At 69.2% G+C, this 50,610-nt stretch carries 48 protein-coding genes and 1 tRNA gene; 29 read left to right on the top strand and 20 right to left on the bottom strand.

Going from position 1 to position 50,610, the window contains the following annotated elements; translation table 11 throughout:
* The first annotated feature begins 262 nt into the window (after window positions 1-262).
* Genes ACFVV5_RS14080 through ACFVV5_RS14065 form a run of 4 tightly spaced genes read left to right on the top strand, consistent with a single transcriptional unit; the run spans window position 263 to window position 4,024 of the window.
* Window positions 263-799, top strand: coding sequence for a septum formation initiator family protein (locus tag ACFVV5_RS14080; protein WP_387245121.1), 537 nt, complete (start codon window positions 263-265; stop codon window positions 797-799).
* The gene (locus ACFVV5_RS14075; RefSeq protein ID WP_387245117.1) at window positions 796-1,311 is read left to right on the top strand and encodes a DUF501 domain-containing protein; all 516 of its coding nucleotides are present in this window, start codon (window positions 796-798) and stop codon (window positions 1,309-1,311) included. Before ACFVV5_RS14080 ends, ACFVV5_RS14075 begins: the two co-directional genes overlap by 4 nt.
* Window positions 1,287-2,567, top strand: coding sequence for a S8 family serine peptidase (locus ACFVV5_RS14070; protein ID WP_387245115.1), 1,281 nt, complete (start codon window positions 1,287-1,289; stop codon window positions 2,565-2,567). Before ACFVV5_RS14075 ends, ACFVV5_RS14070 begins: the two co-directional genes overlap by 25 nt.
* Before the next feature lie 38 nt (window positions 2,568-2,605).
* Window positions 2,606-4,024 (top strand): FAD-dependent oxidoreductase, encoded by a 1,419-nt coding sequence (locus tag ACFVV5_RS14065; RefSeq protein ID WP_387245112.1) that lies wholly within the window; start codon window positions 2,606-2,608, stop codon window positions 4,022-4,024.
* A gap of 67 nt (window positions 4,025-4,091) precedes the next feature.
* On the opposite strand, the gene ACFVV5_RS14060 is transcribed toward ACFVV5_RS14065, so the two are convergent.
* Complete coding sequence (locus ACFVV5_RS14060; protein ID WP_387245109.1) at window positions 4,092-4,265, bottom strand: hypothetical protein; 174 nt, start codon at window positions 4,263-4,265, stop codon at window positions 4,092-4,094.
* Between the two features lie 238 nt (window positions 4,266-4,503).
* Between ACFVV5_RS14060 and ACFVV5_RS14055 the strand changes: the two genes are divergently transcribed.
* Entirely contained in the window at window positions 4,504-5,376 is an 873-nt protein-coding gene (locus ACFVV5_RS14055) for an SseB family protein (RefSeq protein WP_387245106.1), read from the top strand.
* A gap of 92 nt (window positions 5,377-5,468) precedes the next feature.
* Here the strand turns inward: ACFVV5_RS14055 and ACFVV5_RS14050 are convergent, their stop codons facing one another.
* The 3 genes from ACFVV5_RS14050 to ACFVV5_RS14040 all read right to left on the bottom strand — a co-directional run bounded on the left by ACFVV5_RS14050 (window position 5,469) and on the right by ACFVV5_RS14040 (window position 12,243).
* The gene (locus ACFVV5_RS14050; RefSeq protein WP_387245103.1) at window positions 5,469-9,674 is read right to left on the bottom strand and encodes a LamG-like jellyroll fold domain-containing protein; all 4,206 of its coding nucleotides are present in this window, start codon (window positions 9,672-9,674) and stop codon (window positions 5,469-5,471) included.
* Between the two features lie 960 nt (window positions 9,675-10,634).
* Window positions 10,635-10,708, bottom strand: a tRNA-Leu gene (locus tag ACFVV5_RS14045).
* Window positions 10,709-10,770: 62 nt separating this feature from the next.
* Window positions 10,771-12,243, bottom strand: a complete 1,473-nt coding sequence (locus ACFVV5_RS14040; RefSeq protein ID WP_387245100.1) for an MFS transporter — start codon at window positions 12,241-12,243, stop codon at window positions 10,771-10,773.
* A gap of 131 nt (window positions 12,244-12,374) precedes the next feature.
* Here ACFVV5_RS14040 and ACFVV5_RS14035 point away from each other — a divergent pair, with 131 nt between their 5' ends.
* The 3 genes from ACFVV5_RS14035 to ACFVV5_RS14025 all read left to right on the top strand — a co-directional run bounded on the left by ACFVV5_RS14035 (window position 12,375) and on the right by ACFVV5_RS14025 (window position 14,167).
* Window positions 12,375-12,950 (top strand): TetR/AcrR family transcriptional regulator, encoded by a 576-nt coding sequence (locus ACFVV5_RS14035; protein ID WP_387245097.1) that lies wholly within the window; start codon window positions 12,375-12,377, stop codon window positions 12,948-12,950.
* A 122-nt stretch (window positions 12,951-13,072) separates the two neighbouring features.
* Window positions 13,073-13,504: a VOC family protein gene (locus ACFVV5_RS14030; RefSeq protein ID WP_387245094.1), complete on the top strand. Its 432-nt coding sequence runs from the start codon at window positions 13,073-13,075 to the stop codon at window positions 13,502-13,504.
* Window positions 13,505-13,777: 273 nt separating this feature from the next.
* A complete protein-coding gene (locus ACFVV5_RS14025) occupies window positions 13,778-14,167 on the top strand; it encodes a YchJ family protein (protein WP_387245091.1) in 390 nt (129 codons plus the stop codon).
* A 33-nt stretch (window positions 14,168-14,200) separates the two neighbouring features.
* On the opposite strand, the gene ACFVV5_RS14020 is transcribed toward ACFVV5_RS14025, so the two are convergent.
* Entirely contained in the window at window positions 14,201-16,471 is a 2,271-nt protein-coding gene (locus ACFVV5_RS14020; protein ID WP_387245088.1) for a hypothetical protein, read from the bottom strand.
* A 144-nt stretch (window positions 16,472-16,615) separates the two neighbouring features.
* Between ACFVV5_RS14020 and ACFVV5_RS14015 the strand changes: the two genes are divergently transcribed.
* The 5 genes from ACFVV5_RS14015 (at window position 16,616) to ACFVV5_RS13995 (ending at window position 22,041) form a co-directional block, all read left to right on the top strand.
* Window positions 16,616-17,245 (top strand): TetR/AcrR family transcriptional regulator, encoded by a 630-nt coding sequence (locus ACFVV5_RS14015; RefSeq protein ID WP_387245085.1) that lies wholly within the window; start codon window positions 16,616-16,618, stop codon window positions 17,243-17,245.
* The gene (locus ACFVV5_RS14010; protein ID WP_387245081.1) at window positions 17,242-18,498 is read left to right on the top strand and encodes an MFS transporter; all 1,257 of its coding nucleotides are present in this window, start codon (window positions 17,242-17,244) and stop codon (window positions 18,496-18,498) included. The genes ACFVV5_RS14015 and ACFVV5_RS14010 overlap by 4 nt, the downstream gene beginning before the upstream one ends.
* A complete protein-coding gene (locus ACFVV5_RS14005) occupies window positions 18,498-19,769 on the top strand; it encodes an alanine racemase (protein ID WP_387245078.1) in 1,272 nt (423 codons plus the stop codon). Before ACFVV5_RS14010 ends, ACFVV5_RS14005 begins: the two co-directional genes overlap by 1 nt.
* Window positions 19,766-21,076 (top strand): D-arabinono-1,4-lactone oxidase, encoded by a 1,311-nt coding sequence (locus tag ACFVV5_RS14000; protein ID WP_387245075.1) that lies wholly within the window; start codon window positions 19,766-19,768, stop codon window positions 21,074-21,076. The genes ACFVV5_RS14005 and ACFVV5_RS14000 overlap by 4 nt, the downstream gene beginning before the upstream one ends.
* 224 nt (window positions 21,077-21,300) lie before the next feature.
* Window positions 21,301-22,041, top strand: a complete 741-nt coding sequence (locus ACFVV5_RS13995; RefSeq protein ID WP_387245072.1) for a hypothetical protein — start codon at window positions 21,301-21,303, stop codon at window positions 22,039-22,041.
* 344 nt (window positions 22,042-22,385) lie between these two features.
* On the opposite strand, the gene ACFVV5_RS13990 is transcribed toward ACFVV5_RS13995, so the two are convergent.
* The 3 genes from ACFVV5_RS13990 to ACFVV5_RS13980 form a co-directional block, all read right to left on the bottom strand.
* Window positions 22,386-23,120: an ABC transporter permease gene (locus ACFVV5_RS13990; protein ID WP_387245069.1), complete on the bottom strand. Its 735-nt coding sequence runs from the start codon at window positions 23,118-23,120 to the stop codon at window positions 22,386-22,388.
* A complete protein-coding gene (locus ACFVV5_RS13985) occupies window positions 23,117-23,932 on the bottom strand; it encodes an ABC transporter ATP-binding protein (RefSeq protein WP_387245066.1) in 816 nt (271 codons plus the stop codon). Before ACFVV5_RS13985 ends, ACFVV5_RS13990 begins: the two co-directional genes overlap by 4 nt.
* A gap of 70 nt (window positions 23,933-24,002) precedes the next feature.
* Window positions 24,003-24,638: a TetR family transcriptional regulator gene (locus ACFVV5_RS13980; RefSeq protein ID WP_387245063.1), complete on the bottom strand. Its 636-nt coding sequence runs from the start codon at window positions 24,636-24,638 to the stop codon at window positions 24,003-24,005.
* Between the two features lie 151 nt (window positions 24,639-24,789).
* Here ACFVV5_RS13980 and ACFVV5_RS13975 point away from each other — a divergent pair, with 151 nt between their 5' ends.
* On the top strand, window positions 24,790-25,356 hold the full coding sequence (locus tag ACFVV5_RS13975; RefSeq protein WP_387245061.1) for a LemA family protein: 567 nt from the start codon (window positions 24,790-24,792) through the stop codon (window positions 25,354-25,356).
* A gap of 9 nt (window positions 25,357-25,365) precedes the next feature.
* Window positions 25,366-26,262 (top strand): M48 family metallopeptidase, encoded by an 897-nt coding sequence (locus tag ACFVV5_RS13970; protein ID WP_387245058.1) that lies wholly within the window; start codon window positions 25,366-25,368, stop codon window positions 26,260-26,262.
* A gap of 67 nt (window positions 26,263-26,329) precedes the next feature.
* Here ACFVV5_RS13970 and ACFVV5_RS13965 read toward each other — a convergent pair whose 3' ends face one another.
* Window positions 26,330-26,563, bottom strand: a complete 234-nt coding sequence (locus ACFVV5_RS13965) for a hypothetical protein (protein WP_387245055.1) — start codon at window positions 26,561-26,563, stop codon at window positions 26,330-26,332.
* A 50-nt stretch (window positions 26,564-26,613) separates the two neighbouring features.
* Window positions 26,614-27,816, bottom strand: a complete 1,203-nt coding sequence (locus ACFVV5_RS13960) for a winged helix-turn-helix domain-containing protein (RefSeq protein ID WP_387245052.1) — start codon at window positions 27,814-27,816, stop codon at window positions 26,614-26,616.
* A 177-nt stretch (window positions 27,817-27,993) separates the two neighbouring features.
* Between ACFVV5_RS13960 and ACFVV5_RS13955 the strand changes: the two genes are divergently transcribed.
* The 7 genes from ACFVV5_RS13955 to ilvA all read left to right on the top strand — a co-directional run bounded on the left by ACFVV5_RS13955 (window position 27,994) and on the right by ilvA (window position 35,260).
* Window positions 27,994-29,139, top strand: a complete 1,146-nt coding sequence (locus ACFVV5_RS13955; RefSeq protein ID WP_387245049.1) for an ABC transporter substrate-binding protein — start codon at window positions 27,994-27,996, stop codon at window positions 29,137-29,139.
* Complete coding sequence (locus ACFVV5_RS13950; RefSeq protein ID WP_387245046.1) at window positions 29,118-30,098, top strand: ABC transporter permease; 981 nt, start codon at window positions 29,118-29,120, stop codon at window positions 30,096-30,098. Before ACFVV5_RS13955 ends, ACFVV5_RS13950 begins: the two co-directional genes overlap by 22 nt.
* A complete protein-coding gene (locus ACFVV5_RS13945) occupies window positions 30,086-30,910 on the top strand; it encodes an ABC transporter permease subunit (protein ID WP_387245043.1) in 825 nt (274 codons plus the stop codon). Before ACFVV5_RS13950 ends, ACFVV5_RS13945 begins: the two co-directional genes overlap by 13 nt.
* A 4-nt stretch (window positions 30,911-30,914) precedes the next feature.
* Window positions 30,915-32,027 carry an ABC transporter ATP-binding protein gene (locus ACFVV5_RS13940; protein WP_387245040.1) on the top strand — a complete coding sequence of 371 codons (1,113 nt, stop codon included), beginning with the start codon at window positions 30,915-30,917 and terminating at the stop codon, window positions 32,025-32,027.
* A gap of 16 nt (window positions 32,028-32,043) precedes the next feature.
* On the top strand, window positions 32,044-32,628 hold the full coding sequence (locus ACFVV5_RS13935) for a hypothetical protein (protein ID WP_387245037.1): 585 nt from the start codon (window positions 32,044-32,046) through the stop codon (window positions 32,626-32,628).
* A 63-nt stretch (window positions 32,629-32,691) separates the two neighbouring features.
* Window positions 32,692-33,948, top strand: coding sequence for an AI-2E family transporter (locus ACFVV5_RS13930; RefSeq protein WP_387245035.1), 1,257 nt, complete (start codon window positions 32,692-32,694; stop codon window positions 33,946-33,948).
* A 61-nt stretch (window positions 33,949-34,009) separates the two neighbouring features.
* Window positions 34,010-35,260, top strand: a complete 1,251-nt coding sequence (ilvA, locus tag ACFVV5_RS13925) for a threonine ammonia-lyase (protein WP_387245512.1) — start codon at window positions 34,010-34,012, stop codon at window positions 35,258-35,260.
* Between the two features lie 89 nt (window positions 35,261-35,349).
* On the opposite strand, the gene greA is transcribed toward ilvA, so the two are convergent.
* Entirely contained in the window at window positions 35,350-35,841 is a 492-nt protein-coding gene (greA, locus tag ACFVV5_RS13920; protein ID WP_387245032.1) for a transcription elongation factor GreA, read from the bottom strand.
* Window positions 35,842-35,956: 115 nt separating this feature from the next.
* A complete protein-coding gene (locus ACFVV5_RS13915; protein ID WP_387245029.1) occupies window positions 35,957-36,358 on the bottom strand; it encodes a DUF4307 domain-containing protein in 402 nt (133 codons plus the stop codon).
* A gap of 138 nt (window positions 36,359-36,496) precedes the next feature.
* On the opposite strand from ACFVV5_RS13915, the gene mca reads away from it, so the two are divergent.
* Entirely contained in the window at window positions 36,497-37,348 is an 852-nt protein-coding gene (gene mca / locus ACFVV5_RS13910) for a mycothiol conjugate amidase Mca (RefSeq protein ID WP_387245510.1), read from the top strand.
* A complete protein-coding gene (locus ACFVV5_RS13905; RefSeq protein ID WP_387245026.1) occupies window positions 37,345-37,617 on the top strand; it encodes a hypothetical protein in 273 nt (90 codons plus the stop codon). Before mca ends, ACFVV5_RS13905 begins: the two co-directional genes overlap by 4 nt.
* Before the next feature lie 91 nt (window positions 37,618-37,708).
* Here ACFVV5_RS13905 and ACFVV5_RS13900 read toward each other — a convergent pair whose 3' ends face one another.
* Complete coding sequence (locus tag ACFVV5_RS13900) at window positions 37,709-38,515, bottom strand: hemolysin III family protein (RefSeq protein ID WP_387245023.1); 807 nt, start codon at window positions 38,513-38,515, stop codon at window positions 37,709-37,711.
* A gap of 73 nt (window positions 38,516-38,588) precedes the next feature.
* On the opposite strand from ACFVV5_RS13900, the gene ACFVV5_RS13895 reads away from it, so the two are divergent.
* The 4 genes from ACFVV5_RS13895 (at window position 38,589) to ACFVV5_RS13880 (ending at window position 42,990) form a co-directional block, all read left to right on the top strand.
* Complete coding sequence (locus tag ACFVV5_RS13895; protein WP_387245021.1) at window positions 38,589-39,374, top strand: isoprenyl transferase; 786 nt, start codon at window positions 38,589-38,591, stop codon at window positions 39,372-39,374.
* Window positions 39,375-39,466: 92 nt separating this feature from the next.
* Window positions 39,467-40,606: an aminotransferase class V-fold PLP-dependent enzyme gene (locus tag ACFVV5_RS13890; protein ID WP_387245018.1), complete on the top strand. Its 1,140-nt coding sequence runs from the start codon at window positions 39,467-39,469 to the stop codon at window positions 40,604-40,606.
* A gap of 210 nt (window positions 40,607-40,816) precedes the next feature.
* Entirely contained in the window at window positions 40,817-42,169 is a 1,353-nt protein-coding gene (locus ACFVV5_RS13885; protein WP_387245015.1) for a PhoH family protein, read from the top strand.
* A gap of 209 nt (window positions 42,170-42,378) precedes the next feature.
* Entirely contained in the window at window positions 42,379-42,990 is a 612-nt protein-coding gene (locus ACFVV5_RS13880; protein WP_387245012.1) for a prepilin peptidase, read from the top strand.
* A gap of 221 nt (window positions 42,991-43,211) precedes the next feature.
* Here ACFVV5_RS13880 and ACFVV5_RS13875 read toward each other — a convergent pair whose 3' ends face one another.
* The 5 genes from ACFVV5_RS13875 to xseA form a co-directional block, all read right to left on the bottom strand.
* The gene (locus tag ACFVV5_RS13875; protein ID WP_387245009.1) at window positions 43,212-44,618 is read right to left on the bottom strand and encodes a class II fumarate hydratase; all 1,407 of its coding nucleotides are present in this window, start codon (window positions 44,616-44,618) and stop codon (window positions 43,212-43,214) included.
* 61 nt (window positions 44,619-44,679) lie between these two features.
* Entirely contained in the window at window positions 44,680-45,333 is a 654-nt protein-coding gene (locus tag ACFVV5_RS13870) for a carbonic anhydrase (protein ID WP_387245007.1), read from the bottom strand.
* Complete coding sequence (locus ACFVV5_RS13865; RefSeq protein WP_387245004.1) at window positions 45,333-45,989, bottom strand: DUF4245 domain-containing protein; 657 nt, start codon at window positions 45,987-45,989, stop codon at window positions 45,333-45,335. The genes ACFVV5_RS13870 and ACFVV5_RS13865 overlap by 1 nt, the downstream gene beginning before the upstream one ends.
* Window positions 45,986-46,270: an exodeoxyribonuclease VII small subunit gene (locus tag ACFVV5_RS13860; protein WP_387245001.1), complete on the bottom strand. Its 285-nt coding sequence runs from the start codon at window positions 46,268-46,270 to the stop codon at window positions 45,986-45,988. Before ACFVV5_RS13860 ends, ACFVV5_RS13865 begins: the two co-directional genes overlap by 4 nt.
* Before the next feature lie 10 nt (window positions 46,271-46,280).
* On the bottom strand, window positions 46,281-47,534 hold the full coding sequence (gene xseA, locus ACFVV5_RS13855; RefSeq protein WP_387244998.1) for an exodeoxyribonuclease VII large subunit: 1,254 nt from the start codon (window positions 47,532-47,534) through the stop codon (window positions 46,281-46,283).
* Window positions 47,535-47,607: 73 nt separating this feature from the next.
* On the opposite strand from xseA, the gene ACFVV5_RS13850 reads away from it, so the two are divergent.
* On the top strand, window positions 47,608-48,639 hold the full coding sequence (locus ACFVV5_RS13850) for a 4-hydroxy-3-methylbut-2-enyl diphosphate reductase (protein ID WP_387245506.1): 1,032 nt from the start codon (window positions 47,608-47,610) through the stop codon (window positions 48,637-48,639).
* On the opposite strand, the gene ACFVV5_RS13845 is transcribed toward ACFVV5_RS13850, so the two are convergent.
* Both ACFVV5_RS13845 and ACFVV5_RS13840 read right to left on the bottom strand, forming a co-directional pair.
* Entirely contained in the window at window positions 48,636-49,736 is a 1,101-nt protein-coding gene (locus tag ACFVV5_RS13845; protein WP_387244995.1) for an acyltransferase, read from the bottom strand. The genes ACFVV5_RS13850 and ACFVV5_RS13845 overlap by 4 nt on opposite strands.
* Window positions 49,737-49,815: 79 nt before the next feature.
* The gene (locus tag ACFVV5_RS13840; protein WP_387244993.1) at window positions 49,816-50,466 is read right to left on the bottom strand and encodes a DUF6264 family protein; all 651 of its coding nucleotides are present in this window, start codon (window positions 50,464-50,466) and stop codon (window positions 49,816-49,818) included.
* Window positions 50,467-50,610 lie beyond the last annotated feature (144 nt).

The following is a 50,610-nucleotide window of genomic DNA, read 5'->3' as shown; positions in this document are numbered from 1 at the left end:
CGGGTGGGGTTTTTTAGCCTCTCGTCCGTGTCCCGCGCACAACACCCCCCACCACCAACCCCGTCACACACCCCCCCCCGCCGCGGGGAGTGGGGAGGTGGCGTGCGGGGAGCGCGGGGCGTGGGGAGGGTTGCGGGCACGGGGCGCGGGCGCGGGTTGCGCGCGCCGCGCGGGCATCCGGAGCTTGCAGGGTGGGTACCGTACGATGAAAGTGGGCCCCGGCCGGCCCATCCAGCTGCCCGCGACACAACCAGGAGGGCCCGTGGCCAAGCCTCGCACCCGGCGCGTTCCGGTCACCCTCACCGGGCCGACCGCGACCGGACGCTGGCTGCGCGGCATCCACTTCTCGGGCTTCTCGCTCGTGATGATGGCGTTGCTGATCCTGGCGGTCGTGATCCTGGCGCCGACGCTGCAGAGCTTCGTCGCCCAGCGGCAGCAGATCGCCGACCAGCAGCACGCCGTCGACCAGCTGGCCGGCCAGGTGTCCACCCTCAAGAGCGAGCGCGCGCGCTGGAACGACCCCAGCTACATCCGCGCCCAGGCCCGCGACCGGCTCTACTACGTGATGCCCGGCGAGGTCAGCTACCTGGTGATCGACGACCGGCCTCCGGCGGCGGCGACCACGGATGCCCCGGTCAGCTCCAAACTGCAGAAGACCGACACCGACTGGGTCGGCTCGCTCTTCGGGTCGTTCATGGGCGCCGGCCTCAGCACGGCGACCCCCGACCAGCTGACCGGAAAGACGCCGGCCCCGGCCCCGACTCCGAAACCCACCCCGACCCCTGGCGGCACGAAATGACCACCCCACCGTTCGAACCTGTGACCGATGAGGACATCGCCGTCGTCTCCGCCCAGCTGGGGCGTCCGGCCCGCAACGTGGTCGGCATCGCCGCGCGCTGCGTCTGCGGCAACCCGACGGTCGTCTCCACGGCGCCGCGCCTCGACGACGGCACACCGTTCCCGACGTTCTACTACCTGACGCACCCCGCCGCGACCGCCGCGCTCTCGCAGCTGGAGGCGACGCAGGTCATGAACGAGTACAACGACCTGCTGGAGGCCGACGAGGCGACGCGGGAGCAGTACGCCGCCGCGCACGTCGCCTACTTGGCCGACCGCGAAAGCATCGCTGTGGTGGAGGAGGTCGCCGGCATCTCGGCCGGCGGGATGCCCGTGCGTGTCAAATGCCTGCACGCCCTCGGCGCCCACGCTCTGGCCGCCGGCCCCGGCGTGAACCCGATCGGCGACCTGGCGCTGGCACGCGCCGACTGGTCGCCCGAGGTCTGCGAATGTCTGGACTACAGCGCCGGATGAGCCGTCTCGGCCGTGGGGCGGCTGCCATCGTCGCAGGAGTCGTCCTGGCCCTGCTGGCGCCGGCCGTCGCGCACGCCGACCAGGTGCGCGACCTCGAGTACTGGCTGAACGACTACGGCTTCACCCAGGCGTGGGCGACCTCGAAAGGCGCCGGGGTCAAGGTCGCCGTGATCGACACGGGCGTCGACGGGAGCGTGCCCGACCTGACCGGCGTCGTCGTGGGCGGCGCAGACGTGTCGGGCGTCGGTGCCGCGAACGGCCAGAAGCCGCTCGGTGACGGCGACTCCGCCAACCACGGCACCTGGGTGGGATCGCTCCTCTCCGGCCGCGGCACCGGGCCGGACAGTGGAGTGCTCGGCGCCGCCCCGCAGTCGTCGATCCTCACCGCCTCCGTCGCGCTCGGCGAGGCGGCCGGCTCGGTCAGCAGCGACGACCAGATCGCCAATGCGATGCGCTGGGCGGTCGACCACGGCGCCCGGGTGATCAACATGTCTCTCACCCGCAACACCCTCGACTGGCCGACGAGCTGGGACGACGCGTTCCAGTACGCGTTCTCGCACGACGTCGTGATCGTCGCGGCCGCCGGCAACCGGGGGAGCGGCACGACCGAGGTCGGCGCGCCCGCGACGATTCCCGGCGTGCTCACCGTGGCCGGTGTCGACAGGCAGGGGAAGGCCAGCTTCGACGCGTCGTCGCAGGGCATCACGATCGGGGTGTCCGCCCCCAGCGAGCAGCTGGTCGGCGCGAACCCCGGAGGCGGGTACGTGCAGTGGGCGGGAACCAGCGGGGCTGCGCCGCTCGTGTCGGGGGCCGTCGCGCTCGTGCGGGCCGCGCATCCCGAGCTCAAAGCGGCCGACGTGATCGAGCGCATCATCAAGACGGCCCGGCCGGTGCCCGGCCCCGTCCCCAGCCCCATCTACGGCTATGGCCTCCTGGATGCGGCGGCAGCGGTGAACGCGGACGTCCCGCACGTGACGGCGAACCCGATGGGCGACCTCACCGAGTGGATCCGGATCCACCGCCGCGCGCAGTCGCAGGCCGTCCCGGCCCCCGGCGGCGGACCCGTCACCACCAGCACCCCGCAGTCCCTCGCACCGGAGCGTTCGGTGCGCGTCGAACAGCTTCTGTGGCCGCAATGGAGCGCCCTCACAACCTTCTGGATGCCGTTCAGCCTGATCGCCGGATTCATCGCACTCGTTGCGCTCGGCGGGGTCGGCGCATGGCGGCATTTCAGACGAACGCCCCGCAGGGGGTAGATTAACCGCATACTTTCGTGTTGAGGAGACCGTTCACTGTGCCCAAAATTCTGATCGTCGGCGGCGGATACGCCGGGTTCTACACCGCCTGGAAGCTCGAGAAGCAGTTGCGCAAGGGCGAGGCAGAGGTCACCATGGTCGACCCGCTGCCCTACATGACCTACCAGCCCTTCCTTCCTGAGGTCGCCGTCGGATCGATCGAGCCGCGTCACGCGGTCGTCGCGCACCGTCGCCACCTCAAGAGCACCAACATCATCTCGGCCAAGGTCACGTACATCGACCACGCCAAGAAGACGGCGACGATCCAGCCGCCGGTCGGCGAGGTGTACGAGTTGGAGTACGACCAGATCGTCGTCACCGCCGGCGCCGTGTCGCGCACCTTCCCGATCCCGGGCGTCGCCGACCAGGCAGTCGGCCTGAAGACGATCGAGGAGGCCGTCTTCATCCGCGACCGTCTGCTCAGCAACTTCGACAAGGCCGCGAAGCTCCCGGCCGGCCCCGAGCGCGACCGCCTGCTGACGGTCACTGTCGTCGGCGGCGGCTTCGCCGGCATCGAGATCTTCGCCGAGCTGCGTTCGTTCGCGAGCGACCTGCTGTCGAAGTACCCGGAGATCGAGTTCGAAGACACGCACTTCCACCTGATCGAGGCGATGGGCCGCATCATGCCCGAGGTCTCGCTGAAGACCAGCCACTGGGTGATCAACAACCTCGCCCAGCGCGGCGCCGAGATCCACCTCGAGACCCAGCTCTCGAGCGCGCTCGACGGTGTCATCGAGCTGTCGACCGGCGAGACGTTCGAGACCGACCTCATCGTCTGGACGGCCGGCGTCATGGCCAACCCGGCGGTCGTGCGTCACACCGACCTCCCGATCGAGGAGCGCGGCCGCCTGCGCGTTCGCGCCGATCTGCGCGTCGGAACGGACGAAGAGTTCGTCGCCGACGCTTGGGGCGCCGGTGACGTCGCGGCCGTTCCCGACCTGTCGGGCGGCGGCGTCGGCGGCTACTGCGTGCCGAACGCCCAGCACGCCGTGCGTCAAGGCAAGCTCCTCGCCAAGAACATCATCGCGGCGCTGCGCGGCGAGCTTCCCCGCCAGTACTTCCACAAGAACATGGGCGCTGTCGCCGGCCTCGGCATCGGCGTCGGCGTGTTCCAGTCGGGCAAGATCGCCGTCAAGGGTCTCCCGGCCTGGTTCGCGCACCGCGGTTACCACGGTCTGGCCATGCCGAGCTGGGAGCGCAAGCTGCGCGTTCTGACCGGCTGGTGGAACAACTTCTGGCTGGGACGCGACATCGTTTCGCTGGTCGCGGAGCAGTTCCCCCGCGCCGCGTTCGAGGAGTTCGCCTCCCGGCCCAAGCCGCCCGCGGCCGAGGCGACCCCCGCGGTCGAGGCTCCGAAGAAGGCTCCGGCCAAGCGCGCGCCCAAGAAGGCCGAGCCCGTCGAGGTTCCCGCGAAGTAGCACGACGGCGCCTCAGCGTCACGAAGGGCCCGGTACGACCATCGTCGCACCGGGCCCTTCGGCGTTCTCACTCCAGCTTGGGCAGGAGGTGCACCGGGATCGCCAGCGACGCGGCGACGCACAGGATGCCCGCGAAAAACACCGCGGCCTGCCAGTCCGGCAGGGTGGGCGCGATGCCGAAGAGCAGCAGCCCGCCGAGGAAGAGGGCGAAACAGACGATGATAGCGATCACGGTGCTCATGGCCGTACCTCCTGTACCGATCGCCCGCACGGGCGCTCACGTGCAACGCTAGGGCGTCTGCGGCGCAAGTCAAGAACCGGTTTCCCCTCCGTCGGTGAACCGGGCGCTTCCCCGCCCAGTGACGCGCCGGCTCGCCGTCGATCTCGCCGAGACGGGCGCGGCGAGCGTGCGGGTGGGCATCACTCCACCGTATTCGGTGAGATGCTGGGGGGAGACAGCTGTCGACGATGGGGGAATCGTGGGTTTGTTCTCGAAGGGGAAGGGCGCTGTACGCGCCGACGACGGGGCGGAGGCCGCGCTCGAGCGCGACGACGACGAGCGCGACGCCGGCGTGCGCGACGGCGTGCGCAACGACCTCGTGCAGGCGGCGTTGCAGTCGTGGGCGTCGGCCAAGGACGCACGGCGGTTCGCAAATGTGCTGCGGCAGTGCGCCACGGGTGAGCTGCTGCTCGACGGTGGTGGTTCCGAGCTCGCGGATCCGGCAGGCGGCTTCCGGCCGGGCGACACGCAGGGCATCGGCTACCGTACCGACGATCAGGGGCGGAGGCTGTTGCTGGCGTTCTCCAGCACCGAGCGGCTGGCCGCCTATCGCGGTGGCGAGCGCACGCCCTCGTTCGCGCAACCGGCGACCGCCACGCTGAAGCAGGCCACCGACGAGCCCTTCGACGGCATCGCCATCGACGCCGGGTCGGATGCTCTGTGCATCGCCTACGCCGACGAGATCCGCCGGCACCTCACCGACGACCCCGCCCTCAACGAGGAGCTGAAGACCGCTCTGGTCACCCGCACGCTGCCCTGGGACGAACTGCTCGACCTGCTCGGACGAACGCGCACGGTGTTCATCGCGATGCAGGAGCTCCGGGATGACGACGGCGCGGCGAGCGGCTTCAGCGTTCCGACCGTCGACGGCAAGAACGGCGAGAACTACGTAGTGGCCTTCACCTCACCGGCGGAGGTGTGGGCCTGGGCGCCCGCGTTCGACGCCCAGTCGACCGGCGTAGCGAACATCGCCCGTGCCGCCCTGGAAGACGGCAACGACGGCGTGATCCTGAACCCGGCAGGGCAGTCGGTGCTGATCTCGCCCGATGAGCTGGCCCGGTTCGCGCACTAGCCCCCGGACGCCCGCCGCGCGAAGAGGCCGGCCCGGGTGACCGGGTCGGCCTCATCGCTGACGCTCGCCGCTGCTACCTCACTGCGCCGCTTCTACTGGGCAGGTGTGACGACGAAGTTGTCGAACTTCGTGGTCAGCGGCGGGTTGGTCGCCGTACCGGACATGTAGGCGCGGAGTCCGACGGAGCCGGCGGCCTGGAGGGCTGCGGTGGTGTCGGTGACGCTGGCCTGCCAGGTGGTCGGTTCGGTGGCGCCGGTCCAGACGCGGGCGCGGACCGTGGTGGGGTTGGTGCCGAACACTTGCAGTCGCACCTGGTATTGCTGTCCGGGGACGTAGGTGAGGCCGGTGATGTTCAGCGCCTTCAGCGCGGTGGAGCCTTGCAGCAGTTGCAGCTGGACCACGTTGTTGGATTGCATCCAGACCCGGGCGCTGTATTCGGTGGCGCCGATCGAGCGGCCGATCGCGGAGACGTACAGGCCGCCACCGGTCGAGGTCTTATCGAGGCTGAACTGGACGGTGGTGTCGGTGTTGGTGCTGGAGACACTGCCGAGCAGTTCGGTCTTGGTGGACCCGGCGATCCCGTTGATGGAGGCGGTGCCGGAGCCGACGGTGTAGGCGCTGGCCGCGCCGGCGCCGGTCCAGGCGCCGCCGAGGTCGGAGCTGCCCCAGCCGCTGGCGGAGGTGCGCTCGAACGTGTCGGAGGCGATCGCCGCCGGCGGCGGTGCGGTCACGGTCACCGACTTGGTGGCCGTGTTCGTGCCGCCCCGGTTGTCGGTCACGGTCAGCTTCACCGGGTAGGTGCCGCCGGTCGCGTAGGTGTGGTTCGCCGTCGGTGTGGTGGCCGTGCCGCCGTCACCGAAGTCCCACGCGTACGACTGGATCATCCCATCCGGATCATTGGAGGCCGTGCCGTTGACCCCCACCGTGAGCCCGTTCGGAGTTGCCGTGAACGACGCGGTCGGCAACTGGTTCGGGCTGAGCGTCGTCGTCACGTCATGCGTGACAGGCGCGCTGGCCAGACCCTGGTTGTCCGTCACCGTGAGGGTCACGGTGTAGGTGGCCGCGGAGCCGTAGGCGTGCGTCGGGTTGACGCCGGTGCCGGTGCTCCCGTCACCGAAGTCCCATGCGTAGCTGTTCACATTGCCGTCGGGATCGTGGGACGTGCTTCCGTCGAACGCGACGCTCAGGTTGGTCACGGTCGACGTGAACGCGGCCGTGGGCGCCTGGTTCGGCAGTGTGCCGGAGGTGCCGAGGGTGTAGTGGTTCGTCACATCCTGCTGGCTGAGCTCACTCGAGTACACCGCGACCTCGTCGAGGGTCCCGTTGAAGTACGGTCCGGTGGAGCCCCAGGTGTTGTCGCCGCCGATCCGCCAGTAGCCGTCGTAGCCCTGTGCCTGGTTCTGCGGGTTGGTTCCGACCAGAGCGCCGTCGACGTAGAGCTTCATCCCGTCCGAGGCCTGGCTGGCCACGACGTAATGCCACTGGTTGTCATTGAGCGCATCCGGTGTGGTGATCGTGTTCGTCTGACCGGTCCAGACTCCGAAGACCAGCCGGCCGTCGTCCTGCATGTAGATGTGCCGGTCGTAGTTGCTGGAGAGGCCGCTGGACTCGTTGCCGAAACCGATCAGCTTGCCTCCGGTGTTGGTGTTGGTCTTGAACCAGAGCTCTTCCGAATAGGTCGTCGGGTTGGAGTACTGCTGGTTGCTCGACACGATTCCGCCGTTCGAACCGTTCGAGTCGGTGTTGAACGTGGTGGCCTTTCCGCCGCCGGAGATCCCGCCGGTCTGGCCGAGCGTGGCCGCCAGTCCCGAGTAGGTGCCGTTGTTCGCGTACGGGTCGGATCCGTTGGCCGTGGAGCCGCTCGTCTCGTCGAGGCGCCAGTAGAGGTCCGGGTTGCTGTTGTACACGGCGGCGCCGTAGGCATCGGCGGGTGCCGGCTTCAGCGGCGAGGTCCGACCCGAGGCGACGTACTGGTTCACGACCGTGGTCGGAGTCAGCACCGTCGGGTAGATGGCGACCTGGCCGATGTCGCCGGAGAAGAAGTTGCTGTTCGGCTGCGACGGCCAGCCGTTCAGGTTGTCACCTCCGACTCGCCAGTAGCCTGCGTAGTCCTGGGCGGTTGTGATGTCCGTGCGACTGCCGACGACCTTGCCGTCGACGTACAACCGCATCCCGTTGGAACCGAGCGAGGCGACGACCTGGTGCCACTGACCGTCATTGAAGGCGGCCGAGCTGTTCACCGTCTGGACCCCGCCGGGGTAGACGCCGAACCAGATCTTGCCGCTGTTGTCCATGAAGACGTGACGGTCGTATCCGGATGACGTCCCGACGTTCGCGTTGCCGAAGCCGATGATCTTCCCGCCGTTGCTCGAGGTGGTCTTGAACCACGCTCCGACGGTGAAGGTGTTCGGTCCGGGGATCGAGGCCGGGGTGACGGCCCAGCCGGTGTCGGTTCCATTGAAGGTGGATGCGGGCACGCCGCTGATCGGTCCGGCCGCGCCGCGGCTCACACCGGCCTGCAGCTGCAGATCGCTGAACCCGATGTGGTCGAAGCCGGCGGTGCCGCTCGATTCATCGAGTGGGTAGTACGCGGATGCTCCCGCGTTCTTGACCGAGTCCGCGTACGCTCCTCCGGTGTTGGTCGCACTGATGGTGACCGTGTTGCCGAGGCGCGAGATCTGGTTGCCGAACGGATCGGTCACGTAGACGCGGTACGAGTGCGAGCTCCCCGGAGCCAGCCCCGAATCGATGTAGCCCATCGCCGGTCTCGTCCAGAAGTTGGAGATCTGGTTGGTCTGGTAGACCGGGTTGGCCAGGTTGCCGTCGCGGACCAGCTTGTAGTTCAGGTTCACGTTGTCCTGGTCGTACGTCGCCGTCCAGGAGATACGTGCCTGTCCGGCGGTGAAAGAGGCGGCGTTCGGCACGAGCGCGGTGTTCACGTTCGGCCCGACCTTGTTCGGCGCCGCAGAGGCGACGGCGTACCGGGTGAGTCCGTACTGGGCGACACCGTTGACGAACGGGAACTCGCCGCCGACGGCAAGGTACTGACTGTTGCCGGCGATGCTCCAGGCGGCTTGACCCTGGCCGGTGTAGGAGCCGGTCACGTATGCGGGGTACCAGTTGAGCAGGGTGGGCGCCGGCTGTCCGGAGAAGTTGGCGTAGGCGCCGTCACCGTTGTTCGTCAGGGTGCCGGTGGTGGCCTTCGAGAAGGCGATCGTGTGGTGGTAGGTCCAGGGGTCGGTCTGCGGATACCCGGCCAGGTTGCCGCAGTAGTGCGGGTGACCGGCCGTGTAGAGCGCGTCGCCGAGCGGGTAGATCGAGTAAGTGTCGCCGTGGCAGTCCTCGATCCAGAGGAGGTTGCCGTTGGGGTCGGCCGAGAAGCTGCCCTCGAGGTTGCCGCCGGCGCCGAAGATGTAGCCGGAGCCGTATACCCGGTCGTTCGTGGCGACGAGGGCGGTGATGCCGGCCTGCGTGCCCGCGTCCCGGACCACCGAGTTGGCCGGGAAGGGCAGGATCGAGCCGTCGGTTCCGCTGTACATCGCGAGTCCGTATGCGTCGGTGCCGTTCGCGTGCTGGAAGCGGCCGCCGGCGTAGACCTTCGTGCCGTCGGGTGCGACGGCGAGCGCATCGACGACGAAGTCGGTGCTCCCGTGCCATGCCGTGTTCAACGAGCCGTCAGAGGCGTTGATCTTGGCGATGTACGGCGTGGCCGTTCCGTTGACGCTCGAGAACGTCCCGCCTGCGTAGACCGCTGTGTTGGTCGCCGCGAGAGCGCGTACCTGGCTCTCCATGATGGGTCGGAAGGAGCTGACGACCTGGCCGGTGGCGGTGCTGATCGCGACGATGCGGTAGTAGTTGCCGCCGCCGGCGGTGGTGAAGTCACCACCGACGTACACCCGCGAGCCGTCGGGTGAGGCCGTGATCGTGAGCGCCTGGGCGTTCAGCGGAACGTTGACGCTCGCGATCAGGTTGCCGGTGGTGATGTCGTACGCGAGGAGGTTGCTGCGCGGGGTCGTGTTGGTGCCGGCTGCTGCGCCGGCGGGGCGTGCGGTGGTGAACTTGCCGGCGACGTAGACGGTGTTGCCGACGACCACCTGCGCCCAGGCCACCCCGTCGATCTGTGTCGTGGGAAGAGCATCCGCACTCACCGTCGGCGGGGACGCCGGATTCGTCGGGTCGGGCGGGGCCGTGTCGGCGGAGGCCGGCGACGCGAGGGCCAGACCTCCGAAGACGAGGCCGACCGCCGTGATGACGGACGTGACGATCCCGATCGAACGGGTGCGGGAGTTGCTGTTCATGCGCATGACGACCTCGGGTTCACTCGCCGAATTGCTGGGAGGGTTCGACGGGGACCTGTCGGGCACAATCGAAACCGAGCGAAAGCAATTAACTGATTAATCCTCGACTAACTCTTGGACTATACATCCGACGGGACGCATCGCCTGTGCCCCCTTTGGGGGTGGATGCCTCCGGATGCTCCTCGGCGGGGCTCTCTTCCGGCGCGCCGGCGTCGTCCCAGAGGTCGGCCACGACGCTCGCCGATCGCCGGCTCCGAGCGGCAGGACGGGTCCGGTGGCGGGTGGGACCAGCCGCTGTCTGCTTGACGCTGCCTCAGCTCAGGCCGTCTGAAACCCAGTACTCCCGCTCTTACCTCACGGCTCGACCGGACCCGGTGCGCGCGTCCGTCGCCGGGCGTGTCGCGCTTTCCAGTTCGAGGGTATCCGTCGTCGTCCGCGTTCGGAAGGGGCGGCGTCTGGTCGGAGCTTCACGAGGAGGGAGCCGCCTCAGTGCTGGGGCGACTCCCGTTGCAGGGTCCGGTTCGCCGTTCGGGTCCGGCCCGGCGTCCCTGCCCAATGCCACGATCCTGCCACTCCTCCGGGCAGGGCTCCAGTAGAACCCCTTTTCTATGAGACGGGTTCTCACGGGGGTTTCTTGTCGACTTCTTAGAGCCTCGTCAATAGCGTCTGCTCGTCGGGTACGCCCGGAGTAGGGGCACGATCGTCCCCTCGTTCGTGCCCGTCCGGTCGCCTTTCGGGTAGGTGGATCGGACAATCGGTCGGAGGGCTTCCGGGAGGTCTCGACCTTCCGGAGGCCCTCTGGCGTCCGGAGACGCAGACGGTCACTGCTCGCGAGGATGTGCCCGCGAGGATGTGCCCGCGACGATGTGCGGGAGACGCTCTCGCGGTCCACGACCGACGAGACGCCGCCGCTGCCGTCGTCGTAGTCCGGCTCGGAGCGACCCTGACTGCTGCCGCCCGTACCCCCAGTGGGACTCGAACCCACACTTGGGCGATTTTAAGTCGCCTGCCTCTGCCGATTGGGCTATGGGGGCCCGGGCTCAATGCTATCGAGAGCTGTCGAAAGCTATCGGGCCCGGGGTTGGTCTTGTGATGGTCAGTGCATGATGACCGGCGCGGCGTTGCCTTCGCCGGCCTCGTCGCCCGTCTTCAGCGGGATGCGGCGGCCCCAGATCGCGAACAGCACCAGCGCGGCCGCCGGGAACGCGGCGCCGATGAGCAGGGTGGTGGAGATGCCGTGCGCTTCGCCCGAGATCGCTGTCACCGAGATGAAGACGGTGGTCAGGACGGCGACGCCGATGCTGCCGCCGAGCTGCTGCATCCCCTGAAGCAGACTGGAGGCCGCGCTCACCTCTCCCTTCGGCGCCTGGTCCATCGCGATGGACGTGAGCGGGGCGAAGGTGAGGCCCGCGCTGATGCCGAGAACGATCGCCGGGCCCAGGATGCCCGAGAGGAACGTGCTCGACGCGCTGAGCTGACCGAGCCAGATCAGACCGATGACCATCCCGCTCAGCCCGGCGACGCCGATGACCTTCTCGCCGATGCGGGGCAGGATGCGCGGGGCGATCTCGTTCGTCACGAGCATGGAGGCGACGAACGGCAGCAGCGCGAGACCGGTTCCGAGCGGGTCGAACCCGAGTACGTGCTGGGTGAACAGCGCGACGAAGTAGAAGAAGCCGAACATGCCGGCGGGGACCAGGAGCATGCCGAGCAGCGGCGTCACGGTGCGCATCCGGGAGAAGAAGTGGAGCTGTACGACTGGGCTGGTGTGGCGGCGTTCGATGAAGATCAGGCTCACGAGGGCCGCGATCGCGACGACGAACGAGACGATGGTCTGCACGTCGGTCCAGCCGTGGCTGGCCGCCCGGGTGAAGCCGTAGACGAGCGCGACCATCCCGATCGTGGAGACGGCGGCGCCGCCGAAGTCGAGCTTGGCGGGCACCCGGTCGGTCTCGTGCAGGAAGAGCGCGGCGCCGATGACGATGAGGATGCCGATCGGCACGTTCACGAACATGACCCATTCCCAGCCGAAACTGGTGGTGAGGAAGCCACCGAGGATCAGGCCGATCGCCCCGCCGCTTCCGGCGGCCAACACGAACAGGGACATCGCGCGGGCGCGGTTCTCGCCCTCGGTCGTGTTGGCGACGAGGAGCACGAGGGTACTGGGCGCTGCGATCGCCGCGCCGACGCCTTGCAGTACGCGGGCGGCGACCAGGACCTCCGGGGTGGGCGCGAATCCGCCCATGGCGGAGGCGACGATGAATACGGCGACGCCGACGATGAGGGCGAGGCGGGCGCCGACGATCGAGCCGATCTTGCCGCTCAGCAGGATGAGGCCACCGAACGCGAGCGCGTAGGCGGTGACCACCCACGAGAGGTCGGTGGGGGAGAAGTGCAGCTCCTTCTGGACGTCGGGGAGCGCGACGTTCACGATGCTCGCGTCGACCACGAGCATGAGTTGGGTGATGAATACGACGATGAGGCCGAGTGCCGGTCCGCGCAGGGTGCGGCGTCGGGTGGTGACTGCTGGGATGTTCGATGTGTTTTGGCTGAGTTCGGTGGTCGTCATGCTGGCGCATCCGTTTCTCGGGGACGTAGACTGCTATGCGGAGAGACTCTCCTCTTGAGTGATCAACAATACGGAGACTGTCTCCGCTTTGTCAACGGAGACGAAGTGAACATTTCAGAAAGGAACCTCACGTGGCCGGCGAGACCCTCATACAGGCCAGGTCCCTGCGAGCGGATGCCCAGCGCAACTACGACAAGATCGTCCAGGTCGCCTGCGAGGCGTTCACCGAGAACGGCGTGCACACGTCCCTCGACGACATCGCCAAGCGCGCCGGCGTCGGAGCGGGCACGCTGTACCGGCATTTCCCGAACCGCGACTGCCTGCTGGCAGCGGCGCTCGTCGAGAGCCGGCAGGGTCTGGATCAGCGGGCGGAAGAGCTCCTCACCCGCGAGGACGCGGGAGAAGCGCTCGACGAGTGGCTGATCGACCTGGCCCGTCACCTCTCGAGCTATGACGGACTGCCCGACTCGGTGGCGGAGGCGGTCAACGACCAGAGCTCACCGCTCACGGCCCCCTGCGGAATGATGAAGGACGCGACGGCAGCGCTGCTGTCGAGGGCTCAGGATGCCGGCGCAGTGCGCGCAGACGTCAAGAGCGACGACCTGTTCGTGTTCGCGAGCTCGCTGGCGTGGGCCGCGAACAAGAGCGGCTACACGCGCGACGACCTGCGGCGGGTGCTGAACCTTTTCGTCGCCGGCCTGCGCTGAGAAGCGCTGCGCTGACCTACTTCTTGCGGTAGGGGGACCTGATCATCTCGATCAGAGCGGTGAGCGCGAGCCCCCCGCCGATGACGATGACGGCCCAGATCAATCCGATGAGTACACCAGTCATGGGGTTACGGTACACCGTGGCCGGTCTGGCGCATCCGGAGGCGCGGGCGGATACTGGGCGAATGATCCGGGTGGGCTCGATCGTGTGGGGTGTGCGTGACGTTCCGCGCGCCATCCGGTTCTGGACGGAAGCCCTCGACTACCGCACGCTGAGGGAGCCCGACGTCGACTGGGCGATCCTGGTGCCGCGCGAGGGACACGGTCCGCAGCTGGCGATCAGCGAAGTGACGTCGACCGCGCACGATCATCAGCGGCATCATCTCGATCTGTACGCCTTCGACCAGGACGACGAAGTCGAGCGGCTGCTCGGCCTCGGTGCGGAACGTGTCGAGTGGGACTACCCCGACGACGCCGACTATGTCGTGCTCGCGGACCCGGACGGCAATCGGTTCTGCGTGGTGCAGGCGGGCGAGGTCGCGAACCACCTCTGATCGGGCGGATGCAGCGGGGTCCGTGCGGTCGCCGGGCACTGTGAGAGAACGCTCAGCGCGTGCAAAGCGCGCATGCAAGACCGCGCGCCACAATGAATCGAGACGCCCGAGGGTGTCCTCGACCCGGCCCGGCCCCAGAGATCCCCCCGACGGTGGCCGCGCCGGGTCTCCTCATCCCCGGACGCGTCGGCCGCCAGTTCGGCGGCGGCGGCCACTCGGGACGGCCGCCGTCGCCCGGCGGTGCCTGGGGAGCCCACCGGGTACGCTCGACGGGTGACCAGCGCCTCTCCGCATCCCGTCCGCTGCCCCTGCCTGAGCGGCGACACCTACGACGAGTGCTGCGGCCCGCTCCTTCGGGGCGAGCGCGAGGCGCCGACCGCGGAACGTCTGATGCGGTCCCGGTTCACGGCCTTCGCCCGTGGCGACACCGCCTACCTGCTTCGGAGCTGGCATCCGTCGACGTGGCCGGACGGGCTCGAGCTCGACCCCGGGATGCGCTGGTACCGGCTCGACATCGTCCGCACCGAACGGGGTGGCCCGTTCGACCGCGACGGCATCGTCGAATTCGAGGCGTACTACAAGGGCGCCGAGAAGGGCGTCCAGCACGAGGTGTCGCAATTCGTCCGCGAAGGCGAGCGCTGGTTCTACGTCGCAGCCGTGTGACGTCGAAGCTGCGTGACCGGGCGTCCCGGGCGGCTACTGGCGCGACGGCTCGACGAAACGATCCCAGAGCCAGACGCACAGGCTGAGGGCGGCGAAGCCGAGAGCCACGAGCATCACGACGGGCCAGTTCCCGCCAGACTCCACGAGGGATGCGACGGGCAGCAGCAGGGCGAAGAGCAGCGTGTAGACGACCAGGCTGAGGCCGAGCCACATCAGTCGCGACCACTGGAGCACGGCACGTCCGGCCAGGATGCCGACGGGGATGAGAGCGACGGCGGCCGAGCCGAGCGCGAGGAGCGCAACGGCGTTGACGAGTTCGAGCAGGAACGCCGACACGATCCCGGTCGGCGTCGGGAGGATGCCGACGGTCAGCCAGGCGAGCACGCCGGCCGCAGCGAGGCCCGCGAGCTGCACAGCGGCGAGTCTGCCGCGCGCCGCACGTCCGGTGCCCTCGACCAGTGCCACACCGAGGATGAGACCGAAGAGCAGCGCCGGCTGCAGGCCGAACATCCGGGACACGATCGCCGCCGCGCCCACGATCAGCAGCTGGTACGGCTGGAACACGACGCGGGTGTGGGCGCCGGCCAGATGCGGAGCCGCCCAGCGAGCGATTCCGACCCACAGGCCGTTGACGGCGACGAGGGCGATCGCGATCGCCAGCACCACCCGCAGGTAGGCAGCGGCGTCGTCGACAGGGCTCGAGAGTGTCACGAGAGCGGCGGCGACGGCGAATGCGCCCACGATCGGCCATGGGCTGCGGGCGGGCGCGGCGGCGGCCGTGCCGTCCTCCGCCCCGACGGCAGCGGCGGCCCCGGCGGCACCCGCCGCGCCACCGAGACTCACGGCATCCGAGACGGCCGCCCCGGAGTCGGGCGCGATCGCCGGCGACCCGAGCAGTGCATCCGCCTCACGCAGTTCGGCGCGGCTCCGGTTGCGACCGAACAGCCCGGCATGCGCGGTCGCGACCTCGCCCGACCGGTTGCGGGCGATCGTCCCGGCGAGCAGCCGGGCGGGAAGCGCGAGCAGGATGAGGGCGGCGATCGCGAGCACGATCGAGCGAAGCCAGCCGGGGAAGGCCTCGAAAGTGACGACCGGCGCCGAGGCAGTGGTGAAGGCCGTGCCCATCCAGTCGGGCATCCCGGGCTGATGCGGGACCGCGGGCGGCGTCGGGCTGGGAACGAGCTGCGGCGGGACTCCCGGAACGGCGGGTGCCGGCGTGGTGCTCGGCGAGTGCGACGGCGAACCCGGAGACGTGGGAGTCCGGTTCGGAGCCGGCGCCGAAGAGGTGAACTTCAGGGTCACGGAGTTGCTGCCGGGGCTCACATTGCCCGCCGCGTCCCGCTGCAGCGCGGACACGATGAACGACCCCGACGGCAGGGTCCCGCGGCACGACCAGGCGCCTGCTGCCGTCACCGTCGCCCTGCAGATCACGACGCTGCCGGCGTCGTCGCTGCCGTAGACCGTGATTCGGGCGTGGCGTTCGCCGGCGCCGGAGAAGGTGACTGCCTGGCCGGTCTGAGCCGACAGCCCCGCCCTGGGCGATTCGATCGTCGGCCGGCCGGGCGCTGTCGTGTCGATGGTGATGGGCACCTGCGGGCTGGCCGCGGAGCTCTGACCCGAGAACGGTGCCCGCTGCGTGGCGGTCACGGTGTAATGACCGCTCTTCAGCCCGCCGAGCACGCAGCCCCAGAGGCCGGACGAGTCGGCGGGGAAGCGGCAGGTGGCGCCGTTGCTGGCACGCACAGTCACGGTGGCGCCGGGGTAGGCCGTCCCGTGGACTCCGCCGCCGGAGACGAGAGCGCCCGACGGCGCATCGATGGTCGGAGGCGCGAGCACGGCGACGCTGACCGTGTCGGCGAGCCCGGTGGCCGCGGAGGTCGCGCGGATGACGACGGACGGCCCGTCGGGAAGCGCGGCCAGGGAGCACGACCAGCGGCCGTCGTCAGCGACGGTCACGGTGCAGCGCGAGTCCGCCGAGCCGCCCGCGGCGCCGGAGATCTGAAGCTGGTCGCCCGCCGTCCCCATTCCCGTGACGGTGAAGGGCAGCCGGGTGACGAGCGAGGTCCCCGGGTCATCGATGGCCGGCGGTTGCGCGGGCGGCGGCGGCGTGTCGGTCGGGGGGTTCGTGTCGCCGGGGGAGACGTCTGCCCGCGAGGTGTTCCCGGGCGACGCGTCGGCGCTGGCGGGCGCGACGGAACCGGCCAGCCCGAGGCCGAGCAGGACGATGAGCAGCGCTCCCGCGATCAGCCCCGTCGCCCCTCGGGACCGGGCCGGTGGTGACCCATCGGACAGGAATAGCTGCATTTCACCCCCCATTACTCACCCCCATTTCAGGTGCCATGGCCGTCTGTGTCAACTCTCGAGTGGGATTTACGGCATACTGACAAGTGGGTCAACCGTCCCACTTCGTGCGCGATGAGGCGCCCGATGGTCCCGAGCAGGAGACATATGACGCGCATCTCCGCCGTCGACCGCCGTTCCGCGCTGGTTCGGGCGGCTCTCCGCGTCGTCGCACGCGACGGTGTTGCGGCCGCGACGACACGGGCGATCGTCGCCGAGGCCGGGATGTCGCTCGCCAGCTTCCACTACGCGTTCACGTCGCGCGACGAGCTCATGGCCGAGCTCGTCAACGCGGTCGTCGACGGTGAGGAACTCGCACTCGCGCCGGCGCTCCTGCCCGTGACCGGCGGATTGACCATGCGCGATGCCGTGCGCGCCGGCCTCCAGCACTACTTCGAGGCGGTGCGTGCCGACCCCGACCACGAGAAGGCGATGTTCGAGCTCACCCAGTGGGCGTTGCGCGAACCGCGTCTCGAACACCTCGCGCGCCGCCAGTACGACCGCTACTTCTCCGTGGCGGAGAGCGCCCTCCTCGCAGCAGCCTCCATCACCGGATCCTCGTGGACGCGCCCACCCGCCGAGATCGCCCGGATGCTCGTCGTGCTCACCGACGGCCTCACGATCGCCTGGCTGGTCACCCGCGACGACGCCGCCGCGACCTCTGCCATGGAGTTCGCCGCCGACGCGGTGGCGATGCTCGCACAGCCCATCCCGAACCCGACAGCGAGGACCCGATGACCGAAACCATTGTGCCGGCGGTCTACGCCGAGCCGACCCGCAAGGTGACCGGGCGCTGGATCGCGTTCTTCGCCATCGCCTGGCTCGGCATCTGGATGGCGCAGCTCGCCCCCATCCAGAAGCTGCTGCCCGACCAGGTGCAGGCGCAGCTGACGAGCACGTACTGGGTCGACAGCGTCGTCGCCTTCGGGATCATCTCCGGGATCTCCGGCGTCTGCGCGATCGTCGTCTACCCGTTGACCGGCGCGCTGTCGGACCGCACGACCAGCCGGTTCGGCCGCCGTCGCCCGTGGATGGCGATCGGCGCTGTCGTCTTCGCCGTCTCGCTGATCCTGCTGGGCGCTCAGACGACCATCGTCGGCATCGGAGTGTTCTGGTCGCTCGCGCTCAGCGGCTTCTGCATCCTGACGGCGGCGCTCACCGCGACCATTAGCGACCAGGTCCCCGTCGACCAGCGCGGGTACGTCTCCGGCTGGCTCAGCGCGCCGCAGGCGATCGGCATCATCCTCGGGGTCGCCCTCGTCACGTACGTCTTCGTCGGCAGCCTGCTGGGCTACACCGCGATGGCGGTGCTGCTGCTGATCCTGGTGACGCCGTTCCTCTTCCTCCCGGATGCGGTGCTGCCGCCCGAGCTCAAGCAGAAGATGACGGTGCGCTCGATCATCGAGAGCCTGTGGATCAGCCCGCGCGAGCATCCGGATTTCGGCTGGACGCTGCTCAGCCGTGTCCTCGTCAACTTCGGCAACGCGTTCGGCACCACGCTGCTCCTCTACTTCCTGGAGTTCGGGCTGCACGACAAGAGCGCGGAAGACGACCTGCTGGTGCTCATCCTGATCTACATGGTCTTCGTGATCATCGCGTCGCTGGTGATGGGGCGCTGGTCCGACCGGGTCGGGCGGCGCAAGGCGTTCGTGTTCCTGTCGTCGGCGATCCAGGGGGTCGCGGCGCTGCTGCTGGCGTTCGTGCCCGACCTGTCCGTGGCGATGGTCGCAGCCGGACTGCTCGGACTGGGCTACGGATGCTTCCTCTCCGTCGACCAGGCGCTCGCCACCCAGGTGCTCCCCGACCCGGAGAACCGGGGCAAGGACCTCGGCATCATGAACATCGCGACGGCGGTTCCGCAGGCGATCGCGCCGCTGATCGGCGCGGGCGTCGTCGCGGCGATGGGCGGATTCATGGGCCTCTTCATCATGTCCGGTGTCTTCGCGTTCGCGGGTGCTCTCGCGGTCGCCCGAGTGAAAGCAGTCCGCTAGTGCCCATCGACCTCTCCACGAAGCCGGCCGCAGCCGAGCGAACCTGGACGGCCCCCGACCTGTTCTGGCCGTCCCTCTCGGCGGCGACCGCCCGGCTCGACCCGGCGCTCGCCGTGATCCACCTGCCGGCGCTGCGGCACAACACGCACGACATGCTGCGCCGGGCGGCGGGCAAGCCGATCCGCGTGGCGTCGAAGTCCGTGCGGGTGCGCTCGGTGCTGGATGCGGTGCTCGCGCTCCCGGGATACCACGGCGTGCTCGCGTACACGCTGCCCGAGGCGCTGTGGCTGGCGGAAGGCTCGGACGGGCATCCGCCGATCGAGGACGTCGTGGTTGGGTACCCGACCGCCGACCGCGGAGCCATCGCCCGGCTGGCCGCCTCCCCGGAGCTGGCCGCGCGGGTGACGCTGATGGTCGACTCGCTCGCTCAGCTGGACCTCATCGATTCGGTGGTGGCCCCGGATGCCCGCCCGAGCATCCGGCTGTGCCTGGAACTCGACTCGTCCTGGAACAGCCCGGTGCTCGGGCACGTGGGGGTGTGGCGTTCCCCGCTCTACACGGCCGCGGCGACCCGGGCCGCGGCGGACGAGATCACGAAGCGCCCCGGCTTCACGCTGGTTGGGATGATGGGGTACGAGGCCCAGATCGCGGGACAGGGCGACAAGCCGCGCGGCCGGCCGGCCTGGGGTGCGACGGTGCGCTGGATGCAGAAGAACTCCAAGGCCGAGCTGGCCGAGCGGCGCGCGCAGGCCGTCGCGAGCGTCCGCGAGGTGGCGGACCTCGAGTTCGTGAACGGCGGAGGGACGGGCTCCCTCGAGTTCACGGCGTCCGACGAATCGGTGACCGAGATCGCCGCCGGCAGTGGCCTGCTCGGCGGTCACCTGTTCGACAACTACCAATCGTTCCGGCCCGCTCCGGCCGCGGCGTTCGCCCTCTCGGTGGTGCGCCGGCCCGCACCGGACACGGCGACCCTCCTCGGCGGCGGCTGGATCGCATCCGGACCGCCCGGAGAGGACCGGATGCCCCAGGTAGCGTGGCCGACCGGATTGAAGATGGTCGACCGCGAGATGGCGGGAGAGGTGCAGACGCCGCTGACGGGCGCCGCCGCGGGCGTGCTCCGCGTGGGCGACCGCGTGTGGCTGCGGCACACCAAGTCGGGGGAGCTGAGCGAGCACGTCAACGACTTCCACCTGGTCGACACGGTCGACGGCCGTGCGGCGGTGGTGGATGCGGTGCCGAGCTACCGCGGCGAAGGCCAGGTCTTCCTGTGACGGCGACCGGTGCCGTGTGGCGCAACTGGAGCCGGAGTGAGAAGGTGCGGCCGGCGCGTGTCGAACGGCCGGCGAGCGCGGATGCGGTGCAGCGTGCGGTCGCCGCGGCGGCCCGGCAGGGGATGCGTGTCAAAGCGGTCGGCGCGGGGCACAGCTTCACCGGGATCGCGGTGGCGCCCGGCGTGCAGCTCGACCTGGGAGACCTGACCGGCGTGATCGCCGTGGACGTGGAGCGCGGGCGTGTCACGCTGGCCGCCGGGACGCACCTGCACCAGCTGCCGCGCCTCCTGCGGCCGTACGGCCTGGCGCTGGAGAACATGGGCGACATCGACCGGCAGACGATCGCGGGAGCGACGTCGACGGGCACCCACGGCACCGGGGGAGGGTTCGGCGGGCTGGCGACGCAGATCGTCGGGCTCACGCTCGTGGACGGCGCCGGCGAGGTCGTGTCGATCACGGAGACGTCCAACGCGGAACTGCTGCCGGCCGCTCGGCTCGGCCTGGGCGCGCTCGGCGTGATCGTCGACATCACGCTGCAATGCGTGCCCGCCTACCTGCTGAAAGCGGTGGAGCGGCCGGAGCCGTTGCAGGAGACGCTCGACAGCTACCTCGACCGTTCGGCGCGGGAAGACCATTTCGAGTTCTACTGGTTTCCGCACACCGAGACGGCGCTCACGAAGACGAACACCCGGCTCCCGCTGACCGCGGAACGTGCACCGCTGCCCACGGTCGGGCGCTGGATGGACGACGAACTGCTCGCCAACGGCCTCTACCGCGGTGTGTGCGCGCTCGGCACCACGGTTCCCGCGGTCATCCCGCGCTTCAGCAGGCTCGCCCAGAAGCTCACCGGCAATCGCGATTTCACGGACGTGTCGCCGAACGTGTTCGTCACCAATCGCAGCGTGCGATTCCGCGAGATGGAGTACGCGATTCCGCGCGACGCGGTGCCGGCAGCGCTCGCCGAGGTGAAGGCGCTCATCGAGCGGCGCGGGTGGAGGATATCGTTCCCGGTGGAGGTGCGCTCGGCGGCGGCCGACGGGAACTGGCTGTCGACGGCGTACGGGCGCGAGACCGGCTACATCGCCGTGCACCGGTACTACCGGGAGGATCCGACGGAGTACTTCCGGGCGGTGGAGGACATCATGATGGCGCACGAGGGGCGCCCGCACTGGGGCAAGATGCACAACCGCGACGCCGAGTCGCTGCGTCAGGTGTACCCGCGGTTCGCCGACTTCGCGGCCGTGCGCGACCGTCTCGACCCCGAGCGGATCTTCGCCAATGCGTACCTCGCGCGCGTTCTGGGGTGACCCCAAAGCGGGTGTCGGGATCGCCGGGCATCCGGTATGAGGACTTCTCGGATTTCCGCGTGATTTCGCGGATTTCGCGAATTCGGGGCCGATCTTTGCGTAACGGGTGTGACAGTTGTGACTCACGTGAATCTTGACAGGTCCTCATTTCACTGAAACACTCCGTGCTAGCTGTGAATCACCTGAAAGTTATTGAGAATATTTCATCTTCAGGAAGGCCCCCGATGTCCGACCGCTTCACTCGTCCGTCCAGCACCGCGCCCCGGAGGTTCGCTGCCGCCGCTGCCGCCCTCGCTGTCGCCGTCGGAGTCGTCGTCTCTACTGTCGGCGCCATCCCGACCGCCAGCGTCGAGGCACGGGATGCCGCGCGGGTTGCGGCCGTCGTCCGGGTCGACGTCTCGCACCGCGCATCCCTCGCCGGCGCCCGCACAGCAACCGCGGATGCTCGCCGCACTCAGGCCGTCGCCGCCGCACGCGCGGAACTCGTCCGGGCGCGCACGGTCCTCGCCTCCAGCGCAGGCACGGCGGCAGAGACCGGCCGCCAGGCGCTGGTCGCTGCGATCGCATCCGTCTCGTCGCTGGCTGCGGACGGGAACGCCTTCCCGGTGACTGCGGCCGTCGTGCACCTTAAAGAGGCGGAGAAGGCCGTCACCGACTCCGTCGCCGCGTGGAAGGCCGCGGAGAAGCGGCACCTCGCGGTCGCTGCGGCTGCCGCGGCAGCTGCCCGTGCCGCCGCGGAGTACCAGGCCTCGTACGTGGCCGGCGGCTCCGGCGGCACGGCCGGCTCCCGCGGCTCCGACGGCTCCGGCGGCTCACCGATCTCTGTGACGCGGACGGCTCCGGTCGTCGCAGCGCCGCACACGGCCCCGGGAGTGTCGTCCGCACGCCCGGACAACTCGGGGTGCGGTCCGTGCCCCGGCGCAACGCTCGTGCTGACCCCTTCGGGATATTTGGGTTGTCCGTAGCCGAGCTCTGACGGCGTCCGTCCGACCACGGGCGCTGTCGGTGGACGATCGCGGCGTCGACCGCTCCGGTGTCGGGCACTCGGAGAAGTCGACGCCGCATCGTCGTCCCCGCTCCGCTCCGCTCCCGCTCCGCTCCCGCTCCCGCTCCGCTCCGCTCCCGCTCCGCTCCCGCTCCCGCTCCGCTCCGCTCCCGCTCCGCTCCCGCAATCGAGTCCGGACTTGCTGGCCCTCAAACCCGCCCCTTAGACCAATCAACTCAGGACTCGACGGTGGGGCGGGTGGGCGGGCGCGGGCGGCAGCGCTGCGGAAGCGCTGCGGAAGCGCCGCGGGCGGCGGCGGCGGCGCTACGCGGTGCGGCGCTGCAGCGTGAGCGAGCCGAAGATGATCGCGCCCAGCGCGAAGGCGCCGATGATGAGCAGCTGGCCGGCGACGTAGGCGGCGTCCTCCGTATCGTTGGCGACGGCGTTCAGGGCGTCGATCGCGTGGGAGAGCGGAAGCCAGTCGCTGATGGCGTGCAGCGCATCCGGAAGCTGGTCGCGGGGGATGAAGATCCCGCCCAGCAGGATCTGCGGGAAGATCAGCGCCGGCATGAACTGCACGACCTGGAACTCGGTGCGGGCGAACGCGCTCACGAAGAGGCCGAGGGTCGTGCCCAGGATGGCGTCCGCGAGCGCCACCGTCAGCAGGAGCCAGATGCTCCCCTTGATGTCGAGACCGCACACCCACACGGCGTACGCCACCGCGACCAGGGTCTGCACGACCGCGAGCAGGCCGAAAGCGAGCGTGTAGCCGAGGATGAAGTCGCCTCGACCGAGCGGCATGGAGAGGAGACGCTCCAGGGTGCCGGTGCGGCGTTCGCGCAACGTCGTGATGCTCGTGACGAGGAACATCACGACGAACGGGAACAGGGCGAGCATCGCCGGCCCGATCGTGGCGAACGTGTCGGTGTCGGTGAAGATCCAGGCGACCAGGCCGATCAGCAGGCTCGGCACCACGATCAGCAGGCCGATGGTGCGCGGGTCGTGGCGGATCTGCGTGAGCACGCGTCCCGCGGTAGCGAAGGTGCGGGTGAGGTTCACCGTGTGCTCCCGTCCGGGGCTTCCGGATGCTCGCCGGGTTCCGCCCCGCCCGGCCCGGGATCAGGCTCGGGGTCGCCCAGCGCGTGCCGCGGATGGTGGCGGCGGATGAGCGCGAGGAACGCCCCCTCGGCATCCGTCGCCCCGGTCTGGGCGAGCAGACCCTCGGGCGTCTCATCGGCGAGCATGGCGCCGTCGCGCATGAGCAGGAGCCGGTCGCAGCGGGCGGCTTCGTCCATCACGTGGCTGGAGATCAGGAGGCTCGTACCGCCTTCGGCGAGCCGGTGGAACAGGCCCCAGAGCTCGACGCGCAGCAGCGGGTCGAGCCCGACTGTGGGCTCGTCGAGCACGAGAAGGTCGGGGGATCCGAGGAGGGCGGCAGCCAGGGAGACGCGGCTGCGCTCGCCGCCGGAGAGGGTCTCCACGAGTCGTCCCGCGTTCTCCCCGAGGTCGGTGACCTCGATCGCGCGCTCGACGTCGTCTCTGCCCGCCCCGAGCACGCGGCGGAAGTAGGAGAGGTTCTGGCGCACGGTGAGATCGTCGTAGACGCTCGCCGCCTGGGTGACGTAGCCGACGCGGTGGCGCAGGGCGGGGGAGCCGGCCGGCTCGCCGAGCACCTCGACCGTCCCGCCGGCCACCCTCTGCACACCGACGATCGCGCGCATCAGGGTGGTCTTACCGCAGCCGCTCGGACCGAGCAGGCCGACGACCTGTCCGCGCGGGATCGTCAGGGTCAGCCCGTCGAGCACCGTCGTGCGGCCGCGGCGGACGCGCAGCCCGTCGATCGAGACCGAGACCCCCGCGGAATTCATCATGTGATGAATTATTCGCCCGTGCGATCAGCGCGTCAAGAGGGTGATCGGCGCGTCGAGAGCGGTCACGGCGTCACCGGAGCGGGGCCGCCGGGTCTCCGAACAGGTGCCACTGGATGACCGGGCCGACCCGGCGTGCCAGCTCGTCGGGCGAGGTGGTCGCGATCGGATCGAGCTTCAGCACGAAACGCGTGATCATCAGGCCGACGAGCTGCGAGGCGGCCAGGTTGGCCCGCAGCACCGCGTCGTCGTCGCGGTCGTCGGCGGCGGAGGCGAGACGCAGGAACACCTCGCGGGCGAGGAATTCCTTGAGCATCCGGCTGCCCGGGCCGCTGCCGAGCGTCGTGCGCAGGATGGCGACCACGCGGGCCTGCGCCTTGGGGTCCTCGAGCTGCTCGAGCAGGTAGCGCACGAGCCCGGCCCCGATGTCGTCGTGCGGTCCCGACAGGATGACGCCGAGCACCCGGTCGGGACGCAGCGGCGCCTCGAGCGAAGCGGTGAAGAGGTCGGCCTTGTCGTCGAAGTAGTGGTGGACCAGGGCCGAGTCGACTCCGGCGCGGCGCGCGATCGCACGTAGCGAGGCGGCCTCGTAGCCGCGGTCGGCGAACTCTTCGGTCGCGGCCTTCAGGATGGCGGCGCGCGCGGAGGCTCCGCTCCGCGCCTCCTTGCGCGGCCGGCCCCGTTTGCGTCGCTCGGCCACCTCACTCACCTGCCCATTGTGCACCCGCCCGAGCGGCTCCTGCCGAAGCGCACGGTGGTTGCTTTGAGAGTGATGGGAACACGGTGGGAGCGCAGGTGGCCGCAAGTAGTATGAAGATCGCGCAGGAGGATCCGCGCCCATCATCAAGGAGTATCCGAAAATGGAATGGCTCATCCCGGTCATCATCGTCGTCGTCATCGTCGCGATCATCGGGATCTACCTGTGGGCCACCTACAACTCGCTCGTCACCCTCAAGGTGCGCGTCGACGAGGCGTGGAGCGACATCACGGTCCAGCTCAAGCGGCGTGCCGATCTGATCCCGAACCTCATCGAGACGGTCAAGGGCTACGCAACGCATGAGAAGGGCGTCTTCGAGTCGGTGACCCAGGCGCGCGCCGAGACTCTGTCCGCGACCGGGCCCGCTGAGGCCTCCGTCGCCGAGAACCACATGCAGACGGCCCTGAAGAGCATCTTCGCGGTGGCCGAGGCCTACCCGCAGCTGCTGGCGAGTCAGAACTTCCTGCGTCTCCAGGCCGACCTGGTCGACACCGAAGATAAGATCCAGGCCTCGCGCCGGTTCTACAACGGCGGCGTGCGCGAGCTGAACACCAAGATCAAGGTGTTCCCCAACAACATCTTCGCCAAGCGCCTCGGGTTCTCCGAGCGTGACTTCTTCGAGGTCGGCGACCTCGCGGCGATCGCCGAGCCTCCGCGCGTTCAGTTTTAGCGGGCGGCGATGTACAGAGCTATTGCCAGGAACAAGCGCAATACGGTCTTCACCATCCTGCTGTTCCTCCTGATCATCGGCGGCCTCGGCTGGCTCGCCGCCTACATCTACCAGAACACGGCGATCGTCGTGATCGTCCTGGTCATCGCGGTGCTCTACGCCGTGTTCCAGTACTTCCTGGCGAGCAGCCAGGCGCTGAGCCTGTCGGGCGCGATCCCCATCCAGAAGGCCGACAACCCGCGGCTCTGGAACGTCGTCGAGAACCTGTCGATCACGACGGGCACGCCGATGCCCGCGGTCTACATCGTGAACGATCCGGCGCCGAACGCGTTCGCCACCGGGCGTGACCCGCAGCACGCCTCTGTGGCGGCGACGACGGGCTTGCTCGACCTCATGGACGACGCCGAACTGGAAGGCGTGATGGCGCACGAGCTCGGGCACGTGCGCAACTACGACATCCGGCTGTCGATGATCGTCTTCGGGCTCACGATCGCCATCGGTTTCATCGCGGACATCTTCCTGCGCATGGCATTCTTCGGCGGGGGCCGCGGCAACAACAACAGCGGCGGGGGAGGCGGCGGCAACCCGATCGTGCTCGTCTTCGGCCTCATCGCCGCGATCATCGCGCCGCTGGTGGCGACGCTCGTGCAGCTGGCCGTGTCCCGTCAGCGCGAATACCTGGCCGACGCCACCAGCGCCCTCACCACGCGCCATCCGGATGCTCTGGCCAGCGCCCTCCTCAAACTGGAGGCCTACGGCCGTCCCCTGCGCCGGCAGAACTCGTCGATGGCCCACCTGTGGATCGCCGACCCGCTCCGGCCGAGCCTGATGAGCCGCCTGTTCAGCACTCACCCGCCGATCCCCGAGCGCGTCGAGCGCCTCGAGAAGATGGGCAGCACGTTCTGATCGAGCACCGGATGCACGGGCGCGCGCACAACCGGATGCGCCGCATTCCGCGCATCCGCCCGCAGCTTTAGCCCTCCAGTTCGCCGGTCCCCACGTAGCGGTACGGGACGCGCCCGTCGGCGGCGCTCTCCGCATCCGGTCGCCAGACGCTCTCGACGTTGCGGCCGCCGAGCGTGGTCACATCGCGGATCGGGTCGGCGGGTTTGCCGTCGACCAGGCTCTGCACGACCTCGGCGTACACCGAGCCGTCGGGGTTCACCAGCACGGCCAGGTAGTGGTCGTCAGGAATCTCATCAGTCATGTCCCGGATGCTACTCCGGCCCGACGCCGGCGGCAGCGTGCGCGCGCGGGTCAGTTCAGGGCGCGCCCGAGGGCCGGGGCGAGGTCTCCCCAGTCGGCGACCGAGAAGCCGCCGAGCCCCTGCCATTCCGCGATCTCGCGCAGCATCGGCACGACACGCTCCACCGTGTCGGCCGGCGCCCCCGGCTCGCTCCAGGCCGACTGCACGCGCAGGATGCCCGCCTGACGGTCGTTCTTCAGGTCGATCCGACCGACGATCCGGTCGTCGATCAGCAGGGGCATCGTGTAGTAGCCGAACGACCGTTTCTCCTGCGGCACGTAGATCTCGATGCGGTAGTGGAAGTCGAACAGGCGCAGAGCACGCTCGCGGAACCAGACGACCGGGTCGAACGGGGAGAGCAGAGCGGTCGCTTCGATGCGCCGCGGCAGCCGGGCGTCCCGATGCAGCCAGACCCTCTCGGGCTTGCCGCCGCGCTCCCAGCCGGGCACCGTGACCGGGATCAGCTCGCCCGCCTCTTCGAGCTCCCGGATGGCCGTGAGGACCGGCGCCCCCTTGATGCGATAGTAGTCGCCCAGGTCGCGGGCGGTGCCGATGCCGTGGGCGACCGCGGAGCGCCTGATCAGCTCGCGCACGGCATCCGGCGTCTCGATCTGCCGGTCGAGGATGCTCGCCGGCAGCACATCGTCGACGAGCGCGTACCTGCGCTGGAACCGGGTTCGTCCTGCGATGGCGACCTCGCCGAACAGGAACAGGAACTCCAGTGCGCGCTTGACGTCGGACCAGCCCCACCACGGCCCGGTGCGTGTGTTGGCGTCGTGTTCGATCTCGCCGGCCATCAGCGCGCCGTTCGCGGCGAGCTCGGCGCGCAGCCAGTCGACCGTGCCGGCATTGCTCTCGTACCAGCTGCCGGGCGCGGCGTAGGTCTGCCGGTAGTTCTGCATACGCCAGCGGAAGAGCGGCCAGTCGTCGCGGCGCATGAAGGCGGCCTCGTGCGCCCAGTATTCGGTGTGCGGCGCTTTGGCCTCGAACGTCAGCCGGTCGAGCAGCGTCTTGTCGTAGCGGCCGAGCCGGGCGAAGGCGGGCAGGTAGTGGCTGCGCTCGAACACGTTGACCGAGTCGATCTGCAACAGGTTGATGCGATCGATCAGACCGTTCAGCTGGCGGGTGCCGACGACGGGCGGTCGGGGACGCCCGAAACCCTGGGCAGCGAGAGCGACGCGCCGCGCGAGGGCGGGGGAGACCTTTTCAACCACGGTGACGACCCTAGCGCGAGCCGCAGACAGCGGTTCCATCGACGTTCACCGATCGTCCATTCGCCGATCCTCGATCGGTTGCCGGGCGTCCCTACTGTGGCCCCTGGCCCGGACGGGAATCCGAGCCGTCCACGAATGGGCGGCGACCATCCGGGACACCTCACACCAGGAGGAACCTTGACCATCAAGCGCACACGCGTCGCCGGCCTGGCCGCCGCGGCCACCGTCGTCGCCCTGTCGCTCGCAGCCTGCTCGGGCGGCGCCAACGCAGCAGATCCCTCCGGCGGCGCGTCCGTCGACGCGGCCACTGCCACCAGTGCGAAGGACTTCGGTTCGATGGCTGCGCTGGTCTCCGCCGCGAAGAAGGAGGGCAGCATCAACATCATCGCGACCCCCGGGGACTGGGCCAACTACCAGCAGATCTTCGACGGCTTCACGAAGAAGTACGGCATCACCATCAACCCCAGCCAGGACAGCGCCTCCAGCCAGGAGGAGATCGACGCCGCCAAGAAGCTCAAGGGCCAGGACTCCGCTCCGGACACCTTCGACATCGGCAGCTCCGTCGCCCTCGCCAACACGCAGTACTTCGCTCCGTACAAGCCGACCGGCTGGGACGACATCCCCGCCGACCAGAAGGAGAGCACCGGCCTCTGGAAGGTCGGGTACTACGGCGTGATGTCGGTCGGCTACGACGCCAACAAGATCAAGTCGGCGCCGAAGTCGTTCGACGACCTGCTCTCGTCGGAGTTCAAGGGCGCCGTCGCGCTCAACGGCAACCCGACCCAGGCGGCCGCCGCAGCGGGCGCCGTCGCCTACGCCGACCTGCAGGCGGGCGGGACGCTCGACGACCTCACCCCCGGCATCGACTGGTTCTCCAAGCTCAAGAAGGCGGGCAACTGGAACGCCGCCGACGGCAAGCCGAACACCATCGCCTCGGGTGAGACCCCTGTGCTGCTCGACTGGTCGTTCAACCAGAAGGGCTACGCGACCAGCGACACCATCAAGGGCGGCGGCGTCGACTGGAAGTACGTCGTGCTCCCCGGCACCGCGTACGTCGGCTACTACAACCAGGCGATCAACAAGGATGCCCCGCACCCGGCCGCCGCACGCCTCTGGGAGGAGTACCTCTACAGCGACGACGCGCAGAACGCGTGGCTCAAGGGCGGCGCCTACCCGGCCCGCGTGGACGCCATGCAGAAGGCCGGCACACTCGACACGGCCGAGTTCCCGGGCAAGCTCGACACGGTGGCCGTCATGACGGACAAGCAGGCGACGGACGCCGGTACCCTGCTGAACGCCAAGTGGGCGAACGCGGTCGGCTGATGACCACCCCCGCTGACGCTCTCGCGCCGGCGATCGACGCGAGTGCCGCCGGGTCTGACACCCGGCGGCATTCGCCGTCACGCGTCGTCGCCGTCTCCTCCCGTCGCCGCCGGCGCGGCGTCCCCGCGCTGCTCGGCCTCACCCCGTTCGCCTTCTACGTCGTCGTCTTCCTGGCGGTGCCCACCGTGGTCGCCGTCGGCAGCGGCTTCTTCGACGGCGCGGGGCACCTCACCTGGTCGAACATCTCGGGTCTGGCCGAGCCGGCCATCGCGGGCTCGTTCTTCGGCGCCTTCTTCCTGTCGGCCGTGACCGCGATCGTCGGCGCCGTCGCCGGAGCCGCGCTCTGCTTCGCCATGCTGCGGTCGCGTCCGGGCGGCGTCGCCCGTTCGCTCGTCGACTCGGCGAGCAGCGTTCTCGCCCAGTTCGGCGGCGTGATGCTGGCGTTCGCCTTCATCGCCACGATCGGTGCGCAAGGGCTCGTCACGGTGCTGCTGCGCAACCAGTTCCACATCAACATCTATGAGAACGGCGTCTGGCTCTACACGGTGCCGGGGCTGATCCTGCCGTACCTGTACTTCCAGATCCCGCTGATGGTGATCACGTTCATGCCCGCGCTCGAAGGCCTGAAGCCGCAATGGCTCGAGGCGAACGCCACATTGGGCGGCAGTCGTGCCACGTATTGGTGGCGGGTGGGCATCCCGGTTCTGCTGCCGTCGTTCCTCGGCAGCCTCCTGCTGCTGTTCGCGAACGCGTTCTCGTCGTACGCCACGGCCGCCGCGCTGGTCGGGCAGGCGAACAACATCGTGTCCCTGCAGATCCGGCAGGCGCTCATCAGCGAGACCGTGCTGGGCCGGGCGAACCTGGCCGGCTCGATGTCGCTCGGGATGCTCGTCGTGATGATCGTCGTGATGCTCGGCTACTCCGCTCTGGTGTCGCGAACGGCGAGGTGGCAGCGATGAGCCGCGGCCGTGAGACCCTCCGCTTCGGACCCGGGCCGGTGACGCGGGCGATCATCTGGACGGTCTTCGGACTGTTCTTCCTCATCCCGCTCTTCTCGATGCTGGAGTTCACGCTGCGCACCGCGAAGCCGGGCGTGTACGACTTCAGTCGCTGGATCCTGGTGTTCAGCGGCACCACCACGCGCTACGACCGCATCTACCAGGGGCTCGGCAACTCGCTCGTGCTCGCGGTGGTGACCGTGCTCATCGTGCTCATCGTGCTGTTCCCCACGATGGTGCTCGTCGAGCTGCGGTTCCCCCGGATGCGCCGCGTGCTCGAGGTCATCTGCCTGCTCCCGATCATGATCCCGGCGATCGTCATGGTGGTCGGCCTCGCTCCGACCTACGCCGTGGTGACGAAGCTCTTCGGCTCGGGCACGTGGACGCTCGCCTTCGCCTACGGCATCACGGTGCTGCCGTACGCCTACCGGGCGATCCAGAGCAACATCGCAGCGATCGACATCGTGACGCTGAGCGAGGCGGGCCGCTCGCTCGGCGCCGGCTGGCTGAGCGTGCTCACGCGCATCCTGGTGCCGAACCTGCGCCGCGGCATCCTCGCCGCCAGCGTGCTCTCGGTGGCCGTCGTGCTCGGCGAGTTCACCATCGCGTCCCTCCTCAGCCGGACCAACCTGCAGACCTCGCTGCTGCTGGTGTCGCAGTCCGACCCGTTCGTCGCGGTCATCTTCGCGCTCCTCGCGCTGGTGTTCGCGTTCCTCCTCCTCGTCGTGGTCGACCGTCTCGTGACGGCCCGACGACGCAGCGCGAAAGGCTGACCCCATGCCCCCGACCTCGTCACAGACCTCCCTGTCATCGCCCCAGCACGGCTCCACCGTCGAACTCCGCGACGTCGTGCGCGACTTCGGCGGCGGTGTCGGCCTGAACGGCCTGAACCTCGCCGCGCGGCCGGGCGAGCTCATCGCCCTGCTCGGACCGAGCGGCTGCGGCAAGACCACTGCACTGCGCGCCCTCGCCGGCCTCGAACGGGTCGACGCCGGGAGCATCCTGATCGACGGCGCCGACGTGAGCGACGAGCCCACCAACCGGCGCGACCTCGGCATGGTGTTCCAGTCGTACTCATTGTTCCCGCACCTCACGGCGGGCCAGAACGTCGAGTTCGGGCTCCGGATGCGCAAAGTCGCTGCCGCCGATCGCCGCAGCCGTGCCGCCGAGGCCCTCGAACTCGTCGGACTCGACAACCACGCGGGCCGCTACGCGCATCAGCTGAGCGGTGGGCAGCAGCAGCGTGTCGCCCTCGCCCGCGCCCTCGTCACGCAGCCGCGCGTGCTCCTGCTCGACGAGCCGCTCTCAGCACTCGACGCCAAGGTGCGCGTGCAGCTCCGGGAGGAGATCCGCCGGATCCAGACCGAGCTGGGGATCACCACCTTCTTCGTGACGCACGACCAGGAGGAGGCTCTCGCGATCGCCGACCGGGTGGCGGTGATGCGCGCCGGCGACATCGAGCAGATCGGCACGCCGGAGGAGCTGTACGGCCGGCCGGCCACGCCGTTCGTCGCCGAGTTCGTCGGGCTGACCAACAAGCTGCCGGGGGAGGTGTCCGGCGGTGAGCTGACTGTCTTCGGGCGCCGGCTGCCCCTGGTGACCGGCGGCCTGCCGGACGGGCCCGTGGAGGCCTACCTGCGGCCGGAGGACGTGCTCCTGGCATCCGCGGGCATCCCGGCCCTCGTCGTGTCGACGAGCTTCCTGGGCGCGCTCCGCCGGACCCGGGTGCAGCTCGGCGACGGGACCGAGCTGGCCGTGCAGCACGGGGCGCGGGAGACTCCCGAGCCCGGCGCGCGGGTGCACGTGGAGTTCGCCGGGACGGCGGTCACGGCGACCCCGGTCGCGACGGAGTCCCGTGCGGGCGCGGTCCCGGTGGGGGTTGCACGCTGAGAGTAGAGTGATCCTCATGTCAGATGACTACGCGGGGGTGGCCGCCGGGAACGACGACATGACGGTCGATCTCTCCACCTTCGAGAAGACGCTCGACCTCAGAGACATCGCCACCAAGATCCGCATCGACGATATCTTCCACTTCCCGTGGTTCCTTCCGATCGACACGATCAGCCCGACCCACACCGTGGGCAAGGGGCGGACCAACCTCACCCTGATCGCGCCGGACATCATGCAGACCGACACCGTCGGCACGCCGTACGCCTCGTTCTCCAACCGGCAGACGCAGGCGGGCGGGCCGGGCGTCTCCGTGCACTTCGCCCCCGGGGCCTACGGCATCTCGGGCACGGGCAGCTACGTGGTCTCGTTCGCGATCTCCGCCTCCGGGCCCGTCACGCTCAGCGTCGGCGCCTACGCGGGCAGCGGGACGACCAGCGGAACCGGCAGCAGGACCGTCAACGCGAACGTCTCGGTCGCGGTGGTGCTGAACAACGTGCCGCCGTCGCAGCAGACGTACGTCTCGATCCAGCAGACCGGTGGGGCCCAATGGTCGTGGTACACGACCAGCATCGAGCATCCGCCGCTCGTCTTCCAACCCTGAGCATTCTCCCGGACCGCGGTCAACCCCGGTGCGGCGCTGGAGCGCGCCCCTAAACTGACCACCATGGCTGACACGGATGCGACCCCACCCGTTCCACCCGGCACGCCCGGTGCGCCCGGCGAGAATCGCGCCCCCGCGCGAAACTGGTTGCTCGGCCGCCGGCGCAGGGAGCTCGACGAACCGGTCGAGCCGATCGACGGATCGCTCCCGCGGGGGGTCCGGATGGCCGGCGCCTGGTCGTGGCGCCTGCTGGTCATCGGCGGTGTCATCGCCGTCTTCATCTTCCTGGTCATCCAGCTGCGGCTGATCATCATCCCGCTGCTGATCGCGGTGCTGGTCTCGGCACTCCTCGTGCCGCTCGTCGACTTCCTGCACCGCCACAAGTGGCCGCGCTGGCTGGCCATCGTCACCGCGATGGTGGGGGTGATCGCGATCGTCGGCGGTCTGCTCTACCTCGCCATCTGGCAGGTCACGCGGCAGAGCCATGAGCTCAGCGTGCAGTCGATCGCCGCCTACGACGAGTTCCGCGCGTGGCTCACCAGCGGCCCGCTCGGCCTGAGCGAGCAGCAGATCAGCGACGGGCTGAACTCGATCGGCTCCTCGTTCCAGCAGGACAGCCAGGTGTTCATCTCGGGCGCCCTCTCGATCGGCTCGACCCTCGGGCACGTGCTCACCGGCCTGCTGCTGACCCTGTTCAGCACGCTCTTCATCCTCATCGACGGCAAGAGCATCTGGGGCTGGATCGTCCGGATCTTCCCGAAGCGTGCACGGCCGGCCGTCGACGGCGCGGGGCAGGCGGGCTGGCTCACTTTGCGCAACTTCGTCAAGGTCCAGATCGTGGTGGCGTCGATCGATGCCGTCGGAATCGGCCTGGGCGCGTTCATCCTCGGGCTTCCCCTCGTCATCCCGATCGCGGTCCTGGTGTTCCTGGGCTCGTTCATCCCGATCGTCGGCGCCGTGATCACCGGCGCGCTGGCCGTGATCATCGCCCTGATCTTCAAGGGCTGGGTCTTCGCGCTGATCATGCTCGGGATCGTGCTTCTCGTGCAGCAGATCGAAGGCCACGTGCTGCAGCCGTTCATCATGGGGACGGCCGTCAAGGTGCATCCGCTCGCCGTCGTGCTCGTCGTGGCGGCCGGATCGCTGCTCGCGGGCATCCCCGGCGCCCTGTTCGCGGTGCCGTTCGCCGCCGTGCTCAACGTCATGGTGCACTACATCTCGAGCGGAGTGTGGCGAACGCGGCCACCGGGGGAGTACGACCAACCGCAGGATGCCCTCTGGCAGACGGTGCCCCTCCCCGTGCGCCGGCCGCGGGCCTGAGATGTGCCGACACATTCGGCTGCGGGAATACGGGCGCGAGTAGGCTGAGCGGGTGGCCAGGCTGACAGAAACGACGCGCACACCGTTCGCCGGGCCGAGCCTCGCCGAGATCGAGGCGGCGCGCGAGATCGTGTCGCGGGTAGCGGAGCCGACGCCCATCGAGACCTCGCGCTACCTCGCCGACGTGCTCGGGGCGCCCGTGTTCCTCAAGTGCGAGAACCTGCAGCGCACCGGCTCGTACAAGATCCGCGGCGCCTACAACCGCATGGCCAAGCTCGACGCCGGCGAGCGCGCACGCGGCGTCGTCGCCGCCTCGGCCGGAAACCACGCGCAGGGCGTCGCCTTCGCGGCACGGGAGCTCGGCATCAAGGCCACCATCTTCATGCCGGTCGGTGTCGCCATCCCCAAGTTCCAGGCCACCCGCGCCTACGGCGCCGACGTGGTGCTGAGCGGCAGCATCGTCGACGAGACCCTGCGGGCCGCGGCCGACTTCGCCGCCGAGACCGGCGCCGTGCTCATCCCTCCGTTCGACCACCGCGACGTCGTCGCCGGGCAGGGCACGCTGGGTCTCGAGATCCTCGACCAGGTTCCGGATGCCGCTACCGTCGTCATCCCCATCGGCGGCGGCGGGCTCATCTCCGGGGTCGCCAGCGCGGTCAAGCAGCGCGCTGCACAGGAAGGCCGTGAGATCCGCGTGATCGGCGTGCAGGCGGCCAACGCCGCCGCCTACCCTGCGTCGCTCGAGGCGGGCGAGCCCACCGAGATCGCGCTCGTCGGCACCATCGCCGACGGCATCGCGGTGAGCAAGCCGGGTGTGCTCAACTTCGAGATCATCCGCGACATCGTCGACGAGATCGTGACCGTGAGCGAAGACGACATCGCGCGCGCCATGCTGGTGCTGCTCGAGCGGGCGAAGCTCGTCGTCGAACCGGCCGGCGCCGTCTCCGTCGCCGCCATCCTCGCCGGCAAGATCGCCCCGACCGGCACCACAGTCGCCATCCTCTCCGGCGGCAACATCGACCCCCTGCTGATGCAGCGCGTGATCAGCCACGGTCTGGCCGCCTCCGACCGCTACCTCAAGCTCAAGATCATGCTCCCCGACCGTCCCGGTCAGCTCGCACGCATCTCGGAGATCCTCGCCGGCGCGAACGCCAATGTGGTCGAGGTGCTGCACACCCGCCACGGCCGCGGTCTGCAGATCAGCCAGGTCGAGCTCGACGTGAGTGTTGAGACGCGCGGCACCGAACACCGCCAGCAGGTCATCGAGGCGCTGCGCTCCGCGGGATACGATCCCGTGCTCGACTACGAGTAGGCGTGCATCCGGTCGTCAACGACCACCCGCACAGACGAACGAGACGGGCCGGCAGAATCTGCCGGCCCGTCTCGTTCGTGCGGAGGGGTCTACTGACCGGTGTAGGTCTCGACTTTGGTGACCTTCACGGTGATCTCCTTGCCGTTCGGCGCCGCGTACGTGGTCGACTCGCCGACCTTGAGGCCGAGGATGGCGCCGCCCAGCGGGCTCTGCTCGCTGTAGACGGGCAGGTCGGTGCCGGCCGCGATCTCGCGGTTGCCGATCAGGAAGACGCTCTTGTCGCCGGCGATGGTGGCCGTGACGACGGTGCCCGGCTCCACGACGCCGTGGCTCTGCGGGGCCTCGCTGACGGTCGCGTGCCGGAGCAGCTGGGTGAGCTGCACGATGCGCGCCTCGATCTTGCCCTGCTCGTCTTTGGCCGCGTGGTAGCCGCCGTTCTCCTTGAGGTCGCCCTCCTCGCGGGCCGCTTCGATGCGCTTGGCGATGTCGTTACGGCCGTTGACGCTGAGCTCCTCGAGTTCCGCGGCGAGGCGGTTGTACGCATCCTGGGTCAAGAAGCTGACCTGAGAATCCTGAGACATGATGAACTCCTTTGCGCCACCGGCGTTTGCGCCGGTTGGGCAGATCTTGGCCGGTCGGGTGACCGGCGAGATAAAGTCGACGCCCCGACAGCTCGTCGAGGCGTATCGAAGAATCCTAGGTCAGCCAGCAGCTTGAAATCAAACCTGTGTTGCTCTGCTGGGTGGTCCTGATCATCTCGGTGTGTGTGGTGATGCGGGCATCCGACGCCGGATACTCGACGATGCGCCACCCGACGATCGCGAACGACTCGTCGAGCGCCTGCACGGCGCATGTCACGGGCGTGCCTTTCGGTGTGTTCACGGTGAAGGTGATCGAGACGTGGTGGGCGTCGACGATCGTGTATGCGGTGTCCGTCGCCTCGAGGTTGGCCTGGTCGCCGTCCCAGCCCGCCCAGAACACCCACGCGGTGAAGACGGCGACGAACGCGGCCGCGGCCCCGACGATCCACCAGCGGTTGCGTCGTTTGCGATCGGGGCTGCGCCCGTAGCGCTGATCGAGTGTCCCGGTCACCGCCATGCTTCTCCCAGCACTGAAGACTCCTGTGAAATGGTGCACCGTGCTCGACGGTAGGCTTGAACTCCAAGACTAGGAGACGAATCTGGGAATCGTTCTCCACGCGAGGCAGAAGGAAACGGTGCCGTGAACCGGCGATTGATGGCTGTCCACGCCCACCCCGACGACGAGTCGAGCAAGGGTGCGGCGACCTACGCCTACTACACCAGCCTCGGCGACGACGTGATGGTGGTCAGCTGCACCGGCGGCGAACGCGGCGACATCCTCAACGACGAACTGCCCGACCTGGCGATGGCCCGCCGCGACCTCGCGGGGCTGCGCCGCCGCGAGATGGCGGCCGCTCAGGCGGTGATGGGCATCCGGCATCGGTGGCTCGGCTACGTCGACTCCGGCATGGCGCGCGACGACGGCACCTTCCCGGTGAACTCCTTCGCCTCGATCCCGGTCGAGATCTCGGCGGAGCCCCTCGTGCGGCTCGTGCGCGATTTCAAGCCGCACGTCATGGTGACCTACGACGAGAACGGCGGCTACCCGCATCCGGATCACATCCGGGCCCACGTGATCGGCGTCGAGGCCTATCGCGCGGCCGCCGACCCCGCGCGGTACCCCGAGGCGGGCGCGCCGTGGGAGGTGTCGAAGCTGTACTACGACCGCATCCTGAACTCCGCCCGGCTGAACGCCGTGTACGAGGCGCTGCTCGCGGCCCAGCCCGGGTCGCCCCTGGTCGAGCGGATGCGCGAGATGCGCGGCTGGATGGGTGAGCGCTCCTTCGACGCCACCACGCGCATCCCGGCCGGCGACTTCTTCGAGGCCCGCGACCGTGCCCTGCGCTCGCACGCGAGCCAGGTCGCCCCCGACAATGCCTTCTTCTTCTGGCCGAACGACGTGCAGCGCCGGGCGTGGCCGACCGAGGACTTCCAGCTCATCGACTCGAAAGTGGAGACGCAGATGCCCGAAACCGACCTGTTCGCCGGAATCGAGGAAACCGCGTGATCGCTGCGGCCCTCCTGCGCGCCTCGCTGTACTTCGCGGCCGCTACCCCGAGCCCGACGCCCTCGTCCGGGCCGGACCCGAACGACATCACCCCCGGCGTGGTCGGGTTCCTCGTCACGTTCGCCATCGCGGTGGTGGTGGTGCTGCTCGTGATCGACATGACGCGCCGCATCCGCCGGGTGCGCTACCGGGCCGAGATCGCGGAGAAGCTGGACGCCGAGCAGGCCCGCGCCGCCGACGACCGTCCGGAGGACGACGAGCGCCCGTAGCGTCGCCGCCACCCCGTCGTTTGCCACTGGTCGTCGTCATCCCGGGCGGGTTGACGACAGCTACTGGCAAACGACCGGCGCCAGACCCCGCTCAGCCGACGTTGTAGACGGGGTTCATCGCGATCAGCAGGGTCGCGGTCCAATGGCAGAGGAACGCCAGGACCGTCAGCGCATGGAAGATCTCGTGGAAACCGAACCTGCCGGGGAACGGGTTGGGCTTCTTCATCCCGTAGATCACGGCTCCCACGGTGTAGAGCACGCCGCCCACGATCACCAGCACCATCATCGCGACGTTCGCGTCGAAGAGGTCGACGATGTAGCCGAGAGCGCCCCAGCCCATCCCGATGTAGATGGGCACGTACAGCCACCGCGGCGCGTGGATCCAGAACACCCGGAACCCGATGCCCAGCAAGGCGGCTCCCCACACGAGCGCGAGCAGCAGGATGCCCTTCTGCGCCGGCAGGGCGAGCACGGCGAGCGGGGTGTACGTGCCGGCGATCAGCAGGAAGATGTTCGCGTGGTCGATGCGCTTGAGGACGATCTTGGTGCGCGGCTTCCAGTTGAAGCGGTGGTACAGGGCCGAGTTGCCGAACAACAGCATCGACGTCAGCATGAACACCGCTGACGCCCACTTGGCCGGCGCGCCCTCCGCGAGGGTGATGAGCACGATGCCGGCGGCGATGGTGACCGGGAACGTTCCCGCGTGGATCCAGCCGCGCCAGGTCGGCTTGATCTCGGCGACGTTCGCCGGGGAGGCGTCGATGAACGGGAGGTTCGGCAGCTCGGGTCCGCGATCCTCGTCGGCCTTCACGGCCGCATCCGCTGCGCCGAGCGCAGCGGCCGGCTCCTGGAGCAGCTCGGCGACGTCTTCGGTGGCGGGGGTTTTACGCGGCGTCATGGACCAAGGGTACGGGACCGGCGTGGCCCGGAGGCTGTGAGTTCATCGCAGCCGGTCGCGGTAACGTACCTGTGTGAGCAAACGGAGTTTCCCCCTCGGGCGCGGCCTCCTCTACGGGCTCTACCAGACCCGGCTGAAGCGGGACCTCACTCAGGATTCCCTACCACGCCACGTCGCCATGATCATCGACGGCAACCGGCGCTGGGCGCGGCAGGCGGGCCTGAAGACGGTCGCGCACGGGCATCGGGCGGGCGCTGCCAAGATGCGCGAATTCCTCGAGTGGTGCGACGAGCTCGGCATCTCCGTCGTGACGCTCTACCTGCTCTCGTCGGACAACCTCACCAACCGCAGCAGCGCAGAGCTCTCCGACCTCATCGAGATCATCGCCGAGCTCGCCGACGACCTCTCTCGTTTCCGCGACTGGCGCGTGCAGCACGTCGGTTCGACCACGGGGCTTCCCCAGCCGCTCGTCGACGCTCTCCGCGCCGCCGAGGAGCGCACGGCCGGCAACACCGGCCTGCACGTGAACCTCGCGATCGGCTACGGCGGCCGCAAAGAGATCACGGATGCGATGCGCAGCATCGTCGCCGCCCACTCGGCCGAGGGCGGCAGCCTGGAGACGCTGGCCGACCTGCTCACCCCCGACATGATCGGCGAGCACCTCTACACCGGGGGCCAGCCCGATCCCGACCTCGTCATCCGCACCTCGGGCGAGCAGCGGCTGAGCGACTTCATGCTGTGGCAGAGCGCCCACAGCGAGTTCTACTTCGTGGAAGCCCTCGGGCCCGACCTGCGCGAGGTCGACTTCCTCCGCGCCGTGCGCGACTACTCACGACGGCAGCGCCGCTACGGCGGCTGAGTGCGGCTACGGCGGCTGAGTGACCGCTTCGGCCGCGCGGGCGAGCCGGGACGAGCATCCGGATGCCCGGACTGACAGAATATCCGGGGACCATGTCTGACGAGGAAGGCCAGATGACGACGATCGAGGAGTTCGCGGCCGGGTTCCGCGAGGAACCGGGCTACCTGGACTACGGGCGGGTCGGGCCGCTCTCGGCGACCGTCCTCGCCGAGACGACCGGACAATACGAGATCCTCGCCACGGGCCGGTTCGGCAGCATCGAGGGGATGCGCCGCGAAGACGAGCGCCTTCGTGACGCGGTCGCGGCGCTGACGGGCTTCGACACCGACCAGATCGTCTTCCAGCCGAACGCGTCCAGCGGGCTGATGCACGGGCTCTTCGGACTCACCGGCGGCGAAGTGCTGCTGTCCGCTGCGGAGTTCCCGAGCATCACGTATGCGGCGGTGCGCGCGGCCCAGGCGATGCACGTCGTGACCCCGACCTGGCTCGAGACCGACCACGGCCGGGTGACCCCGGGCCAGATCCGCGAGCAGATCACCCCGAACACGTCGGCTGTGGCGGTGAGCCTGGTCGACTCGCGCACCGGCTACCTGGCCGACATCGACGGCATCCGCCAGGTCATCGGCGACCGCCTGCTGATCGTCGATGCGATCCAGGGCTTCGGCGTGGTCGACGCGCCGTACGGTGTGGCCGACGTCGTGGTCTCCGGCGGCCAGAAGTGGACGCGCGCCGGCTGGGGAACGGGCTTCCTCGCCGTCAGCGAGCGGGCGCTCGACCACCTCACGCCGGTGTTCAGCGGATGGACCGGAACCGACACGACCGAGTCGTGGGACGAGGTCGTCGACCCGAGCGGCCGGGCCAGGGCGTTCAGCGTCAGCAACCCCGACCTCGTTGCCGAGGCACGGTTCGCCGCGGCTCTCGAGGAGATCGCGGCCGTCGGCGTCGGTGCGATCGAGGAGGCGATCTCGTCCACGGTCGACGAAGTGCTCGACCTCGCCGACGAATACGCCATCCCGGTCGCGTCCTCCCGCAACGGCGAGGAACGGGCCGGCCTCGTCGTGCTCGAGCCCCGGCCGGAGCAGCTGACGGTGCTGAGCGCATCCCTCTTCAACCACGGCGTGAGCGCGTCGACACGGGCGACCACCGTGCGTCTGAGCATCCACGCCGGAACGGGTGACGAGACGCTCGGGATGCTCCGCGCAGCGTTCACCTCATACGCCTCCGCCTCCTGAATCGCCACCTCCTCAACTGGGGGTGAGAGTTCACCTGATCGAAACGCGACACGCGCGTGTTTCGAGGCGAAGTGTCAGATGTGCGGCGTAGTTTCAAGTCATCGGGCACGGCGCCCGATCGAGACGGCCACGTAAGTTCGTTTCGATACCCACCGGCCGACTCGCCAACAGATCCGCCGCCCTTCGGGAGCGAGCGGGGTGGGAGTGGTTGTGACCGAACACGTAACCCGACAGCCGGCACGCACGGATCAGACAGCCGAGACCACCGAGCAATCCGAGCGAACGTATGTGCTCGACACCTCGGTGCTGTTGTCCGACCCGAAGGCGATCTTCCAATTCGCCGAACACGCCGTCGTCATCCCCGTCGTCGTCATCAGCGAACTGGAGGGCAAACGGAACGACCCCGAGATCGGGTACTTCGCCCGGCAAGCACTGCGGAACCTCGATGAGCTCCGCGTGCTCCACGAGCGCCTCGACTTCCCGATCCCGGTCGGCGACGGCGGCTCGTTGCGGGTGGAGCTGAACCACTCCAACATGTCCGTGCTCCCGAGCGGTCTGCAGCTCGGCGACAACGACTCCCGCATCCTCGCGGTCGCACTCAACCTCGCGAACGACGGACTCGCCGTCACCGTCGTCTCCAAAGACATGCCGCTGCGCGTGAAAGCCGCGTCCATCGGCCTCGCCGCCGAGGAGTACCGCCACGAGCTGGCGGTCGACTCGGGCTGGACCGGTCTCGACGAGATCACTCTCGGCTCGGAGCAGATGGCCGACCTCTACGAGAACGAGTGGATGAAGACGGCGCTGGTCGCCGAGCTGCCCGCGAACACCGGGCTCATCATCCACTCCGACCGGGGATCCGCTCTCGGCCGGGTCACGGGCGACGGGTCCTTCAAACTGGTGCGCGGCGACCGCGACGTGTTCGGACTCCACGGACGCTCGGCGGAGCAGCGCCTGGCCATCGACATGCTGCTCGACCCGGAGGTCGGCATCCTGTCGCTCGGCGGTCGTGCGGGCACCGGAAAATCGGCCCTCGCGCTCTGCGCGGGGCTCGAAGCGGTGCTCGAACGCCAGCAGCACAAGAAGATCATGGTCTTCCGCCCGCTCTACGCGGTCGGCGGCCAGGAGCTCGGCTACCTGCCCGGCGACCAGGGCGAGAAGATGAACCCCTGGGGCCAGGCGGTGTTCGACACGCTCGGCGCGCTGGTGTCTCAGAACGTGCTCGACGAGGTGCAGGACCGCGGCATCCTGGAGGTGCTGCCGCTCACGCACATCCGGGGCCGCTCGCTGCACGACGCCTTCGTGATCGTGGACGAGGCGCAGTCGCTGGAGCGCAACGTGCTGCTCACGGTGCTCAGCCGGATCGGCCAGAACTCGCGTGTGGTGCTCACCCACGATGTGGCGCAGCGCGACAACCTGCGGGTGGGCCGTCACGACGGTGTGGCCTCGGTGATCGAGACGCTGAAAGGACACCCGCTGTTCGGTCACATCACGCTGACCCGGTCGGAGCGATCGGCGATCGCGGCGCTTGTGACCCGGATGCTGGAAGGCAACGAACTGACGTAGGGGCTTCGGCCTCCTCGTGCGCGCGGCGGCGCCCGGCCCGGATGACGGGACGGGCGCCGCGGTGCGTGCGCGTGCGGGTGCGTGGGTATGCGGGCTTGCGGGCTTGTGCGGTTGTGGCGCTTGCGATCGGCGTGTTCGTGCCCGCTGTGGACGGGGGAGACGTCTGTGGACAACCCCGTTCGCCGATCCGCGCTGGCTAGCGTGGAGTGGTGGGGGAACACGATGGGGGAATCGGCCTGTGCGGGCCGGTGCGCGCACCGCGGTGGCGAGTGTGGGGGATGCTCGCCACCGCGCTCGCGCTGGTCGGTATCGCGCTGGTCGGTGTGGCGGTGGTCGGTGCTGCAGTGTTCGGCGGAGGAGTCGATCCGCCCCGGCTGGCGGGTGTGGCGTATGTCGCCGCCGTGACCGGTCCGCTCTGGGTGACGGATGCCCGTGAGCGCCGGCTCCCCAACCCTCTGGTGATGCCCGGCTATGCGTTCGCGGCGGTCGGTCTCGGGTGGCAGTGGCTCGCACGCGGCTCGCCTCCATGGCAGGCGCTGGCGTGTTGCGCGGCGACGCTGGTCGCCTTCGTGGTGGTCGCGGCGACCGGCGGACTCGGCATGGGGGACGCGAAGCTCGCGGGCCTGCTCGCGCTGGTGCTGGGAGGGTTCGGTGGTGGGCTCTCGGTCGTCCTCGCGTTCGGGGTCGCATTCGTGGGAGCGGGGGCTGCGGCCTTCTGCACGATGCGGCATCCGGATGCCCGCCGCGGCGACGACGTGCCGCTCGGGCCGTTCCTGCTCACGGGGTTCTGGTTCGCGGGGATCTGGCTCGCAGGGTTCTAGCTCGCAGGTTTCTAGCTCGCAGGGTGCTGGGCCGCGGGAGTCGGGAGTGTGCCTGTGTGCGGGCTTCCCCGGGGTGCGGGTGAGCGCAATTCCCGAGATGTCGTCGGGCGCGCCGATGAAGTGCGCGCAATTCCGGAGATCCGGGACCTGATGGTCGCGAATCTCCGGAATCACGCCGACGGCGAGCGGTGCTGGGCCGGGGCAGAACCAGCCGGGCCGGCTCAGCCGGGGTGCGTCATGCTCAGCACGTCGAGGGACGTGTCGAGCTGCTCCAAGGTGACCTCGCCGCGGTCCACGAAACCGAGGTCGATGACGGCCTCGCGCACGGTCATCCCCTGGGCGACCGAGTGCTTGGCGACCTTGGCCGCCGCCTCGTAGCCGATCACCCGGTTGAGCGGGGTCACGATCGAGGGGGACGACTCCGCCATCGCGCGTGCGCGTTCGAGGTTGGCCTCGAGCCCGATGATCGTCTTGTCGGCGAGCACGCGGCTGGCCTGCGTGAGCAGACGGATCGACTCGAGCAACGCGGTGCCCATGACGGGGATCGCCACGTTCAGCTCGAAGATTCCGGACGCGCCGCTCCACGCGATGGTGGCGTCGTTGCCGATGACGCGCGATGCGACCATCAGCACGGCCTCGGGGATCACCGGGTTGACCTTGCCCGGCATGATCGACGAGCCCGGCTGGAGGTCGGGGATGTGCAGTTCGCCGAGACCGGTGTTGGGTCCCGACCCCATCCAGCGCAGATCGTTCGAGATCTTGGTGAGGCTGACGGCGATCGTTCGGAGCGCGCCGGAGGTCTCGACCAGCGCATCCCGGTTGGCCTGGGCCTCGAAGTGGTTGCGTGCCTCGGTGATCGGCAGCTCGGTCTCCTCGGTGAGGAGCTCGATCACCAGCTGCGGGAAGCCGATCGGCGTGTTGATGCCGGTGCCGACGGCGGTACCGCCGAGCGGCACCTCGGCGACCCGGTGGAGGGCCGACTGCACGCGCTCGATGCCGAGCCGGATCTGCGCGGCGTAGCCGCCGAACTCCTGGCCGAGGGTGACCGGGGTGGCGTCCATCAGGTGGGTGCGGCCCGCTTTGACCGCGGTTGCCCACAGTTCGGCCTTCTCTTCAAGGGCGACCGCGAGGTGGTCGAGCGCGGGGATGAGGTTGTCGATCAGGGCGCCGGTGACGGCGATGTGCACCGAGGTCGGGAAGACGTCGTTCGACGACTGCGACGCGTTGACGTGATCGTTGGGGTGGACCGGGCGGCCGAGACGCCGCGACGCGAGGGTCGCGAGCACTTCGTTCATGTTCATGTTCGATGACGTGCCCGAACCGGTCTGGTACACGTCGATCGGGAACTCGCCGTCGTGCACTCCGGTGACGACCTCGTCAGCGGAGGCGGCGATCGCGTCGGCGATCTCCTGGTCGAGGACGCCGAGCTGGGCGTTGGCGAGGGCCGCCGATTTCTTGATGCGGGCAAGGGCGGCGATCTGCGCCGGCTCCAGCACCGACCCCGAGATGGGGAAGTTCTCGACCGCGCGCTGGGTCTGCGCGCCGTAGAGCGCGGACGCGGGTACGCGCACCTCGCCCATCGTGTCGTGTTCGATGCGGTAGTCGGTGTCCGCCTGGGTGTCCACCACGGTGTGTATTCCTTTCTGGTGCGTCCGGGCGTCCGGCGGATGCCGGCGCTCTCGCGCGTTTCTATTCGGAGGCCGGAACGGCCTGTCCGACGACGATGTCGGGCACGACCCGGCCTTCTTGCAGCCGGTAGTTGGCACCAACGATAGCCAACGATCCCTCGGCGACGGCAGCGCTGATGAGCTCGGAGCTCTCGAGGAGCTCGGCGACGGTGTCGCGCAGATGCTCGCGGCCGACCTCACCCGCATCGACCGTCGACGTGTCGACCGCCTGGTCGAGCGGCGTGCGGGTGACGCGGTGCACGGCGGGGACGATGGGCTGGATGAGCCGGGAGATGTGCGGGGGGAGCGGAACGGCGTCGTCGGCCTGTGAGTCGATCGCGGCCCGGACCGCGCCGCACTCGTCGTGACCGAGCACGAGGATGAGCGGGACGTGCAGCACCGCGACCGCATATTCGAGCGAGCCGAGCACCGAGTCGGACATCACCTGGCCGGCGTTGCGGACGACGAAGGCGTCTCCGAGGCCGAGGTCGAAGATGATCTCGGCGGCGAGTCGCGAGTCACTGCACCCGAAGATGGCCGCAAGAGGCGCCTGACCGCCGGCGATGTTCTCGCGGCGTTCGACGTCTTGCCGCGGATGCTCCGGGTCGCCGCTCACGAAGCGCTCGTTGCCGCGCAACATCGCGTCCCACACACGTGACGGTCGAGGCATGCCCATCAGGAACCTTCCAGCCGGCGGATCTGGTCGGCGAGCGAACTCGCCGCGATATGGAACTCGTCGTTCGCCGCCGTGCCGAACAGGATGATCGAACTGTCGGCGGCGTGCGTGACGAGCGCGTAGTCGACGTTGCCGTTGTCGTTCTCGGAGTCGCGGTTGTCGTAGACGTCCCACGTGATGCCGTCGATGGTCGTCGTGCCCTTGATCATCGACTTGTTCACCTGCTGGGCCACCCAGCTGTCATTCGCCTTGAAGCCCTGCGTGAGCGCGACGTACTGCTTCTTGGGGGTCAGGAGCCCGACGTACCACGAGTCGACCTTGTCCGGCGTCTTGGAGCGCAGCTGGGCATTGTTCGACTTCCAGCCGGCGGGGAGCTCGGGGACCAGCAGCCGGTCGGGTTCGGAGCCCTGGGCCTGGGAGGCGATCGACGCGTAGTCGACAGGGGCGGAGCTGTCGACCGGGTTGCCGCGAGGCACGACCAGCACGATCACGACGACCAGAGCGACGGTGGCGATCAGCGCGTAGACGAGATTGCTGACGGTCTGGCGGTTGCGGTGGTTGGCCGAGTTCTCGGCCTTGCGCGCTGCCGTCTCTTCCGGGGTCTCCGGGCGGCCGAGCTCGGCGACGACCGCCGGGGGTTTGGTGCGGGGACTCATTCGCTGTCAGCGGCTCCCGAGGCGCCGGAGCCCGCGCTCACGCCCGACTGCACACCGGCCCGGGCGGCGTCGAGACGCGCTTTGGCTCCGATCAGCCATTCCTCGCAGCGGCGGGCCAGCGCCTCGCCGCGCTCCCACAGGGCGATCGACTGCTCGAGCGTCGACGAACCCTGTTCGAGTTCGGCGACGACGCGGACGAGTTCGTCGCGGGCCTGCTCGTAACTGAGGGAGTCGGTGCTGAGCGGGTCGGTGCTGAGGCGCGTGTCCTCGTTGGGGGGCATGACATCCATTCTATTTGTCGTCCTGATGGGCGGCTGAATCCGCGACGGCTCCGAGGGCGCCGCCCGCGACGGTCACCCTCAGGCGTGTTCCGGCGGGCGCCTCGCCGGGCGTGCGCAGCACGGCCCCGCCCGGCAGCTGGACGATGGCGTAGCCGCGGTCGAGGGTTCCCTGCGGCGAGAGGGCGCGAAGCTGCCCGCGCAGTTCGGCGGTGCGCGTGGATTCGCGGTCGATCGCGCGCTCCATGAGCTCGGCGCCGCGCGCGACGAACCGCGTCAGCTCTTCGGCCCGCGAGTCGACGATCCATCCGGACGACGCCAGCGAGGGACGCGATCGCAGATGCCCGATGCGATCGATCTCGGCCGAGAGGAGGTGCGTCAGCCGCACGCCGATGCGGGCGCGCACCTGATGCACACGAACGAGCTCTTCTGCGACGTCCGGGACCACGCGCTTCGCCGCGTCGGTGGGGGTGGATGCACGCAGATCGGCGACCTCGTCGAGGAGCGGTCGGTCGGCCTCATGCCCGATGGCGCTGACGATCGGAGTGACGGCCGCCGCCGCCGCGCGCACGAGCGTCTCGTCACTGAAGCCGAGAAGATTCTGGAAGTCGCCTCCGCCGCGGGCGATGATGATGACCTCGACCTCGGGGTCGGCGTCGAGCGTGCGGATCGCCGCGGTGACGTCGGCCACGGTGCGCTCACCCTGCACGGCGGCGTGGACGGTGCGGAAGCTGACCTGCGGCCACCGCAGCTGCGCGTTGCGCAGCACGTCTTTCTCGGCGTCGGAGTCCTTGCCGGTGATGAGCCCGATGCGATGGGGGAGGAACGGCAGGCGCTTCTTGCGCTCGGGCGCGAAGAGCCCCTCGGCGGTGAGCTGCTGCCGCAGGCGCTCGAGCCGTTCGAGCAGGTCGCCGAGGCCGACGTGCCGCATGTCGAAGACCTGCATCGTCAGCGATCCGCCCTTGACCCAGTAGTTGGGCTTGATCAGTACGATGACGCGATCGCCCTGTTTGAGGTCGGCAGGGATGCGCCCGCGAACCGACGACCAGATCGTGAAGCCGACCGTGGCGTCTTCGTTGAGGTCTTTGAGCTTGCCGTAGACGTTGCCGCCCGAGACGCCCCACTGCGTGATCTCGCCTTCGACCCACGCCGTTCCCAGTCGCTCGATCCAGCCGCGGATCTTGTTCGACAGCGTGGCCACGGGCCACGGGGCGTCCGCCGTCGGCGGTCCGACCTCCATCGACGGCGCGCTCGCGGTCTCCGTCACCCGTGCCTCCCATCGAGTCCTCAGCGCGCTCACCTAGGATCAAGGTGTGAGCGACGCAACGATCAGCCTTCCCATGCCGAGGATTCCCGGTCTGCGAGGCCGGCTCAAGGATACCCCGGTCGTCGGACACAAGAGGGTTCTCCTGGCCGCACCCCGTGGATACTGCGCGGGTGTGGACAGAGCTGTCGTGGCCGTCGAGAAGGCCCTCGAGCACTACGGCGCACCGGTCTACGTTCGCAAGCAGATCGTGCACAACGTGCACGTCGTCTCGACCCTCGAACAGCAGGGCGCGATCTTCGTCGACGAGGTCGATGAGGTGCCGACGGGGGCTCACGTGGTCTTCAGCGCGCACGGCGTCTCGCCCGCTGTGGTGAAGTCCGCCGCCGACCGCGGGCTGCGGGCCATCGACGCCACCTGTCCGCTGGTCACCAAGGTGCACCGCGAGGCGGTGCGGTTCGCCCGCGACGACTTCGAGATCCTGCTCATCGGACACGAAGGCCATGAGGAGGTCGAGGGAACCGCCGGCGAGGCGCCCGACCACGTCACCCTGGTCAACGGACCCGACGACGTCGACACCATCACGGTGAAAGACCCCGACAAGGTGGTCTGGCTGTCGCAGACCACACTGTCGGTCGACGAGACGATGGAGACCGTGCGCCGGCTGCGCGAGCGCTTCCCGAACCTGCAGGATCCGCCCAGCGACGACATCTGCTACGCCACCCAGAACCGCCAGGTCGCGATCAAGAAGGTCGCCGAAGACGCCGACCTGGTCATCGTGGTCGGGTCCGCCAATTCGTCCAACTCGGTGCGCCTCGTCGAGGTCGCGCTCGAATACGGCGCCAAGGCTGCCTACCGCGTCGACTACGCCAGCGAGATCAAGCAGGAGTGGCTCGAGGGCGTCGCGACCGTCGGAGTGACCAGCGGAGCATCCGTGCCCGAGGTCCTGGTGCAAGAAGTGCTCGACGACTTGAACGGCGCCGGCTACAGCGACGTGCAGGAGGTCAAGACGGCGGAGGAGGACCTGATGTTCTCGCTGCCCAAGGAGCTGCGCAAAGACCTCAGCGGCAAGCAGGACACGCGCGCGCTGGGTGGTCGCGGGCTCTAGAAGAAGCGCCGCAGGCCGGGCACGCGCCGGGCCCCGAGGCTCACCGCGAACGACACGACGGCGATGCCGGCCCAGGTCGCGAATGCGACGAGCAGATGGTTGTCCAGTGCGACGAGCAGCGCGGGGAACAGCGTGACCGCGAGCACGAGGAAGAAGAAGTGAACCAGGAAGACGCCGAACGCCGCGTCTGACAGCTCGGCGAGCATCCGGGCACTGCGGCCGCGCAGCGTGACCCGGGCGAAGATGCTCTGGCCGACGACGAACACACCGATCGAGGCAACAGCGACGATCGCGCCGATGTAGCCCGCGGGCGAGACGGCCTGCAGCAGCGCCGGGCGGCTGAGGCTCCCGTACTGCCAGACCGTCTCCACCAGCAGCGCCGCGGTGATGACGGCGGCGAGGAGGGTCCACTTCCAGGAGAGGGCGACGTTGCGCAGCGCCCAGCCGGCGAGGAAGTACCCGACGTACGGCATCCATTGGGTGAGGGCGTTCAGCACGATCGGGTTCGGGGCGCCGAAATACGCCGAGAGGCCGGAGAGCGCGACCACGCTGACGGTGAAGGCGAGCACCGACCCGGCGAAGACGAAGGCGCGCCGTTGCCCTCCCTGGTTGAGGAAGGCCGCGAGCACAGGCGCGATCAGGTAGAGCCCGACGATCAGCCACAGGAAATAGAGATGGGTGTAGGCCGTGCCGGCTGCGACCAGTCCGAGGAGCTGCACAAGGCTGAGGTGCTGGTGACTCAGGAGGAGGCGCACGACGATGAGGTAGAAGAGCTGCCAGGCGATGAACGCCGGGCCGAGACGGATGAGGCGCTTGCGGTAGAAGGCCGCTGGTCCGGCCGACTGCGCGCGCGGCCCGAGAAGCAGAGCGCCGCTGACCATCACGAAGACCGGGATGACCCAGACGTTCCCGATGTCGACGGCCGTCGCCGCCCACCAGGTGCCGGAGCCGCGGATCGCCTGATTGCCGACGATCCCGCCGAAGACGTGGATGGCGATCACCCCGAGGATGGCGACGACCCGAAGGACGTCGAGCGATACCGAACGCGTGCGCGTCCCGTCGGCGCTCGGCTTCGGCCTCATGATGTCGGTGGTCATCCGTTCAGGCTATCGACGGGCTCCGTGAGAGCTTCCGGCTCGAGCCTCCGCGAGGACATCGCGACGCGGACGGGACGGCTCACGGGGTCGGCGTCGCCGTCGGCGACGGGGTGAAGCCGCTGTAGAAGCTCATGAGCGCAGGATCGGTCGAGAGCGCCACCGAGAGGAAGGCGATCAGAGCGATGAAGGCGATCGCCCCGGCGATCAGCGGGATGTAGAACGCGAGTCTCCGCTTGACCAGCAGCCAGATCGAGAGCGCGGCCGAGGCAGCCCAGAGGACGACCATCACGATCGAACCCGTGGCTATGATCCCCGGGATCGAGGGTGCGGCCGTGTAGTCGCCGAGGTTCTGGTTGGTGTGCACGAGCTGGATGGCGGCTGGGAAGGCGTTGATCACGCCGATGGAGTACGACATCCCGAGAAAGCCGACGATCAGCAGGACGAGGGTCCAGGCCAGGTTCCAGCGCGGTGCGTCCCGTCGCAGTTGCGGTGGTCCCTGGCGTGGGTCGTACGTCGGCAGGTACTGGTCGGCGAAGTGCCGGGCATCCGGATGCGCGTCGGGGGCCGGCCTCTGCGGCGTCTCCGGATGCGGGGGAGCGACCGGCGGGTTCGGCTTGGTGGTGTCGAGGCGGTCGACGTCCGACGGCGGACGCCAGACCCAGCCTCGGGGCGCCAGCTCACCGTATTTGGGGCGCGGGCGCTCGTCGGGCTGCTGTTCGTCGTCGGCCATGGTGGCCGTCCTCCCTGAAGATGCGAAGCGGGGGCCGGGGCCGCGGGGCCCCCGCGCCCCCCGGGGTAGCCGGTCTAATTGGCGCAGGTGGCGGCGCAACCCCTCTGAGGCGGGGGCGAAACCACGCGGACACCCAAACCGGTG

The sequence above is a fragment of the Leifsonia sp. NPDC058248 genome, assembly GCF_042881905.1.
In the GTDB taxonomy this organism is placed as follows: Bacteria; Actinomycetota; Actinomycetes; order Actinomycetales; family Microbacteriaceae; genus Leifsonia.
The sequence above is the reverse complement of the archived record's forward strand: the minus strand, read 5'-3'. Positions and strand labels throughout refer to the sequence as shown.

Bases quoted from the DNA above. Each gene is read 5' to 3' on its own strand.
- ACFVV5_RS14040 (WP_387245100.1), bottom strand. From the start codon at position 12,243: ATGACGACCACCGAACTCAGCCAAAACACATCGAACATCCCAGCAGTC.
- ACFVV5_RS13935 (WP_387245037.1), top strand. From the start codon at position 32,044: ATGTCAGATGACTACGCGGGGGTGGCCGCCGGGAACGACGACATGACG.
- ACFVV5_RS13970 (WP_387245058.1), top strand. From the start codon at position 25,366: ATGTACAGAGCTATTGCCAGGAACAAGCGCAATACGGTCTTCACCATC.
- ACFVV5_RS13930 (WP_387245035.1), top strand. From the start codon at position 32,692: ATGGCTGACACGGATGCGACCCCACCCGTTCCACCCGGCACGCCCGGT.
- ACFVV5_RS13870 (WP_387245007.1), bottom strand. From the start codon at position 45,333: ATGGGCATGCCTCGACCGTCACGTGTGTGGGACGCGATGTTGCGCGGC.
- ACFVV5_RS13965 (WP_387245055.1), bottom strand. From the start codon at position 26,563: ATGACTGATGAGATTCCTGACGACCACTACCTGGCCGTGCTGGTGAAC.
- ACFVV5_RS13890 (WP_387245018.1), top strand. From the start codon at position 39,467: ATGTCTGACGAGGAAGGCCAGATGACGACGATCGAGGAGTTCGCGGCC.
- ACFVV5_RS14015 (WP_387245085.1), top strand. From the start codon at position 16,616: ATGACGCGCATCTCCGCCGTCGACCGCCGTTCCGCGCTGGTTCGGGCG.
- ACFVV5_RS13900 (WP_387245023.1), bottom strand. From the start codon at position 38,515: ATGACGCCGCGTAAAACCCCCGCCACCGAAGACGTCGCCGAGCTGCTC.
- ACFVV5_RS14070 (WP_387245115.1), top strand. From the start codon at position 1,287: ATGTCTGGACTACAGCGCCGGATGAGCCGTCTCGGCCGTGGGGCGGCT.
- ACFVV5_RS13840 (WP_387244993.1), bottom strand. From the start codon at position 50,466: ATGGCCGACGACGAACAGCAGCCCGACGAGCGCCCGCGCCCCAAATAC.
- ACFVV5_RS14050 (WP_387245103.1), bottom strand. From the start codon at position 9,674: ATGAACAGCAACTCCCGCACCCGTTCGATCGGGATCGTCACGTCCGTC.
- greA (WP_387245032.1), bottom strand. From the start codon at position 35,841: ATGTCTCAGGATTCTCAGGTCAGCTTCTTGACCCAGGATGCGTACAAC.
- ACFVV5_RS13845 (WP_387244995.1), bottom strand. From the start codon at position 49,736: ATGACCACCGACATCATGAGGCCGAAGCCGAGCGCCGACGGGACGCGC.
- ACFVV5_RS14075 (WP_387245117.1), top strand. From the start codon at position 796: ATGACCACCCCACCGTTCGAACCTGTGACCGATGAGGACATCGCCGTC.
- ACFVV5_RS13975 (WP_387245061.1), top strand. From the start codon at position 24,790: ATGGAATGGCTCATCCCGGTCATCATCGTCGTCGTCATCGTCGCGATC.
- ACFVV5_RS13985 (WP_387245066.1), bottom strand. From the start codon at position 23,932: ATGATGAATTCCGCGGGGGTCTCGGTCTCGATCGACGGGCTGCGCGTC.
- ACFVV5_RS14030 (WP_387245094.1), top strand. From the start codon at position 13,073: ATGGGGTTACGGTACACCGTGGCCGGTCTGGCGCATCCGGAGGCGCGG.
- mca (WP_387245510.1), top strand. From the start codon at position 36,497: ATGGCTGTCCACGCCCACCCCGACGACGAGTCGAGCAAGGGTGCGGCG.
- ACFVV5_RS14060 (WP_387245109.1), bottom strand. From the start codon at position 4,265: ATGAGCACCGTGATCGCTATCATCGTCTGTTTCGCCCTCTTCCTCGGC.
- ACFVV5_RS13995 (WP_387245072.1), top strand. From the start codon at position 21,301: ATGTCCGACCGCTTCACTCGTCCGTCCAGCACCGCGCCCCGGAGGTTC.
- ACFVV5_RS13850 (WP_387245506.1), top strand. From the start codon at position 47,608: ATGCCGAGGATTCCCGGTCTGCGAGGCCGGCTCAAGGATACCCCGGTC.
- ACFVV5_RS14020 (WP_387245088.1), bottom strand. From the start codon at position 16,471: ATGCAGCTATTCCTGTCCGATGGGTCACCACCGGCCCGGTCCCGAGGG.
- ACFVV5_RS13865 (WP_387245004.1), bottom strand. From the start codon at position 45,989: ATGAGTCCCCGCACCAAACCCCCGGCGGTCGTCGCCGAGCTCGGCCGC.
- ACFVV5_RS14010 (WP_387245081.1), top strand. From the start codon at position 17,242: ATGACCGAAACCATTGTGCCGGCGGTCTACGCCGAGCCGACCCGCAAG.
- ACFVV5_RS13860 (WP_387245001.1), bottom strand. From the start codon at position 46,270: ATGCCCCCCAACGAGGACACGCGCCTCAGCACCGACCCGCTCAGCACC.
- ACFVV5_RS13940 (WP_387245040.1), top strand. From the start codon at position 30,915: ATGCCCCCGACCTCGTCACAGACCTCCCTGTCATCGCCCCAGCACGGC.
- ACFVV5_RS13915 (WP_387245029.1), bottom strand. From the start codon at position 36,358: ATGGCGGTGACCGGGACACTCGATCAGCGCTACGGGCGCAGCCCCGAT.